The sequence below is a fragment of the Shimazuella kribbensis DSM 45090 genome (genome assembly GCF_000428065.1).
Classification (GTDB): Bacteria; Bacillota; Bacilli; order Thermoactinomycetales; family Thermoactinomycetaceae; genus Shimazuella; species Shimazuella kribbensis.
This window is the reverse complement of the sequence record NZ_ATZF01000004.1, coordinates 173015-230685: the sequence shown is the minus strand read 5'-3', so window position 1 is coordinate 230685 and position 57671 is coordinate 173015. Positions and strand designations below refer to the sequence as shown.

Annotated in this window: 54 protein-coding genes, 1 pseudogene and 1 other annotated feature (2 of these 56 running past the window's edge); of the genes and pseudogenes, 22 read left to right on the top strand and 33 right to left on the bottom strand. The window is 38.8% G+C overall.

Features of this window, described 5'->3' with window-relative positions:
• The 3 genes from A3GQ_RS0108620 to A3GQ_RS0108605 all read right to left on the bottom strand — a co-directional run.
• On the bottom strand, nt 1-168 hold the 5' portion of the coding sequence (locus A3GQ_RS0108620) for an antibiotic biosynthesis monooxygenase family protein (protein WP_028776709.1). It extends 150 nt beyond the left edge of the window; the window shows 168 of its 318 coding nt (coding positions 1-168); its start codon is at nt 166-168; its stop codon lies off the left edge, out of view.
• Nucleotides 169-716: 548 nt separating this feature from the next.
• Nucleotides 717-1229 carry a S1 domain-containing protein gene (locus tag A3GQ_RS23860; RefSeq protein ID WP_051271431.1) on the bottom strand — a complete coding sequence of 171 codons (513 nt, stop codon included), beginning with the start codon at nt 1227-1229 and terminating at the stop codon, nt 717-719.
• 646 nt (nt 1230-1875) lie between these two features.
• On the bottom strand, nt 1876-2385 hold the full coding sequence (locus tag A3GQ_RS0108605) for a hypothetical protein (protein ID WP_028776708.1): 510 nt from the start codon (nt 2383-2385) through the stop codon (nt 1876-1878).
• A 316-nt stretch (nt 2386-2701) separates the two neighbouring features.
• Between A3GQ_RS0108605 and A3GQ_RS0108600 the strand changes: the two genes are divergently transcribed.
• Nucleotides 2702-2968 carry a hypothetical protein gene (locus tag A3GQ_RS0108600; protein ID WP_028776707.1) on the top strand — a complete coding sequence of 89 codons (267 nt, stop codon included), beginning with the start codon at nt 2702-2704 and terminating at the stop codon, nt 2966-2968.
• Nucleotides 2969-3208: 240 nt separating this feature from the next.
• Here A3GQ_RS0108600 and A3GQ_RS0108595 read toward each other — a convergent pair whose 3' ends face one another.
• Nucleotides 3209-4534, bottom strand: a complete 1326-nt coding sequence (locus A3GQ_RS0108595) for a helix-turn-helix transcriptional regulator (RefSeq protein WP_028776706.1) — start codon at nt 4532-4534, stop codon at nt 3209-3211.
• Nucleotides 4535-4723: 189 nt separating this feature from the next.
• Here A3GQ_RS0108595 and A3GQ_RS0108590 point away from each other — a divergent pair, with 189 nt between their 5' ends.
• From A3GQ_RS0108590 to A3GQ_RS26845, 3 genes are read left to right on the top strand one after another with little or no spacing between them, the layout of a single operon-like run.
• The gene (locus A3GQ_RS0108590; protein ID WP_028776705.1) at nt 4724-4927 is read left to right on the top strand and encodes a hypothetical protein; all 204 of its coding nucleotides are present in this window, start codon (nt 4724-4726) and stop codon (nt 4925-4927) included.
• Nucleotides 4881-5258, top strand: coding sequence for a hypothetical protein (locus A3GQ_RS0108585; RefSeq protein WP_169818267.1), 378 nt, complete (start codon nt 4881-4883; stop codon nt 5256-5258). Before A3GQ_RS0108590 ends, A3GQ_RS0108585 begins: the two co-directional genes overlap by 47 nt.
• 4 nt (nt 5259-5262) lie before the next feature.
• On the top strand, nt 5263-5427 hold the full coding sequence (locus A3GQ_RS26845) for a hypothetical protein (RefSeq protein ID WP_156877621.1): 165 nt from the start codon (nt 5263-5265) through the stop codon (nt 5425-5427).
• 120 nt (nt 5428-5547) lie between these two features.
• On the opposite strand, the gene A3GQ_RS25640 is transcribed toward A3GQ_RS26845, so the two are convergent.
• Entirely contained in the window at nt 5548-6069 is a 522-nt protein-coding gene (locus tag A3GQ_RS25640) for a DUF2690 domain-containing protein (protein ID WP_169818266.1), read from the bottom strand.
• 315 nt (nt 6070-6384) lie between these two features.
• Between A3GQ_RS25640 and A3GQ_RS26840 the strand changes: the two genes are divergently transcribed.
• The 6 genes from A3GQ_RS26840 to A3GQ_RS0108540 all read left to right on the top strand — a co-directional run bounded on the left by A3GQ_RS26840 (nt 6385) and on the right by A3GQ_RS0108540 (nt 13029).
• Nucleotides 6385-6909 (top strand): hypothetical protein, encoded by a 525-nt coding sequence (locus A3GQ_RS26840; protein WP_156877620.1) that lies wholly within the window; start codon nt 6385-6387, stop codon nt 6907-6909.
• Between the two features lie 735 nt (nt 6910-7644).
• On the top strand, nt 7645-8133 hold the full coding sequence (locus A3GQ_RS0108565) for a DUF2975 domain-containing protein (protein WP_028776702.1): 489 nt from the start codon (nt 7645-7647) through the stop codon (nt 8131-8133).
• A gap of 9 nt (nt 8134-8142) precedes the next feature.
• Nucleotides 8143-8361: a helix-turn-helix domain-containing protein gene (locus A3GQ_RS0108560; RefSeq protein WP_028776701.1), complete on the top strand. Its 219-nt coding sequence runs from the start codon at nt 8143-8145 to the stop codon at nt 8359-8361.
• A gap of 922 nt (nt 8362-9283) precedes the next feature.
• Complete coding sequence (locus A3GQ_RS0108550) at nt 9284-10375, top strand: quinone-dependent dihydroorotate dehydrogenase (RefSeq protein ID WP_037464351.1); 1092 nt, start codon at nt 9284-9286, stop codon at nt 10373-10375.
• Nucleotides 10376-10419: 44 nt separating this feature from the next.
• Nucleotides 10420-10634, top strand: a binding site (T-box leader).
• 8 nt (nt 10635-10642) lie between these two features.
• Nucleotides 10643-11797, top strand: a complete 1155-nt coding sequence (proB, locus tag A3GQ_RS0108545; RefSeq protein WP_037464348.1) for a glutamate 5-kinase — start codon at nt 10643-10645, stop codon at nt 11795-11797.
• The gene (locus tag A3GQ_RS0108540; RefSeq protein WP_028776698.1) at nt 11782-13029 is read left to right on the top strand and encodes a glutamate-5-semialdehyde dehydrogenase; all 1248 of its coding nucleotides are present in this window, start codon (nt 11782-11784) and stop codon (nt 13027-13029) included. Before proB ends, A3GQ_RS0108540 begins: the two co-directional genes overlap by 16 nt.
• 295 nt (nt 13030-13324) lie before the next feature.
• On the opposite strand, the gene A3GQ_RS0108535 is transcribed toward A3GQ_RS0108540, so the two are convergent.
• The 4 genes from A3GQ_RS0108535 to lgt all read right to left on the bottom strand — a co-directional run bounded on the left by A3GQ_RS0108535 (nt 13325) and on the right by lgt (nt 18684).
• Nucleotides 13325-13582, bottom strand: a complete 258-nt coding sequence (locus tag A3GQ_RS0108535) for a hypothetical protein (protein ID WP_028776697.1) — start codon at nt 13580-13582, stop codon at nt 13325-13327.
• Between the two features lie 83 nt (nt 13583-13665).
• Nucleotides 13666-17166, bottom strand: a complete 3501-nt coding sequence (locus A3GQ_RS23850) for an efflux RND transporter permease subunit (protein WP_051271427.1) — start codon at nt 17164-17166, stop codon at nt 13666-13668.
• Between the two features lie 122 nt (nt 17167-17288).
• A complete protein-coding gene (locus tag A3GQ_RS0108525) occupies nt 17289-17714 on the bottom strand; it encodes an acyltransferase (protein ID WP_051271470.1) in 426 nt (141 codons plus the stop codon).
• Between the two features lie 46 nt (nt 17715-17760).
• A complete protein-coding gene (lgt, locus tag A3GQ_RS23845; protein ID WP_156877619.1) occupies nt 17761-18684 on the bottom strand; it encodes a prolipoprotein diacylglyceryl transferase in 924 nt (307 codons plus the stop codon).
• Between the two features lie 182 nt (nt 18685-18866).
• Here lgt and A3GQ_RS0108515 point away from each other — a divergent pair, with 182 nt between their 5' ends.
• A complete protein-coding gene (locus A3GQ_RS0108515; protein WP_028776695.1) occupies nt 18867-19085 on the top strand; it encodes a hypothetical protein in 219 nt (72 codons plus the stop codon).
• A 12-nt stretch (nt 19086-19097) separates the two neighbouring features.
• On the opposite strand, the gene hprK is transcribed toward A3GQ_RS0108515, so the two are convergent.
• Complete coding sequence (hprK, locus tag A3GQ_RS0108510; protein ID WP_028776694.1) at nt 19098-20024, bottom strand: HPr(Ser) kinase/phosphatase; 927 nt, start codon at nt 20022-20024, stop codon at nt 19098-19100.
• A gap of 476 nt (nt 20025-20500) precedes the next feature.
• Nucleotides 20501-20848: a winged helix-turn-helix transcriptional regulator gene (locus A3GQ_RS0108505; RefSeq protein WP_028776693.1), complete on the bottom strand. Its 348-nt coding sequence runs from the start codon at nt 20846-20848 to the stop codon at nt 20501-20503.
• Nucleotides 20849-20993: 145 nt separating this feature from the next.
• On the opposite strand from A3GQ_RS0108505, the gene A3GQ_RS0108500 reads away from it, so the two are divergent.
• From A3GQ_RS0108500 to A3GQ_RS0108485, 4 genes are all read left to right on the top strand, one after another.
• On the top strand, nt 20994-22001 hold the full coding sequence (locus A3GQ_RS0108500) for an LLM class flavin-dependent oxidoreductase (protein ID WP_028776692.1): 1008 nt from the start codon (nt 20994-20996) through the stop codon (nt 21999-22001).
• A 28-nt stretch (nt 22002-22029) separates the two neighbouring features.
• Entirely contained in the window at nt 22030-23430 is a 1401-nt protein-coding gene (locus A3GQ_RS0108495; protein ID WP_028776691.1) for an MDR family MFS transporter, read from the top strand.
• Between the two features lie 194 nt (nt 23431-23624).
• A complete protein-coding gene (locus A3GQ_RS0108490; RefSeq protein WP_028776690.1) occupies nt 23625-24344 on the top strand; it encodes a VOC family protein in 720 nt (239 codons plus the stop codon).
• A 63-nt stretch (nt 24345-24407) separates the two neighbouring features.
• Nucleotides 24408-24857 (top strand): hypothetical protein, encoded by a 450-nt coding sequence (locus A3GQ_RS0108485; protein WP_028776689.1) that lies wholly within the window; start codon nt 24408-24410, stop codon nt 24855-24857.
• Nucleotides 24858-25041: 184 nt separating this feature from the next.
• On the opposite strand, the gene A3GQ_RS0108480 is transcribed toward A3GQ_RS0108485, so the two are convergent.
• A complete protein-coding gene (locus tag A3GQ_RS0108480; RefSeq protein WP_028776688.1) occupies nt 25042-25359 on the bottom strand; it encodes a hypothetical protein in 318 nt (105 codons plus the stop codon).
• Between the two features lie 333 nt (nt 25360-25692).
• Here A3GQ_RS0108480 and A3GQ_RS28000 point away from each other — a divergent pair, with 333 nt between their 5' ends.
• Nucleotides 25693-26313, top strand: a complete 621-nt coding sequence (locus A3GQ_RS28000; RefSeq protein ID WP_037464345.1) for a class D sortase — start codon at nt 25693-25695, stop codon at nt 26311-26313.
• A gap of 70 nt (nt 26314-26383) precedes the next feature.
• On the opposite strand, the gene A3GQ_RS0108470 is transcribed toward A3GQ_RS28000, so the two are convergent.
• The 3 genes from A3GQ_RS0108470 to A3GQ_RS26830 form a co-directional block, all read right to left on the bottom strand.
• Nucleotides 26384-26902, bottom strand: a complete 519-nt coding sequence (locus A3GQ_RS0108470) for a GrpB family protein (RefSeq protein WP_028776686.1) — start codon at nt 26900-26902, stop codon at nt 26384-26386.
• Between the two features lie 27 nt (nt 26903-26929).
• Complete coding sequence (locus A3GQ_RS0108465) at nt 26930-27799, bottom strand: cation diffusion facilitator family transporter (RefSeq protein WP_028776685.1); 870 nt, start codon at nt 27797-27799, stop codon at nt 26930-26932.
• A 307-nt stretch (nt 27800-28106) separates the two neighbouring features.
• Nucleotides 28107-28940 (bottom strand): hypothetical protein, encoded by an 834-nt coding sequence (locus tag A3GQ_RS26830; RefSeq protein ID WP_156877618.1) that lies wholly within the window; start codon nt 28938-28940, stop codon nt 28107-28109.
• Between the two features lie 180 nt (nt 28941-29120).
• Here A3GQ_RS26830 and A3GQ_RS0108455 point away from each other — a divergent pair, with 180 nt between their 5' ends.
• From A3GQ_RS0108455 to A3GQ_RS0108445, 3 genes are all read left to right on the top strand, one after another.
• A complete protein-coding gene (locus A3GQ_RS0108455; protein WP_028776683.1) occupies nt 29121-29942 on the top strand; it encodes a MerR family transcriptional regulator in 822 nt (273 codons plus the stop codon).
• A gap of 99 nt (nt 29943-30041) precedes the next feature.
• The gene (locus A3GQ_RS0108450; RefSeq protein WP_028776682.1) at nt 30042-30806 is read left to right on the top strand and encodes an SDR family oxidoreductase; all 765 of its coding nucleotides are present in this window, start codon (nt 30042-30044) and stop codon (nt 30804-30806) included.
• Nucleotides 30807-31141: 335 nt separating this feature from the next.
• A complete protein-coding gene (locus tag A3GQ_RS0108445; RefSeq protein ID WP_028776681.1) occupies nt 31142-32557 on the top strand; it encodes an MATE family efflux transporter in 1416 nt (471 codons plus the stop codon).
• A gap of 232 nt (nt 32558-32789) precedes the next feature.
• Here A3GQ_RS0108445 and A3GQ_RS23840 read toward each other — a convergent pair whose 3' ends face one another.
• The 10 genes from A3GQ_RS23840 to A3GQ_RS0108390 all read right to left on the bottom strand — a co-directional run bounded on the left by A3GQ_RS23840 (nt 32790) and on the right by A3GQ_RS0108390 (nt 43072).
• Nucleotides 32790-34247 carry a serine hydrolase domain-containing protein gene (locus tag A3GQ_RS23840; RefSeq protein ID WP_169818265.1) on the bottom strand — a complete coding sequence of 486 codons (1458 nt, stop codon included), beginning with the start codon at nt 34245-34247 and terminating at the stop codon, nt 32790-32792.
• Nucleotides 34248-34262: 15 nt separating this feature from the next.
• Nucleotides 34263-34973: an ABC transporter permease gene (locus A3GQ_RS0108435; protein WP_083964161.1), complete on the bottom strand. Its 711-nt coding sequence runs from the start codon at nt 34971-34973 to the stop codon at nt 34263-34265.
• Nucleotides 34915-35862, bottom strand: a complete 948-nt coding sequence (locus A3GQ_RS0108430; RefSeq protein ID WP_028776679.1) for an ABC transporter ATP-binding protein — start codon at nt 35860-35862, stop codon at nt 34915-34917. The genes A3GQ_RS0108435 and A3GQ_RS0108430 overlap by 59 nt, the downstream gene beginning before the upstream one ends.
• 116 nt (nt 35863-35978) lie before the next feature.
• The gene (locus tag A3GQ_RS0108425) at nt 35979-36920 is read right to left on the bottom strand and encodes a sensor histidine kinase (protein ID WP_028776678.1); all 942 of its coding nucleotides are present in this window, start codon (nt 36918-36920) and stop codon (nt 35979-35981) included.
• Nucleotides 36917-37621, bottom strand: coding sequence for a response regulator transcription factor (locus tag A3GQ_RS0108420; protein WP_028776677.1), 705 nt, complete (start codon nt 37619-37621; stop codon nt 36917-36919). The genes A3GQ_RS0108425 and A3GQ_RS0108420 overlap by 4 nt, the downstream gene beginning before the upstream one ends.
• 114 nt (nt 37622-37735) lie before the next feature.
• A complete protein-coding gene (locus A3GQ_RS0108415; RefSeq protein WP_342664990.1) occupies nt 37736-38299 on the bottom strand; it encodes a hypothetical protein in 564 nt (187 codons plus the stop codon).
• A gap of 321 nt (nt 38300-38620) precedes the next feature.
• Nucleotides 38621-39619: a sensor histidine kinase gene (locus tag A3GQ_RS23835; protein ID WP_169818264.1), complete on the bottom strand. Its 999-nt coding sequence runs from the start codon at nt 39617-39619 to the stop codon at nt 38621-38623.
• A gap of 154 nt (nt 39620-39773) precedes the next feature.
• On the bottom strand, nt 39774-40463 hold the full coding sequence (locus A3GQ_RS0108405; RefSeq protein ID WP_028776675.1) for a response regulator transcription factor: 690 nt from the start codon (nt 40461-40463) through the stop codon (nt 39774-39776).
• A 730-nt stretch (nt 40464-41193) separates the two neighbouring features.
• Nucleotides 41194-41763, bottom strand: a complete 570-nt coding sequence (locus tag A3GQ_RS0108400) for a DUF4309 domain-containing protein (RefSeq protein ID WP_028776674.1) — start codon at nt 41761-41763, stop codon at nt 41194-41196.
• A gap of 262 nt (nt 41764-42025) precedes the next feature.
• Nucleotides 42026-43072 carry a YeiH family protein gene (locus A3GQ_RS0108390; RefSeq protein WP_028776673.1) on the bottom strand — a complete coding sequence of 349 codons (1047 nt, stop codon included), beginning with the start codon at nt 43070-43072 and terminating at the stop codon, nt 42026-42028.
• A gap of 130 nt (nt 43073-43202) precedes the next feature.
• Here A3GQ_RS0108390 and A3GQ_RS23830 point away from each other — a divergent pair, with 130 nt between their 5' ends.
• Nucleotides 43203-44123 (top strand): LysR family transcriptional regulator, encoded by a 921-nt coding sequence (locus tag A3GQ_RS23830; RefSeq protein ID WP_051271417.1) that lies wholly within the window; start codon nt 43203-43205, stop codon nt 44121-44123.
• Nucleotides 44124-44344: 221 nt separating this feature from the next.
• On the opposite strand, the gene A3GQ_RS0108380 is transcribed toward A3GQ_RS23830, so the two are convergent.
• From A3GQ_RS0108380 to A3GQ_RS23825, 4 genes are all read right to left on the bottom strand, one after another.
• Nucleotides 44345-44668 (bottom strand): phage holin family protein, encoded by a 324-nt coding sequence (locus A3GQ_RS0108380; protein ID WP_028776672.1) that lies wholly within the window; start codon nt 44666-44668, stop codon nt 44345-44347.
• A gap of 102 nt (nt 44669-44770) precedes the next feature.
• Nucleotides 44771-47632 carry an excinuclease ABC subunit UvrA gene (gene uvrA / locus A3GQ_RS0108375; protein WP_028776671.1) on the bottom strand — a complete coding sequence of 954 codons (2862 nt, stop codon included), beginning with the start codon at nt 47630-47632 and terminating at the stop codon, nt 44771-44773.
• A 3-nt stretch (nt 47633-47635) separates the two neighbouring features.
• Nucleotides 47636-49618: an excinuclease ABC subunit UvrB gene (uvrB, locus tag A3GQ_RS0108370; protein ID WP_028776670.1), complete on the bottom strand. Its 1983-nt coding sequence runs from the start codon at nt 49616-49618 to the stop codon at nt 47636-47638.
• 456 nt (nt 49619-50074) lie between these two features.
• A complete protein-coding gene (locus A3GQ_RS23825) occupies nt 50075-51469 on the bottom strand; it encodes an RNA-guided endonuclease InsQ/TnpB family protein (RefSeq protein ID WP_245596758.1) in 1395 nt (464 codons plus the stop codon).
• A gap of 294 nt (nt 51470-51763) precedes the next feature.
• Between A3GQ_RS23825 and A3GQ_RS28360 the strand changes: the two are divergent.
• Both A3GQ_RS28360 and A3GQ_RS0108360 read left to right on the top strand, forming a co-directional pair.
• Nucleotides 51764-51979, top strand: a pseudogene (locus tag A3GQ_RS28360) (cyclase); the annotation flags it as partial.
• Nucleotides 51974-52654: a cyclase family protein gene (locus tag A3GQ_RS0108360; protein WP_342664992.1), complete on the top strand. Its 681-nt coding sequence runs from the start codon at nt 51974-51976 to the stop codon at nt 52652-52654. The pseudogene A3GQ_RS28360 and the gene A3GQ_RS0108360, both read left to right, overlap by 6 nt.
• 355 nt (nt 52655-53009) lie before the next feature.
• Here A3GQ_RS0108360 and A3GQ_RS0108355 read toward each other — a convergent pair whose 3' ends face one another.
• From A3GQ_RS0108355 to A3GQ_RS25635, 4 genes are all read right to left on the bottom strand, one after another.
• Nucleotides 53010-54116, bottom strand: a complete 1107-nt coding sequence (locus A3GQ_RS0108355; RefSeq protein WP_028776668.1) for a PDZ domain-containing protein — start codon at nt 54114-54116, stop codon at nt 53010-53012.
• Between the two features lie 78 nt (nt 54117-54194).
• A complete protein-coding gene (locus A3GQ_RS0108350) occupies nt 54195-55730 on the bottom strand; it encodes a S41 family peptidase (protein ID WP_028776667.1) in 1536 nt (511 codons plus the stop codon).
• A 111-nt stretch (nt 55731-55841) separates the two neighbouring features.
• On the bottom strand, nt 55842-56924 hold the full coding sequence (locus tag A3GQ_RS0108345) for a murein hydrolase activator EnvC family protein (protein WP_028776666.1): 1083 nt from the start codon (nt 56922-56924) through the stop codon (nt 55842-55844).
• Between the two features lie 28 nt (nt 56925-56952).
• Nucleotides 56953-57671 carry the 3' portion of a murein hydrolase activator EnvC family protein gene (locus A3GQ_RS25635; RefSeq protein ID WP_028776665.1) on the bottom strand. 340 nt of this gene lie beyond the right edge of the window, so the window shows 719 of its 1059 coding nt (coding positions 341-1059); its start codon lies off the right edge, out of view — the gene reads right to left on this strand; its stop codon occupies nt 56953-56955.

The window sequence follows — 57671 nt, the reverse complement described above, 5'->3', positions numbered from 1 at the left end:
CCAATGAATGCGAACAATAAAATTTTGTGGTTTGTCTATCCCCTTTATCACTTCAAATCCTAAACAATTTGGAGACTCAGCTAAATATTTTCCTCCTTGCCTGTAGGCTTCCAAAAATGTTTCTTCCTGTTCTTCAGCGATCTGATATCGTATAATCTCAACAATCATGTCTTATCTCCCTTTTATCATTTGTTTTCTAAATATTTCATATTCAACCTATTATAACGCTTTTTCATCAAGAATCTCTAGAAGGTAATTTTCCTGTATCACGATATCATTATGGAAGCCTGTAACTAATTTTGGATGCAAATATACCGACTACCTGTTCGTTAAAAAGGAGTCGGTATATTTGACTTTATGCTTAACTCGTCCAATTTGATGGTGCTTAACTTTGTACGATTCTCTTAACACGATGGATTCAAACCTTGTAAAAAGCCTTGCGCTTTGTGTCACGTTTGCTGGTACAACTGGAGCTCTGGTAAACTTTAAATGCTGCAAAGTAAATCGATTGTATGGTCCATCATTCTCCGAATCGTTCACATACCCAAAAAAGGATGGCGTTTTTCTGTGAAAGAAACCACCAAAGAAAGAGTCACCATGCATTGCAAACAGCTAGAATGAAGAAATATTTTTGATCAACCATTGTGAGATTATTTTTTCGAATTGTTGATAAGTTTAAAACTACTTCTATTTGCTTCGTGAAAAGCAATAGTGTCTTAGGAAGATTGGTAGTATGAAACAGGATTATTTAGCATAAGCCACAAATTTATCTCATCATAACCTATTACTTCTGCTTTTATTTTGTGATTTGGATAGAGCTTTTCTGATTTTATATTATGTTTACATTCCTCATAATCAGCTAACCCTACCACGCTACCTGAAATTTGAATAATGACACCCTGAGGATAGAAAACTTGAATATAACCCTCTACTACCTGTCCGATAGGGAAGGTATCTTTTGTTTTCTGCCAATCTTGGAGGAGTTCTGCTCTATAAGCATCCCATACCCCTTCAAATTGGGATTTGTCTATTTTATCAACACCAAAATCAGCTGCTTCTTTCCCGTCTATAAGCCCTTCAGCTAACCAATATCCATATTCTTTATTTCTTCTATTAGAGGCAATATACTTGTTGTTCGTAACGGTAATTTGCCTAACAGCATAACCATCCTCTGATTCGATATACGTAATCCCATTGGGGTCATCATCTTCAAATCTGAAATATTCCACCTAACCATCCTCCTGTCGAAAGTAACCGAATTTATTATACGATTATCCAAATTATTAAATTTTGCACTTGAAATCTACAAAAACCTTGCTCTCTAGGAGAGCAAGGTTTGTATATTGTGAAGTTTTGGATACAAAAACTATATCATTCGTAATCAAGAATCTATAATTGCGATATCACGCATACTAAGCGACTTAAAACAAATGAAGTGGTGCTCAACTGGAGTTATCATATATTACTTTATAAGAGAGGCTATGCGACAAGAGAACCGTCCCTTTGTCGCACTTCTATGTTCGAGAAGCAAACATACCGTAGAGCGAAGAATCTGTTCAACCAGTTTCGAAAAGGTAATACTTGGTGAGAATATTTACTTTGAAGAGAAAGAAAAACCATCAATCTATTTATGGTAAATTCAAAGCTTTTCTACATTTATATGGAATTATATTGTATACACGCCCGGGCAGTTGCGGAGTCTCATCACTGGAAGTGAGAGTTACAACAAACTGCCCGGTTGTACCCGTTCATCGAAGATAACGAAGAACGTGATGATCATTACAGACACGAATCCGCAGAGCCAACGATTTAAACGCGGGTATGGTCGGCGTTGAACGCCTCCCTATCGCCCCATGATCTGGCTATTTAGTACTGTTAAACGTAACTGGCATAGCCAGCACGATTTAGCACCACAGAAACGAACCCACGAGCTGCCTCCATATTTGGTTTTACTGGGTCAAAGAACATTTCATCCATGGTGCGATAAGGAATTTCAATGAGAGCACAAGGCCCAAAATCGGCGTACATTTCCTTCCATCGCGTTGAATGAGCAACTTCTCCGATGTCGAGAAACTTGCCGTCTGGTGTCTTGACGAGTCCGTGAAGAAATCCTTCTTCTGAGAAATATTGAGTCATCTCTGTGATGGATCGTCCATCCCATCGTTTTGTCCACCTCTTTACCCGCCATTTTGTCCAAGGAGTTGAATTTCCTTTTCCTTCAACGCGTGACAGGGCATAGATCCACACCATGGGCCATCCGGTATGTTCCGAGATCGCCCGGGACAATGCCCAACACTGTCCATGACGGTAGGCGTCAATTGTCTCAGGAGTGATTACCCCAAGAGGGATAGTAACTTCTCCATCCATCGTGTCGACCGTAATCATGGATTGACTCCCGTAATTCATGGAGGCCCTTCGTTTAATCGGAGATCAGTGCCCAGTCTACTGAGCTCTATCCTTATAAAATATCATAATTTTTAAGTTCAATCATCTGGAAATACACATATATCGGAACAGCTTGATCATGTTGATTTTGCTGAGAATATACCATTCCTCAGAGACTAATAAGGATTTTGTTGTTTTAAAAGTTGGATGATAGAGTGACTTAACATGAAATCAATTACACTGCCTTGACATACTGATAATATCTGAAAAAAATGATAAAATTTATTTAATCTGTTCACTTACTCAAGGAGAGAGAATGAGTTGGCTTCAGCGGTTCCGTCAATCCTATAAAGACAACAAACGATTGACGGCACTGCGTGCTGAAATGAGCAAAAACAACACCACTCTCAATTGCTTCCATGAATTGGTGATTGATCACTATAAGGGAGAATTTGGTTTGGCTGGATTGAAGAGAGCCTTTTCCCTTATGAGTGAAGCTGATCAGAGGCGTTATGCTTCTGATCCCACTGTACCAGAAGAGGAGAGCAAACATTATCATGCAAAACTGTCGCACCAACGCTGACCATCCATCCAGTTCGTTTAGGAGCCGGTCGGCCGCGTTTATCCGTGCTTTTGGTGAAAGATTGTTTAAATAAAAAAAATATTTCAATCATTCATACGTTACACGATAAAAAACCTGCTCTCAAAAGGAGAAGAACAGGGTTATCCATTGTAAAAGTTTTTTGGTTACCACCAACGATATTCCAACCTTATTTTCTAATATTGGAACAGATAATCGTCTCCTTCAGGATCAGTATCCACATTAATTTCCTCCTCTCTCTAAACGGTATAACTTTTTGGCATATTCTAAGAAATTAGCGTTGTCTTGTAAAGCATCATAACAAGTACATAAGCTTGACAAGCTCTTGCTACTTAACTCCTCAAACTTATATTCTCTCGCTATTTTCTCTGCTTCAAGGCAAAGGAGAACAGCTTGATCATGTTGATTTTGCAGGATATACCACTCTCCTAAAACTAACAAAAATTGTGTAAGAAGAAAGTGAAAATTATTTTTCCGACAAATCTGGATAGAACGTTCGATCATTTGTTTCGATTTATGCCATTCTTGTTTTCTTATCAATAGTTTTGCAAAGTGAACAAACGAATAAGGAAAAACTTGTTCCTCATCTTTTAGGATGGGCTCTAAGTCCATTGCTTTTAAAAAATATCTCTCAGAACTCATAAAATCCCCTAAACTTTCATAAATAACACTCGTTTGTCCCCAAATTCTAAACAAGTAATAGTAGTTACGATTAACTTTAGCTAACTTTATACCTTTTTTAGCATATTCGAGTGCCCGTTCATTCATATGTAGCCTGTTTAAGATCGTTGCATACAACATATACATTTGAATAATGACTGTGATGCGTGATTCTTCTTCAAGACAAAGGTTAAATTTAATATGTTGTTCCAACTTTTCTATACTTAGTAATGCTTTTTCTAATAAGTTAAGCCGTTCTAAATATGTGCTTTTGTTGAATAATAGTAACCCATAGTAATATGGGTTCATCTCATTATAATTGTAGTAATCTAAACCTTGGTCGGTCGAAAGTAAGGCTTGATGAAATTGATCTTGATAAAAATAAACAATTCCCAAATCGAGATAACACCTAGGTATTATGTCATTCACTGCTAACTCTGGTTGCGTTTTAGCCATATCAATAGCTTGTAAAAAACAATCCTTTGCCAATCCCCATTCCTTTTTTCGAAGGTAATACTTCGCCTTAATATGATAAAAAAATGGCTGTAAAATCGGGATACTCTCGATTTGTTCCAATTCATTTAACTTCTTTAGATCCTCAAAGGCTTTCTTAGGATTAGCATGCAAAATATCCTCTATATCTTGTAACTGTTCCTTGAGTGCAATTATTTTTTTATCAGCCTCATTTGCCATACCAAATAAAATACCTTTACCTAACTTCTCCGCATAGTATTGATACTTCTCAAGGCTAACCGTTGGCATTCCTCGCTCAATCAAGCTAATGGTTGTGCCTCCTAAAGCAATTTCTTCTGCCAACCGCTCGATACTCTTTCCTGATTTTTTCCGTTCTGCACGTAATACCCCACCAATCCGAACCAGATCTACCAACCCTCATTCCTCCTACGGTAGAAATACCATCATCCACTGTTTATTTTCCTAAATATAGGTATAACATTCTGAAAAATAGGAAGTCAACCGTATATTGTTCTGATATTTCGGATTAGTAAAAATATGATACACCTATTAAAATAGAGCCATGAAACAAGGGGATTCATTCAATAGAAAGGGGAAATAGACATGGATCTAACGTTAAAAATCGAAGGAGGCAGCAAAGCCGTTCGTGATTTTATCCATTATATCCGTATGGACAAACGATACACTTTTTATTCTCATGCTAAATATTTATTTTCTCCTATGAGGGATCAGGTCGAATTAGTATTTACAGGGGGGGATGATGGTGGAGCTGGCACAGATGAAGCAGATTGGGGAAAAATTAGCTAGGTATCTAGTTTATTGCTGTGAACAGGATGATTATGTCCAGCGGATGGATCATTTTCGCTCTGCAACTTCCCGCCTTTCACTCATTGAAGTGATCTACTCGCTCTATCATACTGGAGAGACAATTGCTACACAAAGCACAGTGCCCATACAGCTTGATCCCCAGCAAATAGAGGAGTTATGTGTGTTTATCCGTTCAGGGGACATCCTAGATATCCGACAGCTTCATACCTCCATGATCAGAAACATCGCTACTTTTGATCTGGAGAAAATCCATCAAATCGAACAACATATCGGACTATTACTAGCTGATTTAAAGGAAGGGGAGATATAAACCGTTGATCGAGACAAAGAAAGTAACCTATGTAACTTTAGAGACGGATAATGGTCTCATTACGATTGAACTTTTGCATGCCATTAAAACACAGTTTGATGAGAATACTATACAGGTGACAGGCACTAGTTACGATATATTTGCAATCCCAGATCATATAAATAGGTAATAAAAATAATGATTTTTTCGTTTGGTATATTGCTGCACTCATCGGTATTGCAATTCATTGTTTGCTAACGAATCAAAAAACACCCCTAGTCTCATCCAGAGAATAAGGGTGTTTGTATATTTAATATGATTTTGTTTCTCCAGTTATATACGCACTCCCACCTGAACCCAACCATACATCATCATGTTCGTATATTTCAACAGAACCTTTCCGAGAACTTTTATGATCGACCTGAGGGGTGTAGCAAGAGGTTTGTCCTTTCATAATAATGCCATTACCACCTGGACTACCACAGTAACGACCACTCGAACCATCCTTAAAAGTACCTTTAGTAGGACTTATCATCGCTTGTGCATACTTGTTAAATGGTGCTGGTTTGCTGAGCACCACTTTAGACCACATTGTTTTACAACTACTGCTGTAGTATAAAAAGTTTGTTCCAATTCTCTTTCCTTTTTTGTTCTTCTTAAAGTCGTAAGAATAAACGGTAGCTTGATGCACTACCTTACTATGTTTGGAACAGCCTGATTTGTAAGGATTGGTAAAGTTATAATCTTTTGCGAAGGATTCCGAAATAGAAAAACTAAAAACAAACACAAGTGCTAAAACCATAATAGATATAATATTCAGTGATTTATTCATGTACATGGTACACTCCCCTGTTGATATGGGAAAATCATAACATAGAAAAATGGTAGGTTGATAGAAAATTGGAAAATGACATATCTTATACCTTAATTCTCCTTTAAATTGTAAAAACCAACATTTTACCCCCTACCATTTGGAGGCTGATCTGAATAAGAACAGTCTTTTTTTATTCCCCCTAGCTTCTTACTACTCATTCCCGTTGAATCATCCTATCCATTTTGCAAGATTTATAAATAAATCTGATATAATATAGCTAAATTGAAGCATTCGTGCTTCACCACAACAGTGCACACAGGAAGGCACAACCACATGAAGGTAACCAAGGGCCCGAACAACAGGAACCGGCGCTGCTGGAGGTTCTTCCTCGTCGGCGACAATCACGCCAACGTCACTTCGTATGCCGGAGCCAAGATCCTCGGTAGGAACTACAGCATCATCACCTCGTTTGTCGAAGTCATGTTCACCGGCACGAACTACGGCACCATCAGGTCCCCGAAGATCACTGTCTTCGAGACGGAGCTCACCGCCGAGTGGCTCACCACCATGAGCGACGAAACCTTCGCCGATGGCACCCTCGAGCTGACCCGCAAGGGAAAGAACGAGTGGCACATGGTGCGGCGTTTCGAGAAGGGACAAGGCGAGAGAATGCTTTCCCGCGAGTTTACGATCGTCACCAACAAGGTGACGATCCTCAAGGGAGGAAAACTCGAGATGAAGTACCTCTCCAGTGAGGATACTGTGAAACACTACGGATACACTGGCGTTGCCGTTTGTGCAGTCGGTTTGGCGACAGGTTATTCCATGCGGCGGCCGAATTCCCGTCCTTCTGCCTAGCCGATGGGCACTGTTGGGGGGGCTCTCTCGCAAACCAGCGAGAAGAGTCCCACACCTTATTTTATTTCTGAATATTAAATATATTTTAAGACGAACTCTCGCACTTTTTCCTTTTTCATTTAAAGATTGCACGGATTAAATTCCACTTCTTCCTCTGCTTTTCCTCCCTCCTCAGTGCGGCATGGGGGACGGTTCTCTTGTCGCACTCTCAAAAAATAACATTCTATCTACTCCCCCCATTTTCATGTCATATAACCTTTCTCACTCTCTTCTCTCCGATATCTAGGCATTTCCACCACCTTTGGAAACTATCTTATTACTCTACTTGAGAAAAACAGATACAAATAATCCCGTCAGGGGATATGCACCTTGAACGACAAAAGCCTCCCAACATCGCTGTGTTTCTAATCTCGCTATACTTGACTGTAGCTTCCCATTTGTTCAGATGGGTAGTCAAGGAAAACACACATATCGAGCAGATTTTGCTCAACTAGAGTTATCCGTATTACTTTTCATAAGAGGGAAGATGCGACAAGAGAACCGTCCCCTCGTCGCACTACAGGTTCTAAAGAGTGAGCGGCGCAGCTGTTTTTATTTGAGATGGCTCCAAAATAGGCCTTCGCTTCCTCTATCCTAATAACAATAATAATATAATTAAAAACGATATGAGTTTATTGTAAAACAATAAATTATGTGTTAGAGTCATTTTATCATTAAATCAGTGAGGTGCTTTAAATGAATGTTAAGCGAGGCTCAACCACTTTCTTAAAGGTAATTATTTTTCTGGTTGGAATCCCTGTTCTTGCATTGTGCATATTTTTGGTGCCTAAGTTCGGGAATTTTGCTGGAGAATTGTATCCAGATATTGCTTATATGAAATCTCTCGTTTTAATCGATATGTACGCGGCAGCGATACCTTTTTACTTTGCTCTGTATCAAGCTTTTAAACTTTTAAGCTATATTGATAAAAACCAAGCGTTCTCGGAATTATCGGTAAAGGCTTTAAAGAATATAAAATACTGTGCCATTACGATCAGTACCTTGTACCTGCTAGGTATGCCACTCTACTATCTCATGGCTGAAAGAGTTGACCCTCCAAGTATCATACCAATCGGATTGGTCATTATTTTCGCCTCTATGGCGATCGCCGTTTTTGCTGCTGTTCTCCAAAGACTTTTACAAGAAGCTATTAATATAAAATCAGAAAATGATTTAACGATCTGAGGTGATATCATGGCGATTATCATCAATGTTGATGTGATGTTGGCAAAAAGGAAAATGAGTGTAACAGAACTTTCGGAGAGGGTTGGAATTACTATGGCGAATCTTTCCATTCTGAAAAATGGAAAAGCAAAAGCGGTTCGTTTTTCAACATTAGAAGCGATATGTAAGACTTTGGATTGTCAGCCAGGTGATATTTTGGAGTACAAAAGTGACGAAGACACTCAATAAAAACAGATAACAGATTTTTTTAACTACTAACTTATGTCAAGTATTTACTGGGGACGAGAAAACAGCAAACGGCTACTGAAGGGTAATCGAACCATATTATGTCATCTATCTGATGGCACAAAAAAAGAGGGGTTATCCCTCTTTTCGATTATCTAAGTTTGCAACTCCGTTATTATAAAGGTCAAATTTTCTTCCGTAGTGTTCCATTCGCTTGGAATCAGGATAATTTTTTCGATGGGAAACCCTCCTAATTTGTGAGTTTATCAACATATCTATAATATCATTTATTCGGAATATTCCATTGAGATTTTCAACCGATAGGTAAAACCGGCATCCGAACGACGAACCGTAATTTGGCTAATAAATGGATAATAGACCAATATCCATTTCAAATCGGTCTATTTTTACACAGGCACAGTGACAGCGTTGTTGCTAGTCCTTCAGATTGTTTAAGGAATAGATCCCCAGTTTATTGAACGGAGGATCTATTCCTTAAATGCCTTCATCCACAAAGGGTAAAAAAGAAAGGACTAACTTTTTCATTAGTCTTCATAATTGTCCATGCCTCTTGATTACTTGGATATACAACTGTTTGTTGCATTGCTTTTTTCTTTTCTAATGCACATGCTATAAACCAGAGTGCTGCCCCCAATACTAGACCTGTTGCTAATGTGATCAGTGTCCCACACCTTATCTCATTTCCTAATATTCTTTATATTTTAAATCAAATTCTCGCAATTTTTCCTTTTTAATCTTTAGATTACACGAATCTATAATTTCTACATATAGCCCCAGAAATAGGAACCTTCCGAATCATATTGCCGCCATTCCTTCAACTCTTTCCATCATAAAGTAGTTTTTCGTCAAGATGAATTCTATGGTATGCTACTTTAGATATGTTGCAAAGAAAGGACGCTTTCCTATGGTATATAAATCGATCCGCAAATTGCTTTTTCGGATGAATGCGGAACAAGCTCATACGATGACGATTCGTGGCTTGCAGATCTTGCAGAGTACACCGAGTGCTCGCAATCTCATTCAAAAGAGATTTACTGTAATAGATGAACGTTTACAAAGTACCGTCTGCGGCCTTCACTTTCCTAATCCTGTTGGTTTAGCGGCAGGTTTTGATAAACATGCCAATGTTTACAATGGTATCGCTGCTTTTGGATTTGGGTTTGTAGAAGTAGGAACGTTAACTCCTCGCCCTCAAACCGGCAATCCAAAACCAAGACTTTTTCGACTAGTAAAAGATGAAGCGATCATCAACCGAATGGGATTTAACAATCATGGTCTAGAAGATGCAAAGCATTCTTTCCAAACGCTAGCCAAACCGAATATCCCTATCGGGATCAATTTAGGGAAAAACAAAGACACCCCCAACGAACAAGCTAGTAGTGATTATCGGCACGGATTGATGACACTTTACGATTATGCAGATTACTTTGTACTCAATGTAAGCTCTCCCAATACGGAAGGACTTCGAGATTTACAGCATGTCGATGCACTTCAAAAATTGCTAACCTCTGTTTTATCAACACGTGATGAACTATTAAAAGAAACATCCTCCTACCGACCTGTATTCTTAAAAATTGCACCCGATCTTACATGGGAACAAATGACGGATATTATTAAAACTGCAATCGGGGCAAGTATTGACGGCATCATTGCTACAAATACAACTATTTCCCGGGAAAACTTACACTCGTCTCCATACGTGAATGAATCAGGAGGTTTGAGCGGAAAGCCTCTTACCCAAAAATCAACCGAATTTATCCGTCAAATCTATCCTTTAACAGCAGGAAAAATACCGATTATTGGGGTAGGTGGTATATTCAACGGAATGGATGCATATGAAAAAATATGTGCAGGTGCAAGTTTAATCCAAGTGTATACCAGTATGATCTACGAAGGACCTTCCATCGCTCGAAAGATAAATACTGAATTATTGTCTATCTTAGAAGAAAAAGGGGTTCATTCTTTAAATGATTTGGTTGGTTCAAAAACCAGTTGACAATCAGGTTGTACTTTCGGTATCGTATGGAACATAGCTATATGTCGGAAGCATTGATGGAGTGATATATGTTTGACAGGAGTGTTTAGAGAGTAGGATTCTTGGCTGTAAAATCCTATCACTCCCCTAACAGAGCCCGCCTCCAGAGCTACTCGTGAAAAGCGAGTCGGTGAGAACCGATACCATCTACTAGAGTGGATTTTATATGCATTTTTATAAAATCAATGAAGGTGGTACCACGAAGCCATTCGTCCTTCTTAAGGATGAGTGGCTTTTTATTTTTATAAAAGGGAGGGATCCCAACTGAAACGAGTCGTTGTAAAAATAGGATCCAGCAGCCTCGTAGATGAAACAGGTACCCTGAGTTCATCTAAGGTAGATCGACTAGTCACACAGCTCACTGCCCTGCATCAGTCCCATATTCAAGTCATCCTTGTAACATCTGGTGCTGTTGCTGCTGGAGTAGGTGCTCTGGGTTGGAATCGATCAACTCTGACTATGCCTGAAAAACAGGCAGCCGCAGCAGTGGGACAATCGGTGTTAATTCAACATTATCAGGATAGCTTTGCAAAACAAAACATACCAGTCGCACAATTGCTACTCACTCGATCGGATATCGAAGATCGTAAACGTTTTATTCATATTCGTAATACGATGGAACCTCTTTTGCATCATGGAATTATCCCTATTATTAATGAGAATGACACAGTAGCTGTAGAAGAAATTCGTTTTGGAGACAATGATACACTAGGTGCACTGGTTTCTCTTGTAGCATCAGCAGATCTCTATGTGATGTTATCTGACATCGATGGGTTATACACCGCAAACCCACGAATAGACAGAAATGCCAAACTACTCAGAAGAATCCGTTCCATTACACCTGAATTGTGGGAGATAGCTGGGGATAATGGCAGTAAAGTCGGTACGGGCGGGATGAAAACAAAGTTACAAGCAGCCCAAATCGCAACACAATCAGGTATAGATGTAAGAATCGCAAACAGTAGTCACCCCCATGTTTTACAACAAATCATCACTGGTAATTCAATCGGAACTCACTTCACTGCTGATACTCCATTGAGAAAGAAAAAACCGTGGATAGCCTATGGAACAAGGGCGGAAGGAAGTGTAATGGTGGATACTGGTGCATATACAGCATTAACGAAAGGAAATTCAAGTTTATTGTTGGCAGGTATCTTATCAACAAAAGGAAACTTTTTAGAAGGTTCTGTCGTGACAATCCAGCACAACAAACGCATTATTGGCAAAGGAATTGTTCATTTATCCAAACGAGATATTGATCAATTACTCAAAAAAAGACAAGAAGGAGAACCTTTACCACTTCTTCCCGAAGTGATACATCGTGATCAACTTGTCTTACTAACCACTCACAAAGGAAGTGTGTCCTCTTGCTCGACCAACTAACCTCACAAGCAAAAAAAGCTTCCCAACAACTCATCACACTATCAAGTGGTGAAAAAAACAAGGCACTTCGACAAATTGGTAAAGAATTATGGGAACAAAGAGATAAAATTCTCCTTGCAAATGAACAAGATTTAGAAGCCAGCATACAAAAAGGGCTACCAGAATCCAAACTCGATCGATTGCGTTTAGATGAGTCACGTATTCGAGACATGATAACCGGTTTAGAACAAATCATTGAATTAGAAGACCCTGTAGGACAAATCATACAAACCATCCAGCGTCCTAATGGGCTGACAGTGGAACAAATCCGTGTTCCCTTTGGTGTGATCGGGATCATTTACGAATCCCGTCCAAATGTAACCGTAGATGCGGCTGGTTTAACACTAAAAACGGGGAATGCAGTTATCTTGCGAGGCGGGAAAGAAGCGATCCATACCAATATTGCTTTGGTTCATGCACTTCGAGATGGTTTGCATCACACAAATGTACCTGTAGATGCTGTCCAAATTATCCAACAAACTGAAAGACATACGATTGAACAATTAATTCGTAGCAAGGGGAAAGTAGACTTGATCATCCCTCGTGGTGGAGCTGGACTTATTCAATATGTATTAGAACATTCCCTTGTTCCTGTGATTGAAACAGGTGTGGGTAATTGTCATATATATGTTGACAAAAATGCAAATCCCAAAATGGCCCTAGATATTGCAATAAACGCGAAAGTCCAACGTCCCTCTGTATGTAATGCGATCGAATCATTATTGGTACATGAACAAATCGCATCATCGTTTCTTCCGATTTTAGTCCCATTATTACAAGAAAACGGTGTTACGATTCGCGGTTGTGAACAAACCGTTTCGCTATTACCAAATTTTACGATCGAAACCGCTACAGATGAGGATTATGACACCGAATTCCTTGATCTGATCTTAGCAATCAAGATTGTAAAAGATACAGAAGAAGCCATCTCCCATATCGATCGCTTTGGAACCAAGCACTCTGAGGCGATAATCACCGATAACCAAGCAACTGCTAGTCAATTTTTAAGTCGGGTAGATGCTGCCGCAGTCTATCATAATGCTTCTACTCGCTTTACAGATGGCTTTGAATTTGGCTTTGGGGCAGAGATCGGTATATCCACCCAAAAACTACATGCACGTGGGCCAATGGGATTAAAGGAATTGACTAGTTATAAATATTTGATTCGTGGTGAGGGGCAGATAAGGGAATAAGATATGTTTCTTCGTGTTATATTTCGATTCCTATTAAATATGGATAAACAGGAATACAAGGGTAGAAGAGAAAATTTAATCTCTTTCTGCCCTTTTGATCTATTCACTTTTAGATGAATAATAGATTAATTTTCAAGTCGTGTTTTCATCCATTATTTATAAAAAGCAGAGAAGCTAACATAAATAGGAAAATCGATAAAAGAAAAAGGCGTATTTGAAAAAATACGCCTTTTTTATATACATAAAATTATATGCTGCGGCGCCACTAGAATTAGTGGCACCTGTGCGCTCATGGTCAGTCCTTGGCCAGCTTCTCGAAAAGCGTCCTCATCGCCTCGAGAACACCGATCGGAAACTTCTTCAGCGTCTTCGGGACTTCCGGACCCTTGTTCGGATCTTCGAACTTGTCCAGAAGCTCCTTGGTTACTTCGAGTTTCTTACGACCGGCTTTGCAAAGTGCCTCTATGACGCTCTCGACGAGCGCTTCCTTTGCTCTTTCCTGCTCTTCCGCCGTCAGCTCCGTCTCACCGGATTCTGCCACACGCTGTTCCATAAGTGCCTCCATTAGTTGGAAAGTGGCGATTACCACTGACATTATCGTACCATAATAACTCAATCCATCCTACTGGTTCCGTTCTATTCATCCTCTTTGGATAAGGAAACATGTCGTTGAAATCTGCTAAACGATGAATAAATGATCGGAACAATAAACAATGTGAGCAGCGTAGAAGAGGTTAGTCCTCCGATAACTACTACGGCCAGCCCCTGCGAAATCAATGTACCTTGACCAAATCCTAATCCGAGCGGCAGCAGGGCACAAATGGTTGCAAGTGCCGTCATCAAAATAGGACGCAGTCGTGTCCCACCTGCTTCAATCAGCGCTTCTTTGACATCTAGACCTCTTCTTCGCTGTTGCTGTACGCGGTCAATCAAGACAATAGCATTGGTAACGACAATCCCAATGAGCATCAATGCCCCAATCATCGAAGATACACTGATTGGTTGCTTGGAGAGATAGAGACCAACAAGACCACCAATCACAGCAAATGGCAAGGAGAACAGAATAGTAAATGGTGCTGTAGCTTGACCAAATGTAATGATCATGACGATATATACAGCAGCAATTGCAATGAGCATTGCTATACCTAACTGCGAAAAGCTTTTCGTCATTTCATCTGCTGCTCCACCGATACTCGCTGTAACACCAGATGGCAAGGCTATTTTATTTACTTGTATTTGCAATGTTTTCGATAATGCACCTGTATCTTTGACAACACTGTCACCCGTAATAGTGGCATATTCTTCAAGATCTTCTTTTTGGATAGTAACAGGTGTTTTTTCTTGTTTGATGGCAGCAATGGTACCTAATTTTATCGTTTTGCCTAAAGAATTGATGAACTCTATTTTTTGTAACTCTTGAATGGATTTCGCATTGGTTTGAACCAACCCGAGTTTTACCTCTTGCGTCTGATCTCCTTGATCAAATGTCATGATATTGTCTGCCGTAAGCAAACCACGAACCGTAGAAGCTACCTGATTTACTTGCAATCCATTTGCGGCAGCTTTCTGCGGATCGACATGAACCGTAATCACATCTTTTTGATCCGACAAGTTATTCGTTACATTCGTTAGACCTTTCATCTTCTTCATTTCCGCTGTAATTTTCTCAGCAGCAACTCGAATATCTTCCAGCTTATCGCCTTTTACCGTCACTTGTAGCTGACTGCTGGAAGGAGGTCCTGTGCTGGAAACTTGTTCAACCTTGATCTCTCCATCCTTTTGCAGCGGTTCAAGCTGGGCACGAACGTGAGACAGCACTTTGTCTACATCTGCTGTTGATTGGAGACTGATAAAGAAGGAAGCTTGGTTACTGCTACCAACACTGCCACTAGCAGATAATTGGCCTTTTAAGTTCCCAACCGAAGTAGAAATTACTTCTACTTCTTTATTGGATTTGATTTTTGCTTCCATCTGGTCGGCTACTTGATTGGTTTTTTCTAATGTAGTGCCAGACGGCATTTTTAGACTGACAGACATTACTTTATCTTTGTCTGCTGGTAAGAAGCTCGTACCTATTAGCGGTACTAAAAACAAACTAGCAACAAGTAAAGCCAAAGATACAGACCATACAACCCATTTATGATCCAATGACCAACGCAGAGCCCGTTTGTATGCTTCTGCAATTTTACTTGGTTTCTCTTCTGTTTTGATCCTTTTCCCACGCAGCAAGAAAAGTTTAGCCAAAACAGGAACAACTGTTACTGCTACAAGTAGAGAACTGAGTAATGCCACTGACACTGTTATCGCAAATGGCATAAAAATTTCGCCTACTACGCCACTTACCAAACCCAGTGGTAAAAATACTGCTACGGTTGTCAAAGTGGATGAGGTGATGGCTGATGCTACTTCTCCTGTGGCAGTACGAATCAATTTCGTATTTCGTTCCGGATATTTCTTTAAGTGACGATAAATGTTTTCGATAACTACGATACTGTCATCTACTACACGACCAATGGCTACAGCAAGCCCACCAAGCGTCATAATGTTAAGCGTAATATTTGCTTGCTGAAGTACGATCAATGTGATAAATACCGAGATGGGAATCGAAACAATCGATATGAGTGTCATTCGGAAATTTCGCAGGAATATCAAAATAATAAACGCTGCAAACAAGGCTCCAAGTGTACCTTCTCGAATCATGGAATAAACGGATTCTTTCACTTGAATGGATTGATCATATAGCGTTTGCACACGAATATCTTTATTTTCTTTTTGTATTTCTACTAATTTTGCATTGATATCATCAGCTAACTCTACTACATTCGCGTCTGGATCTTTGACAATCTCTAGGTTAACAGATGGTTTTCCGTTCGTACGGGTGATCATTTCATTATCTTCACCCGACTCTGTAATGGTGGCAATATCCGATAATCTTACCGTTTCGATTTTTTGTTCTTCTACTTTTGGTTTACTTACCCCGCTGCTTTTTGGGAGTTTTACCTTACTAGAGGGACTACCAGCTTTTTGCTTTGGGAGTTTTGCTTGTAATGATTTTAATTGCCCATTAAGCTGTCGAAGAACACCTTGTTCTGCTTTGATCTTTTGTTGCAAACCTTGTACTTGACCTTTGTACTCTGGTTTATCTGGATTTTGCTGCATTTTTGCCATTACTTGATTCAAGGAAAGTTGATCACCAATAATCTGTGCTTGAATTTGTTGAGCAGCTTGTAAAATTTGAACTTGAGCTTGAAGCAGACCTACTCCTTGCCCTACTTGACCCAAACCTTGACCCAATCCACCAACAGCTTGCCCTAAACCTCCCACAGCTTGGCCAAGACCTTGAAAACCTTCTCCAATCTGATTAAAAGCATCTTCCAATCCAGCAGATGGATTACTTGGTACTGTTAATTTATAGTTTTTGAGGTCTTCAATCGTTTGGATGTTTTGCTCTACACGAACTGGTTTATCGATTTGATCTTGTGTAAAGTCTCCCACTGGTAAAGATAGATTTGCACCCTGTAAAGTTTGCTGAACTTGTTGCAGGGATAGATTATATTTCTTTAATTTCTCTGGTTTGAGTTTTATATAAACCGCTTTTGGACCTTGTCCTTTTACAGTGATCTCTCCAACGCCATTAATGGAAGTCAAGGTACTTTTCAAATCGTTGTTTACCCAGCGCTCTAAATCAGCAGAATTTTTGGTATCACTCGTGATTGCTAGATTCAAAAACGATATGGTATTAAAACCAAAACGATTAAAGGTAGTTTCCATTGCTTGTTCAGGTAAGGAAACTTTGCTTACTGCATCTTTGATTTCTTGTTGAGCCTTATCTAAATCTGTATCAAAATCATACTGAATGACCACCACAGATGTACTATCTGCGGTAACAGAAGAAATTTTATCAATTCCTTTTAATCCTCTTACTGATTTTTCGATTGGCTGTGTTACTTTTTTATCTATATCCTCTGGTGAAGCCCCAGGATATGGTGTTAGTGCAACGACAACCGGAAAACTAATATCTGGCATTGCCTCCATTTTCAACTGATAAGCTGTATAAATGCCTCCACCAGCTACAAGAAAAACCAATATGAGGACTGCTGCTACGTTCTTTAGTGAGAATCGGGTTAACCAGGTCAAAAGAAGACCTCCTCCACATGCTGCTAATTTTACATAAATTATACCGATCGGTATAATTAGGTGTCAATTTCTATTTCGTGAAGCTTTTATAGCAATTATAAAAAAATAGTGAAGGAATTAACTTACTTAACCACCCTCATAGGATTTCCTGCTACAAAAGTATGAGGTTCTATATTTTTGGAAACGACTGTACCAGCCCCAACTACAGCTCCATCTCCAATGACTACTCCAGGGAGAATTGTCGTATTTGCTCCAATCATCACATTATCTCCAATTTGCACTTCGCCAATACGATACTCGTTTATTAAATATTCATGCGTTAAGATTGTCGTATTATACCCGATAATCGTGTTATTCCCGATCCGGATTTTCTCAGGATATAACAAATCCATCATTACAAAAAACGCAATTGCTGTTTTGGAACCAATTTTCATTCCCAAACATCTACGATAAACACTATTTTTCAACCGAAAAAAGGGAAGATAACGGACTCCCCAACAGATAAGGGTGTTCCATAATACCTTCCAAAAAGAAATAGTATGGTACATCTGCCACAAAGAATTACTTCCTGTAACAGAAATGCGTTCTGTCTTTCTAGTTATTGGTCTTCACCTCTGTAGAAACCGTCTGCGTTTTTGCTTGTTTCGATGTATTTACTTCTGATTTTTTTACTCTCCGCCAAATGACAATACCAATAGCGATAACGACAGACAACATACTAATTAATTGAGCAATTCGTATGTTCCCACCAGTCAATTCCCCTGCTTGAAAAACCACTCCCATCGGAGCCCATAGGAATTGAAGAAGGGATGCCAACCAATCCGGACCATTAAAAGCTAGACTATCCGTTCTCAACCCTTCGATAAAGAATCGACCTAATGAATACCAAATCATGTATCCAAATAAGATTTCCCCACGTTTGGGAACAACGACATAGCGAAGGAATAATAGCACACCAAAACCAACCAAATTCCAAAGCGATTCATAGAGAAAAGTGGGATGGTACGTAACGCCGCCAATTGTCATTTGCTCTATTATCCAATTGGGTAGTTGGAGAGATTGTAAGAAGGTAACACTAACTGGACCACCATGGGCTTCTTGATTGATAAAATTACCCCAACGTCCAATTGCTTGTGCCAATAAAATACTTGGAGCAACAATATCTGCTAATTGTAAAAAAGACAGTTTGTGTTTACGTATAAACAAATAACCTACCAAAAAGGCAGCGATGAGTCCTCCATGGATAGCTAAGCCACCCTTCCAGACAGCAATAATTTCTTCTGGATGCGTTGCATAGTATTCCCATTCAAATAAGACATAGTACAATCTGGCACCAATTATGGCTGAGGGTAGTACCCAGATCATCATATCTAAAAGCTTGTCTGTATCTATACCCTGCCTTTTTCCTTCACGAACAGCAAGATATAGTCCAAGCATAGCTGCAGTTCCCATAATAATGCCATACCAGTGGATCTGAAATGGCCCTAGTGCAAACGCAACAGGATCAATTACAAGCATACATTCCATCCTCTCAATCAATGTACTCATTAGAGTACATTGTACAGGAAACAAATGATAAAAGAAAATGAGCTCCTTAAAAACCAAGTATTCCGATCTTAATAAAAAAAGATATTATTTATCATTATAGACAAATTTTATTTTCTATCTATAGGGTAGAATGTAGATGGAGGGTGATTATCGTGCTAAATATAGAAAGTTCTACAGAAACAAATGGAATCGAATCAAAAGGATACGATTGTTTAGAATGTGGGAAAAAAATGTGTGTTTCGGAATTAAACGGCATAGGAACATGCCAAACACCAGGTTGCCTCTACCACAATCCTATCCAATTTGTATACTATCCAAATTGGCAAGAGCCAAAAGTTAGTCGCGCAGGTCGCATTATCTTATTTCTGTAGTGCACATATAGGTTATTCATTCTCTCCAAGTGAATTTTCTAAACGAGTGACAAATTGTTCTGCTGCATGGTAACCCAATATTTTAGAACGATAATTCATTGCAGCTACTTCTATCAATACCGCCACGTTACGTCCTGGTCGAACAGGGATCGTCAATTTCGGAAGCTCTGAATCCATGATGCGAATAGTCTCTTCGGTTAAACCCAATCGATCATATGGATAATTTTCACGCCATGTTTCGAGACGCACTACCAGAGATATATGCTTCATATCCCTTACTGCTCCTGCCCCAAATAGTATCATCACATCCATAATTCCTAAACCACGAATCTCCAATAGATGTTTGATAATTTTAGGTGCTGTTCCATATAACTCTCCCTCTGTTACTTGCGTAATCTGTACCGCATCATCTGCAACCAACATGTGTCCACGTTTGATCAATTCTAATGCCGCTTCGCTCTTTCCTATACCACTTTCACCAGTGATGAGAACCCCAATTCCGTATACATCAACTAATACACCATGTAAAGTAGATACAGGTGCAAGTCGATTCTCTAAATAATCGGTTACTTTTCCTGCAAATTTTGTTGTAGGTGTGGGAGTTCGTAAGACAGGTACCCCTACCAAATTTGCAGCTTGTAATAAATCAGCGGGAGCATGAAGATCCCTTGTAATACAAATAGCAGGTACTTCAGGATGGCAAATCTTTCTCATTCGCTCTTCTCGCACATCAGCTGACAAACTTTCCACGAAAGATAGTTCCGTTCTCCCCAGTAATTGTAGTCTATCTACTGGATAGTAAGTAAAAAAACCAGCTAATTCCAAGCCTGGACGGTATAAATCACTAGTTTGAATCATTCGATCTAAAGATTCGTCATCACCGATTAATTCTAAATCAAATTCTGCTTGCAATTCATTGATTTTTACGCCTATACTCATCCAAATCTCGCTCCATTCAGCCACATCGTCAATTATTTCGTTCATCATGTGAATTGTGTAATATGTGTTGACAAGCTAGAGTTAAGATGTATCTTATCACATTTCTGACATATATATCGAATTCCGAGCAAAACAATCTTATTAACTAGGTTTTGTGTTGGGTTAAAAAACGATACAAAGATATCGTTTATATAAAGTCTTTTTTCTATTTTTGGGGTAGAACAACAACCGAACGACGAACCGATATTTGCCCAACTCTTGATCATCTTCGCCTTTTGAGAGAAAAAAGATTTCCAATAAAAGGCAAGTAGTATAAAAAACCGACTATTTACCTTAACGTGTAGGTAGTCGGTCTAATTGTGAAAGCAATCCTGTGACTCGGCATATTTGATAGATATGGAATTTTGATCCAACCACAATACAAGAGAACCGAAAAGTTCAATCTCAATCTTCGTTGGAAGTTAGATTCGATTTTTTCATAAAAGCCTTCGCTGTTTCCAAGTTTGCCCCCACTTGTACATTTCATCAAGGACTTGATTAAACTGCTTACCCTGTTCGGTTAACGAATATTCCACTGTAACTGGAGATGTTGGTAAGACTTCTCGATTTATAATTCCGTTACTTTCTAAGTGGCGTAAGACGACTGTTAAAGATTGAGTGCTGATCTCCCCTAAGCCTCGACGTAATTGATTAAAGCGTTTAGGGCCATCGTGTAATTTTCCAATGACTAAAAAAGTTCTTTTGACTCCAAGAATTCCTAATACTTCCCCAATAAGAGAAGTACATTCTTCATATTTTTCATCATTCTGAGAAGTGTCATCCATTTTTTACACCCCTAACGAATAGTAAGTATGTCAGTTACATGGAATTATATCAAAAAAAATTGCCTTCTTTTGTAAAAGAATGAAAGTCATTATAATTTAGTCGTAACAAAGCGATCATGTAAGCAATAGGAAGAGAGGGGTCCACTTGGTTCATTTAAGTATATTAGATCAATCTCCTGTAGTAGAAGGGAAAACAGAAGCCGAAGCATTGATGGAGACCTCACAACTCGCTCAAGAAGCCGATAAACTTGGATATACTCGTTTTTGGGTGTCTGAACACCATGCCATGAAAGCAATGGCTGGTTCAAGCCCTGAAGTGCTTGTTTCCCATCTAGCATCTGTTACTTCCCGTATTCGAGTGGGATCTGGCGGGATCATGATTCCACATTATAGTTCGTTTAAAGTAGCAGAAAATTTTCAAGTGCTGGAGGCACTTTATCCAGATCGAATTGATCTTGGCATAGGTCGAGCATCTGGTGGATTATCCCTTGCTTCAAAAGCTTTACAAGAGGGGAAAACAGAGATAATACCATATCATCAGCAAATAATAGATTTGATGCATTATTTGTATGGCTCATTTTCTAAGAATCATCGTTTCAGCAGGCTTCAAGTTACGCCTAGTGTTTTATCAGCTCCACCTATCTGGTTGCTTGGTTCGAGTATGGAAAGTGCACATCTTGCTGCTAGATTAGGAATCCCATATGCTTATGCTCATTTTTTATCATATCATGCTGATCCAACTATCATGAAGAGATATACTCAGCTGTATCAAACATCTGTTATTTGTGATCAGCCAAAAACGTTAATAGCGTTGTTTGTAATATGTGGAGAAACGGAAAAAGAAGCTGAAGAGATGACATCCACATTAGATTTGACTTTTCTTCTTTCTGAACAAAATCCTTATATTTCTAGAGTACCTTCAAAGAAGACTGTCAAATCGTATCCATACTCTGATCAAGATTTTCTTCGTATGAAGAATAATCGTAGTCGAATCATTGTTGGAAATCCGAAAAGTGTACGAGATCAAATACTTGAAATAGGAGAGACATTTGGCACAGACGAGTTCATGATTTTAACAATTACACATGATTTCAAGTCGAAATTAAAATCGTACCAACTACTGTCAGAGGCTTTCCATCTGGTTTCAAATTAAAATTCGTAAAATAGAGGAGTTTGTTTATATGTCAAATGAAATTACTAAAATCAGAAAACCGTTAATTGCGATAATAGTCGGAATGTTCATGATTTTATTAAATATGACTGCTTTAAATGTTGCAATTCCTGACTTAGTAGAAACGTTTCATAGTTCACTTTCCGTTATTCAATGGGCAACTACAGGTTATATTCTTGCAGAAGCTGTAATTATACCATTATCAGGTTGGTTTTCTGATAGGTTCGGAGCAAAACGTGTGTTTATTATATCTATTTTGCTATTCACGATTAGTTCGATTCTTTGTGTTCTTGCATCGAGCGCAGAGCAGTTCATTTTGTTTCGTGTACTACAAGGATTAGGTGGCGGAATGGTTATGCCAATTGGTATGGCTATTGTCTTTCGGATAAGCCCTCCTGATAAAGTTGGTACGGTAATGGGGATGTTGGGTGTGCCGATCTTGGTAGCACCTGTTATCGGTCCTGTGTTGGCCGGTTGGTTGGTAGAGTTTAGTAGCTGGCACTATATTTTTTGGATAAATATACCAATTGGAATCATAGGTATTTGGATGGGGATTCGATATATACCAAAATTAGAGAAACAAATCGCGGCTAAACTCGATATTCTAGGAATGATTTTCGGACCTCTTGCCTTTGCTGCCTTAGTCTATGGAGTTAGTCAAGCTGGGGAATATGGTTGGGGCTCTAAACACGTGATGATCGGTCTAGGTATAGGAATAATCTCTTTATTGATTTTCATCGTAGTTGAACTTCGCAAAAAGGACCCGCTATTGGAACTACGAGTCTTTCGTTCACATCCTTTTACGATTGCAGTTATCCTCTTATGGATCACAGCAATCGCTTTCTACGGAATTCTGTTTTTAAACCCTTTGTTTTTGCAAAAGGTTCAAGGATACAATGCTTTTGAAACAGGACTGCTTCTGCTTCCACAAGCAATCGCTTGTATCATTTTCGTACAACTAGGTGGACGGCTGTTCGATCGATTTGGAGTAAAACCATTGGTTATTGCTGGGGCGGCAATTATTGCTCTGGGAGCCTATCTACTTTCCAATCTTTCATCAAATAGCAGTCTGGGAGAGTTAGTTCTACCTTTACTACTAGCAGGTTCCGGACAAGCATTATTTGGCATGTCACTAAATGCATATATTATGAAATCTGCACCTCCGAAGCTAGTAAATCGTGTTACTTCACTTACGAATGCTACACAGCAAGTAATGGGTTCTTTTGCAGTAGCAGGGTTCTCAACTCTATTAACAAGCCGAATGCCGGAGAAATCAAGTGGAATAGCTTTAACCTCAGTTGATGCTTGGTCAAATGCTTTTAGCCTAACGTTTCTTGTAGTGATGGTAATAGCTGTTATAGGAATCATTATGGGATTGATACTTCGCAAACCAATAGATGAACCCAATTGATACTAATACGTATCTTGTGAAGTAAGGAAATCGATAGAAAAAGTTAAATATGCACTAGTATAGAGAAGGATAGTCTCAGTCTTTTCTGTAAAATAATAGCCATGCACTTTTCCTATTTTGACAGTACCATCAAAATATAATACATTATCATTATTATTAAATAATACTAATTATAAAATAAGGATGGATACCACATGAAAATTCTCTCGGTCGAACTCGCAATAACATGCCTTTCAAAAGTAAAACAATTTTACATAGATAATCTTGGTTTTTCTCTGCGATCCCAATCCACGGATACCTTTACCATGCTTGCAGGCTCTACCGACATCACTTTTATCTCAGCAAATACAGAACAAGATCCCTATTATCATATTGCGATGAATATTCCAAAAAACAAATTACCAGAAGCAAAAAAATGGTTGCTAGAAAAGGGTTGTCAACTACTGCCAACTACTACAATTGAAAATGCAGGCATTCATGCTGACGGGGACACTGTTTTCTTTGATGCAGTAAATGCCGAGTCCATCTACTTCTATGATCCCGCTGGTAATTTGGTAGAATTGATTGCACGTCAAAACTTGGAGAATGCCTCCACTAATCCATTTACAATTAATAGCATCCTCAATATCAGCGAGGTAGCGTTTGCATTCGATCAAAATCTACCCGATGCTATGCAAACTATATGCTCGCATTTTGATGTATCTCCATATACAGGTGACGAGAAAACATTTCAAATATTAGGTGATGATCAAGGAATGTTTATTCTTGGAGACACATCACGTGCATGGTATCCCACTCAACGCTTACCTGAAGTTCATCCCATTCGGATGACGATTTTGGGCAAACAACAGGTCGATTTACAACTCAAGCCATATCCCTATTTTATCGAGTCCATTCCTAATACTAAGTATTGAACCATTATATTTCCATAGCTAAAGTAAAGGGCTTTACATAGCAACCGATAAAAATAAACAGAGATGGATAACATATCTCTGTTTATTTTGTTTATTTATCTCAAGTCTTCTTATTTGCTACGGGTGCAACAGGGACTCCATGCTGACCTCGGCACGACGGCAGTTGGCCTCGGTGATGATCTGTTCGGCAGAAGCGATCTGTCGGGGGCCTCCGCTCGTACACCACCGTCTGTTTATAAGCGATCCAGTTCAGATCACGGTAAGGAATTCATCATAGATCTTGAATGCCCCATTGTCGAGCGCAGGCTTCACTTTGTTGGAGAAGTAATCCCAACACTCATCGGAGGAATAGATCCTTTCGTACAGACGCTCCTTCGCGGAGGCTTCCGTCTTCGTCGCCGTCAGGTCGCTCATGGCTTCCTCGATTTTATTCCGAAGTGGCTTGATTTATTTGAATTATTTCATATTTCCAAAGCTATTTCAATAAGATCTGGTGGAGGATCCTTGCCATAACTCAAGTTCAGACTTCAAGAAGAATGGTTAAAATTTACTCCCTTTTATTATATGAATGTTCAGAAAAAATAACACGGTGCTTATTTCACTCTAATTTAAGCATTTTCACCTCTATCTGAATCTAAACTCCCATATTTCAGAAATGGAGTATTTACTTGGTTCACATCTCCTATATGTATTCCATTCAAAAATCCTCATTTTCGGCATCTCCTAATTGTAGAGCTTTCTCCATATCGACAATATTATCAAATGCATTTAGAAGTCCTGTCCGATAGTTGTCTTCCTGCTGCCTTATAATCTTCGTTGCCTCTGATCGTGGCATTGGTCCAATTAATTGAGGAGGTACTTTGATTGGTGCAGGTCTTTCATCGTATATCACAAGGTAGACATGGCCAAATGGAGTGTGATTGATCTCTGATTGAAGGTCGGGAAACTCATCGCGCGCTTCCTCTTTCGTAAAGATTCTGTATGTTTTTTTGGTAAGTGAAGTGTATTTTCCCATATGTTAGCTCTCTCCTTTGTATCAAAAACTGATATACACAATTTCTACAATGATAGTTTGATTTCCTACTCTAAACATGGGTTAAGAAAATAAGCTTGCTTGCGTGAATCTGTATATCATTTAACAAATAGTAATTGTAGTAGATTCTTTCATTAAAATAATAAGAAATGACGAATAACAATGGAAGTATACCAAATTTAATAGAAATAAGTTGTGCGAGAATAATGACTCTTTTGTTCAGTGAGTACACACCATGCTTCTCTTATCTACAGACAAATTTATGTATATGAGATATAATATTTGTGTTTTTCAACATCTAAAGGAGTGTTTCCCTTGATTCGGAAGCTAGCATGGGTAATCATTATCATTGGTTTGTTTTTAGTCGTCTTTAATGGTTTCCAATGGTGGGATCAATTACGAAGAGCGGTTTATGATCCTATCGCTTCTAAAAAAGTCGCACAAGATTGGGACGATCTTCAAGCCAAAGATGCTTTAACTCAAGGTGTATCTACCAAAAATATAAAGCTAAAAGTCAGTAACCAAATTGGTGAATTAATTATTCCGAGAATGGGAGCTATTCTTCCTGTCGTCCATGGAACCGATGATGAATCACTCAAAAAAGGAATTGGACACTATATCGGTTATGGTACAGTAAATCCTGGAGAAACCGGTCATGTTGTTTTGTCTGGCCACCGGGATACAGTGTTACGAGGAGCAGGTCAACTTAAAATAGGGGATCGACTTTATGTAAAGTTTCAAGGCAATATCTACACTTATCAAATCCGTAAAACATGGATTACGGATGCAGAAGATCGAACCATCATTGTTCCTATTTCCAAACCAGTTTTGACACTTACTACTTGCTATCCTTTTGATTATATTGGCAGTGCACCAGATCGATACATTATTCGTGCAGAACTCATCGAAGTCAAAAAAGACAAGGAAGCAGTTTAATCGCATATCCACACATATAAAAAGCTAGCTGATTGATTCGACTTTTAGAATATCATTCAGCTAGCTTTTCTTATTTTTGTTGTCTATACCAAGCGATAGCCATCTGTTCGATCTCCATCATAAGAGGCTGCTTTCCTTTGATATAGGATACTTTATCAAAAGGAAATTGCCAAGATAGCTTCTCTTTATAATTTCCATATTTTTCTGCAACATTCAAATGTTCACGCAGATAATCCCGGAAGGCTAGATGACGCTCAATCGCAGGATGACTTACTGGAAAAAAATGAGCATGATGAGTGCGAATATTCCCTCCCTTTTGGAAATACCTGCGACCAATGATCCCATTTTCTCCTTTTGGTACATAACCTATTGCGATCATATCAGGATCAAATCGATCAATATGTACCATATCTTTTACAACAATGAGCATATCAATAATTGGTTTTGCTTGTAATCCTCTTATTGCTGTACTACCAATGTGATGAATGGCTGTCGATTCCGAATCAAAGATAGACTTCAATCTTTCTTTTTCCTCTTCAAACATTATTTTCCATTCACTAGTGTAAGGAAGCACTTCTATTTTTCTCACACCAACATCTCCCAATTATGATGAAGCCTAACTAGGTTCTACATGAATATGAACATCATAAATATCATAGGTTTGAATCAATTCATTTTCCACTTTCGTTGAGATATCATGAGCATCTTTAATCGCTAAATTTGCACATACGCAAAGAACCACATCTACGACAGCATGGTTTCCGTAGTTTCTCGCTTTTATATTTTTAACATCTTTCACACCATGAACATTTAAAATTGTTTCTTTGTATTCCTGGATTAAATTTTCATCATATCCATCCATCAAATAATGAGTGGCCTCTCGAAAGATATCCCAAGCTGTTTTACAAATAATAATGCCAACAATAATAGCAGTAATGATGTCCAACCAAGGCAAACGAAATTGAGAACCGATAATCCCAACCACTGCCCCAATGCTGACATATGCATCGGAGAGATTGTCTTTTGCTGCTGCCATGACTGCTTGACTTTTTGTCTGATTAGCGAGTTTTTTATTGTATTGGTAAACAAAAAACATCACAACCGCACAAAAGATACCCACCCAAACAGCAAGTAAATCGGGAACAGCTTTTTTTCCGCTCGCTATAGTAGTGAAACCTGTATATAAGACTTGTAATCCTACAGAAAACATAATAAATGAAGCGAGGAGAGAAGATACTGTTTCTGCTTTCCAGTGTCCATAAGGATGATCCTCGTCTGGCGGTTTTTGAGATAGGCGCAGTCCGATGAACACTGCAATCGAAGCAACAATATCTGTAGCGTTGTTTAATCCATCCGCAAACATAGCTTCAGATTTCGCCACATATCCAATACTTAATTTAAGAGCAGATAAAAAGAGATAAGCAACGATACTGATGATCGCGCCTCTTTCGCTCTTTTTTAGATTCTCATATCGCTCTTGGTCCAAATCAACCTCTCCCTTCCAACACAAATGCTATCCCATTCTAACAGTCTGCACTCGTGTGGGTCTAGAGAAACGTTTTTTTATGGATCATAAAAAATAACCAAGAGCAAAAAAAGTTGGGCATGCACAAGAATACACAAATGATTCTTTCTATTTTATGATTAGCCGCATATATTTTGCATGTTATTTCAAAAATGAGGTATATAACGTGATAAAGGAATCATGCGAAGTAAATATATCCGAAAAAAACAGCCCCCTCTCTCCCAGACGAATCGGAAGAGAGGGGTACTGCACTACTAGAGGAAGAGCGTTACCACCCCAGATGCACGGAGTGCTTCAGATCCTCCATCAGGAGCGGGACGAGGTTGGGCCAGGTGTTCAGGACAGCCATGCACAGCTTCCTGACACCGTGCCTCGACTGTTCGACGAAGACCAGCGACTCCGTGTGCGGGTCCGCACCGAACCCAGCGATGACCTCCGGAACGGTGAGCGAACACTCACCCGAGCTGACGAAGTTCACGTCACCGAGGTGAACGAGACGTCCACCCGGACGGTGGTAGCGCTCGAACGACACGTAGACCGCGGACTCTGTCACCATCGACGGGTTGATCCCCGTCTCGCTGAGACTGGCGATTCGGTTGGCCGCGAGCGGGTCGCTCGAAGCTGCGTGATCGCCGTTGAGCAGCTTGCCGGGGACGGTGACGAGACGATCCTTGCTGCGCTCGACCAGCCCCCAGTAGCGGGTGTCCGGGTCGATCTTGCCGATGACCCGGTGACCAGCGAACGTGTGCTCACTGATGTCACCACCCCTCACACTGATCAGCACAGGCTGGTTGGTGAAGGGGAGACCAAGCCCCAGCTCCTCGCGGCCCCACTTGAACTGGAATTCCGTCCGATCGAGACGTCCCGTGATCTGACCGTTCACGATCACGATCATCTCCTGGTCGAGACGGTTGTCGAAGGTTGCAGGCGTGACGATGCCACGCGTCCCTGTGAAGCCCTTCATCAGGGTACGGTGGCGCCACTTCTGGTCCTTCGTCATCTCCCTGTAGGGATAGACCTTCACTCCCTGTCGAAAGTTGACCGCAGTCCCCTCCGGCAGACGAACGACGAACTTCCCCTCCGGTCGGATGATCTGTTCCATGCTCACTCCTTAGTCGTGCAGTCCAACATCCTTGTGGATGGTTCCTTTTATTTTATCAAATAAAATAAAAGTAAACAAAGGATTCTCATTATTATTAACCATCCACCTTGTTTCTATCTATATAACTCCTGACATCCTCTATATAGTATGATGAAAGTATTCAAATAAGAGGAGAATCTCATGTTTAAAATCGGTACTTTCTCCAAGTTATCCGACGTTTCCATTAAAACATTACGCTATTATGATCAAAGAGATATATTAAAACCTAGCATGATCGATGAAACTTCAAGTTATCGGTTTTATGCTTCTTCCCAATTGCTGACGATTCGTAGAATCCAAGCTTGGAAAGATCAAGGATTTACATTGGAACAAATCAAAACCTTATTACAAGAAGACATACTCCCAGAAAAGGTTGTAAAATCACTCAAAGAAAAACAAGAGGAGCTACAACTTGCTATAGATGAAATGCATCTTCAATTAAACGAAATAAGCAAAAGAATCGATCATGTGGAACATCATGAGATGGAAAAAGTAAACCCTACTCCTGTTTTTAAAAAAAGAAACTCAATTTTAGTCGCATCCATTCGCGAAGTAATACCACAAAGCAGTTTTTGCTTACTGCTCGATGAAGTAAAAAAATATGTAAAATCGCACGGAGAAGACGAAAATAACTCTCTTATTGTTCAATGGTACAACAGCTCCTCGCGCAAAGAAGAAGAGAAACTAGATTTGGAGGTAGCAATCCCAATTACTAACCGTATTTCCGATTCGAAAAGAATAAAAGTCTACCACCTCCCAAAAGAAGAAAAAGTGGTCTCCCTAACGCATGAATGCAATCCATATCACATTGCTTGCGATGCTCAAAATCATTTACTTACCTATATCCAATCAAACAAGCTCAAAGTCAATCCAGATCATCCTATTCGTGAACACTATCTTTTTGGAGACAAAGAAGTGTATGGCTCCACAAGAAAAGCCGAATTATCTATCCCTATTCTGTAATACTTTCTTTTATCAAAAGAAAATTTGTATTTTTGCTTGACCCTCCCCTTAGGAGGAGATTGTAGAGTAAATCTATCAACGAAATGAGGAGTGTTCGAGATGGAACGTTTAGAAGGAAAAGTGGCATTGGTGACAGGAGCAGGAAGAGGGATAGGCAGAGGAATCGCATTGCGGTTAGGTCAGGATGGAGCTTTGGTTGCAGTCCATTATGGAAACAATAAAACCACAGCGGACGAAGTTGTCGAGCAGATCAAAGCAAATGGAGGACAAGCTTTTGCAGTACAAGCAGATTTGAGAAATATTGCTGGTGTTCATCAGTTAGTCGAAACATTTACAGCAAAATTAGAGAGTCAAACAGGCAGTTCCCACTTTGATATATTGGTGAACAATGCTGGCATTGGAACAGCCCAAAAACTAGAAGAAACAACAGAACAAGAATTTGATCAATTATTTGCAGTAAATGTAAAAGCACCATTTTTCTTGGTTCAACAACTGTTATCCAATCTGCGCGATGGCGGACGAATTGTGAATGTCTCATCTGGTGTCACTCGAATTGCCATGCCAGATATTATTTCTTATAACATGACCAAAGGTGCACTCAATATTTTCAACTTAAATCTAGCCCAATTACTAGGACCTCGAAATATTACGGTCAATGCTGTGCTTCCGGGTATTATTGATACAGATGTCAATGCAGCTTGGTTACATACACCAGAAGGTCAAGCGATGGCAAAAAATATGTCCACGTTAGGAAGAGTAGGAGAAACTGCTGATGTAGCAGATATCGTATCTTTCCTCGCTTCTGATGATGCGCGGTGGATCACAGGGGATACGATCGATGCTACAGGTGGTTCTCATCTCTAATCATATCCCTAAATCATACTTTACCTTATCGTATAGCAGTAAATAGGAATGCTTAACGAGCCTCTATCTTTCCTTTTCAGGAGATAGGGGTTTTGTTCTTTTAAGCAGAGTCAAATGTACTCGAATAAAACCCTCCATTATCACACCCAATAGATTGATATCTCCATCGATTTAAAACCTTCTAGTATCAGTAAATAAAATCAGTACAAGTAAAAGCTGATTACGTTCGATATTTTCCACACTTCTGATCTCAATATAAAAATTTAAATATTAATTACATTCAAAATAAAATATAATGATAACAACTGTTCCCTCTCACATTTGGACAAATAATTATGCGTTTCAAACATCTACGTGAACTTAGCAAGTTGGGGTGGTATGGCATTTTCACAAGCCTCTCCCAGCTAAGTCTCAACCTAGTTGATGCCTGGTTTGTTTCTAGGATCAGCTTGGTGGCAGTGACAGCAGTAGGGATTGCGAGTAGCATCCTGATGCTGGTACAGCAACAGGTAATCCACGCAGTGGCAGTTTCAACGTCTGGCCTTATCTCTAATAGTCGAGGAGGCGAGAATCTGTTGGATGAAAAGGACTCAAAGCCACTGTCTGATTCATCCAAACTCAAGCAGATTCGGGCAATTGCAGCACAAGGAATCCTCCTCTCGATCAAGGTCGGAGTTGGATGCGGGTTGCTGTTCATCTGTCTTGCTCCCGTACTGGTTCAGATCCTATTTGGAGCGGACTCCCAAACCACATCAGAAACCGCAGCCTATCTGCGAATTTTGGGTGGTTGTGCGATCTTCCCTTGCATGATGGGAATGATGAACCAAATCCTCCTTGGAAACAAAGACAGCAAGACGGTCTTCGTCGTTGGAGTAACGATGAATGTGATCCACTTGCCACTGGATTATCTATTCATCTTTACCTTTGACCTTGGAGTACAGGGAGCGGCAATCGCAACCGTTCTCGCTAACTTCTTTGGGCTGGTATTCGTGTGGTGTTCGGTCAAGAAAAAGATCTTTGGGCTGAACTGCAAATGGTGGAAAGTACAGAAAAAAAATTTTGCTGACAGCGATTTGTGGCGTCGCAACACGATGCTTCAGAAAAAGCTGATCAAGCAATCCCTTCCCACCTTCGGTTCTGGGATCACCAATGCGTTGTCCTTGATGTATGTCAACCGGACCATGCTCCAATATGGAACGGAAGTCTATGCAGCTGGTCTAATCGCGAGACAAATCAAACAGGTACTGAGTACCGCGTGGGTCCAAGGTTTTGCCAGTGCAGTGATCCCTACTGTCGGAAAGTGCTTCGGAGCAAAAAAATATAACGAAGCCCTCCGATACTGCAATTGGGCAGTCGCAGTAGTATCAATAGGCTCGGCTGTGATGTGGGGAGTTCAATTCCTCACAGGCGAATGGATCATTGGTCAGTTTACAAATGATCCCCATGTCATCATGATGAGCCACTGGATGCTTTCCATGCTTGTGATCATGGATGCCATTTGGGCTGTCCATCTCTGCGTTTTCCGTTCCCTTAATGGAGTCAGGTACAAAAAAGGACAAGTCTCATCGGTTTTCGCTGCGTCTCTGCTCCTTTGCTGCGGAGTCGGCTATGCAACTCACAATGGATGGGATTACAAAACCATCTATTATCTGCAATTGGGCTACTGGGTACTGACTTGTCTTTTTACAGTATCGCGATTCTATTCGCGCAAGTGGATTCCTGCGCAAACCCCAAAAAAGACCCAGAAATAGGCATGGACGGGTTATTCATGGACACCTGCTTGGGTTCCGATGTGGTTTCCGACTTGGATTCCAGAGTGGAGCCGAGAAGTAAGGGACAAAGGTTCCCAATAGGCTAAAAAGCACACTCCTTCTTGCAGGGAGTGTGCAGCACTTTCAAACCTCTTACATCCAATCAAACCTAATATGATCCTCGTTTAACATCAGATGGCATCGTCTTGATTCATCACACCAATAGGATATTCTATTTATTATAAAGATAAAACAAACGCTGAATAAAAATAATAAGTTGAATCAAAGCTAGTGTGACCAACAAAATGATGATACTAGGCATCGTATAATAAATACCCTGCCAAGTTAAAACACGCCCACCACCTATGAATGAAAGCAACGGAGAAAAACTTATCAGAAGTACGAGCGGGATGAATCGTAAACTTAAATAAAACCAGTTTTTCCATTGTGCACGATACTTTCTATTTTCGTTCCAATGTTTTGTGCGCATAAGCGTTCTAATCCCTAGTAGTATCGTCACAAGAATAGCGATCCCCATCCCAATTTCATACCATTGATTGCTTATTGGTTTGGAGAAAGATTGATTCATCAATAGAGCTGCTATTCCTCTTGTGAAACTCGTATAATCCACAAAGGAGTTTAGACCACTGTTAAAAAGGACAACTACTCCAATACCATCATCAGGTAACATTTCTGCTTCTGCTTTATAGGTCCAAAATATCCCCCCATGAGAGATTTGCTGCTTTCCATCTTTGGTTTTTCCTATGTTCCATCCCAACCCATAGTTTACTTTAGGATCAATCGAGGAATGGGTTTGTTTTAACCCATTTGCACTTAAGATTTGCTTTGTTTGTTCGTTCCCATTATTCAACTGAAAAGCTAACCATTTCGCCATATCATTTGCTGTAGATACCATACCAGCAGGCCCTGCCACAAACCAATCGGGTTCATTCGTTTTCAGCGGTTGGCCAAATAAATAATGATGTCCTTCCGAGAAATTTGGCAGCTTTTTTAACTGACTTGTAGAAGAAACATGAGTTGTATTTTTCATTTCAAGCGGTTGAAAGATATGCCTTTTCAAATAAGCACCAAAATCTTCTTTACTTATTACTTCTACTAAACGCGCCAATATTTGATAGTTTGGATTATGATAATGATACTCCTGACCTGGCTCACTAGCTAAAGATACGTCTTGTAAATGGCTTATTACTTCACTTAACGTTTTTGGCTGTTCGCCTCTCGTCATATCTGGGTTTACCCCGTCTGTAAGGCCACTTGTATGCTGAAGCAAATGTCGAACCGTAATTTTGTCTCCGCGTGGATCAGCTAGTTTAAAGTAGGGAAGGTAAGTTATAACTGGACGATCTAACTCCAGCTTTCCAGCTTCTGCTAACTGTATCACCGCCAATGCTGTAAATGCTTTACTTAACGATGCAATCGCAAATGGAGTATCTGCTGTAACTTTTTGATGATCACTTGTCTGTCCGTATCCTTTCGTAAAAACAACTTTACCTTGATACGTTATTGCTACAGATAGGCCAGGTATTTTATAATTTTTCATATTATTCTGAATAAATTTGTCGATTTTATTTATCTGCATATTCCCCTGTGCTCCAGCCTTACCCCACGGTAAGACTGTTAACAAACAAATCGCGAGTATCACCATAAGTATTCTGTTTTTATTTTTCACTTTTTCATCTCCCATTTATTGTACATCTGCTTTTTCTATGTTTTTCAGACTAATCGAAGCTAATATCAAACCCACTAATACCCATCCGATACTGATAAGAATGACGCTCCACAATGATCCGTTATAGTAAAATCCACTTCCTATTAAATTAATGATAAAAGGGGTGAGGATGGTGGCTGGAACCGATTTTTGCAACATTCCAATATAATAAGAGACTAAGCTAATTCCTACTGTAGCTGTAGCAAATAGGAGCATACGAAGTACTTCTTCTAAAAGCATGGAACTTGTCCATTCCTCTGGAATTGCATGGATGTAATCATTTTGAATGACCAACGCACTTCCAATCCCTACACTTGCAATCACTGTTGTAACAAAAGCAAACATACTGATAAAAATAAGCTTCGCTAACAAAATTCTTCTCCTCGGATGAGGGTAGGCGAATAAAATGCTAATCGTTTTATTTCGATATTCTTCTAGTACTACTTTCGTAATGAGAATCGCAGTAATAATGGAAAAGGTAGCACTCACATAGAAATGTATCTCCGCAAATGCATCCCGATAATTCAAATACCCAACCGGATTTCCACTTTTGTTAATCACACACCAGAAAATGAGGATCAGTATAGCTAACATAGAGGAAAAAACAAGCGTTTTGAGTTGCGCTCTTTTATATTCCAATTGGATGAGATGTAACAGAGGGAACACCTCCTTTGTGGATTGTTTCAAGAAAGAATTCCTCTAAAGATAGTTCCTTCTTTATTATAGATGCTAGGCCAATTCCATTGTCTATGAGCTCTTTGGATAGATCAATAGGGGAAACACCAGACTGATATATCCGAATCGTACTGCCATCCATTACTTTGAAATTTGTAATCTTCATCTTAGTTTCTAAAATAAACGAAGCTTTCTTGCTATCGGTGACGACCACTTCTATATAATCACGTACTTGCGAGCGAACTTGCGACATGGAAACTTCTTTTATCATTTTGCCATTTTGTATCACGCCAATCGTATCTGCAAGATGATCGATTTCCTGTAATAGGTGGCTCGAAATAAAAAGCGTAATACCAAACTCTCTATTTAACTTCTGGCAAAAATCGCGTAATTCTTGTATTCCAACAGGGTCCAAACCATTTGTTGGCTCATCCAGAATTAATAGTTCAGGTTTCGTGCTAATTGCTCTTGCAATACCTAAACGTTGTTTCATCCCTAGAGAAAAATATTTTACAAGTTTTCCTTTTGTGTCCGCCAATCCTGTCCATTCTAAAGCCTCTTGAATTGCTTTTGTGTCGTAAAATCCCATGTATTCACAATGCATGATTACATTCTCATATGCGGTTAAGTTCTCATAGAAGATTGGATACTCCATGACACTACCCATTCGCTTTAAACTTTCGTAAGAGGTTGGAGTTAAGAGTTGCCCAAATAGTTCAATCGTACCGCTAGTTGGTTGGATCAAATTTGTGATCATTCTCATCGTTGTCGTTTTTCCTGCACCATTTGGGCCAAGGAAACCGTATATTTCCCCTTGTTTTACATGCATATCGAGATTCGAAATTATTTCTTTTCCATTTGAAATCTTATTCACTTTGGTCATCTGTATAATGTTGCTCATCGACTATGTCCTTTCTTGATCTTTACAGGTAAGTGATTTGATAATTGAAATATAACAAGAACTAATTTCGTATTTCCTTCAAAAACCTTAAGAAAGTCTTTCAATCAAAAAATAGATTACGAGACGGTAGGAATTCGATCAAATTGGATCGTAAAGATGGTCTTCTCAAAAGGTTTACTAGAAACGGAGATTTGAGCCTTTATATTTTCTGCCAATCGCTTTGTAATAGTAAGACCTAACCCACTGCCTTGATACAATTGATTTCGCGAGTCTTCTAGTGTGTACAACCGTTCAAAAATGAGCTTTTGTGCTCTTTCCTTGATGCCTTTGCCTTGATCCCATACATCGATCCAAGCATGATGATCATCATATCGAAGATTCACTCCAATCACTTGTCCATCAGCTCCATATCGGATCGCATTGGATATCAAATTATGCAAAATTCGATTTAATGCTGTTACATTACTATTTACATAAACTGGAGTATCAGGAATCTCAATCTTCACTTCCAATCCCTTGTCTGTAACTTGTTCATAAAAGAACAGAATATTATTTTTACAAACTTCATTAAGCTGGATTTTGGATAAGGCTAAATCCAAATCGCCAGATTCTAATTTAGCAAGATCAAAAAATTTGTTCATCAAATCAAGGATGTGTTGTGCCTTTTCGTGAATTTTGCCTACTAATCTATTTTGTTCTTCTTCTGATATGTTTGGATTCACTGTTAAGGCTTCAGACAACCCGAGTATCACCGTGAGAGGGGTTTTCAAATCATGGGACATATTCGTATGCATTCTTCGTATAGACTGCTCCAATTGTGTATAAGTCAAAGTCGTTTTGTTTTTTTGTGCCAATAAACGATTTAAAACGATCAGGAGTTTTTGTGTCTCCCAATCGTTTGTAAATACTTGAATGTTTTCTGTTGTTTCTCCTTGTAAGATGGCAGTTAATTTTTCACGAATGTAGACAAGATCCTGACTCTGTTTTCGCTTCGAAAAAAGGAAATATATATTACTACAAACCAAAAATAAGATAAGAGCTATATATACGAAAATCATGAAAAATCCCCCAACCGATATCCGATTCCCCATACGGTTTTGATGTACTGTGGAGAGGATGGATCGTCCTCTATCTTTTCTCTTAGTCTACTTATATGTACTTGAATGGCATTCTCATCTGCGAAAAAATCTTCTTTCCATACCATTCGATAGATATGCTCTTTGGAAAATGCTCGCTTAGGTTCCGACATAAATAACTTTAGTATTTGTAGTTCCTTCGCAGTCAGTTTGATTTCTTTCCCCTTTTTATATAATCTCAGCGTTTTCATATCTAGAACAAGATCATGGAACGTTATATGTGATTTCGCTTCAGATTTATCACTTTTCATCGTATACTGTGTCACACGACGAAGCATTGCTTTTATTCGTGCAGATAATTCTAACAGTGAAAAAGGTTTTGCTATATAATCATCCGCACCAAATCCAAGTCCAAGAGCCTTATCTAGCTCTGAATCTTTAGCTGATAGTATTAATACAGGCACAAAACTATCCGTTCGTATTTGTTTTAATAATTCTATTCCATCCATACCAGGCAACATCAAATCGAGCAGAATAAGTTCAAATGCTTCTTTACGCAGACAATTACTTGCCGTTAATCCATCTGCCACATGAGAGACATCCATCCCTTCCTTTGTTAGGTAGTTCACGACCATCTCTGCGATCTCTTGATCATCTTCAATCAGAAGTATTTTTTCATTCATCTATTTGTCTCCTTCTCTTGAACTAGCACAACATAAGGAGTCCTTTGTTCATAACAATAGAAGGTTGGTCGAGTGTAGGGGGAGTTGCTCTCGATCAATACGTTCTACTTCAATCTATGTGATGTTTGATTTTGTTCGATATTGATAAGAGAGAGTTGCTAAGAAGATACAAACTCCCCAAATAAATAATCCTCCATAAGTAATTCCATATACCCAATACGCAAGCCCTTCTGGACTTCCTTTGGGTAAAATTCCAAGAAACTGAAGTACAGTCGAAATGGACATCAAAACCGTTATACAACCGACAATCCATCCAGGAATAAGTAAGATCCATCTTGGAACAACTCTATGTTTAAAAAATGGTACCCACTTAGGAAAAGTTTGACCCCAAGGTCGTACGAAGGCCAACGCAAAGATAGAAGCAATAATCGCCAGTATGGTCGTAAAATCTAATCCCAATTTATAAAGTCCATATACCAAGGGGGATTGCCCCTTAATGTTATCCCCAAAGTTTGACATGGTACGGATCGCTGCATCATTTGTTAGTCCTAACGTCATTCCCCAAGCCCAAAGAGTCTTAAGTAAAGCATAAGGGAGTAATACAATAGCAGCAATGTAACCCCATCTTTTGGAATAAAGTAGAGATCGTGGTTTATTTGTGATGTTATTATCAGGCATTCTCATTCTCCTTGATTTATCTTTTTAAATGAAATGGGGTTGCTTTCGATACTCCTGACTGATAATTTTTTTAACACCATGCAAAAACGAAGTAAATACTTTGGAAGAAATGCGAAAAATCTCTTAACATCAGTATAATTGATAGAGTTTATTTAAAGTTAAAATACAAAAAAAGAAAATCCTAACTTAAATAAATCAAGCCATATTTCAAGCTTTGAAATAATGATAGCAGTAATGTAATGATTCAAGTATACAAATCAAAAAAGAGCCACCTCTTAAGACAACTCTCCTCTACACCATGTAATATCAGTTGGTAGGAATCTATACTATTGAAGAGCCTCTCTTCCTGTTGTTTCTGCTCGAAGATTTCATTGGTAAATGGACCGAAAATGCAGTTTGATACTCATCACTATGAACAGAGATATTGCCATGATGTAGTTCAACGATATTTTTGGCAATCGCTAATCCTAAACCAGCACCACCGGTTTCTTTCGATCGTGATTTCTCGATACGATAGAATCGATCAAATACATAAGAAATGTCTTGTTCGGAAATAGATTCACCATAGTTAATGACCTCCATCACAGCAGTTGCTTCTGTCTTTTGTAAAGTGAAATCAATACCTTTTCCTTTCTCTCCATATTGAATGGCATTGGAAAGAATGTTTTCGAATACACGCGAAAGTTGAAAGCCATCAGCTTCTATATAGACCGGTTCATCTGGTAGTGAAAATCTTAATTCTAAGTCTTTTTGAGTAGATTGAATCCGAAATTGAGAATGAATCTGTCTTAATAATTCATTCATGTTCAATGTATGGATATTCAAATGCATTTTTGGATTTTTGGTTCGTACATACTCAAATAGGGAATTTACCAAGTTATTCAGATGCTCTGTTTTTTTCAATGCAACATTTGTATAATATCTTAGCTCTACTTCATCCTTATATTGATCTCTTTCGATTAGGTTTAAATAACCCAATATAGATGTCAAAGGAGTTCTTAAATCGTGAGATACATTTGTAATTAGTTCATTCTTTGATTCTTCTGCCACTTGTTGTTCTTCTATTGCTTCTCTAGAACGTGTAATAATTTGATTCATGTAAATTGCAAGATCATTTAATTCATTCCTATGCATAATAGGGATATTTGCTTGTACATTGTTCTGTGCGATTTCGATAACAGAACGATAAATCTTAACAAAATGAGAAATGTAACGGTTACAGAGTAAGATAAACACAATGCTATAAAGAAAAGCAAACCATATAGGGAACTTCATCCATTCAGGTCTTACTAAAAAGCTCTTCAAAAAAATGTTATACATTGGTTGGTACACTCTATATTCTTCAGGGAAATACCAGAGGAAAAAGCGGAAAAATGCATTATGAATATTATTCACAAACAGCCCAATTAATAAGGAAATGAACCCACTAGTTACCATCAATAGAATGATTTTGAACATAATTTTAAAATAGAGTTTATCCTTCAATTTTATACCCCACTCCCCAAACGGTATGAATGCATTTGTAACCCATTGTTTTTTCTAGTTTTTCTCGTAAATTGCTTATGTGAACCATTACGGTATTATTGGTTTCGTAATATTTTTCTTTCCAAATCATTTGAAAGATATCTTCTGAGCTAAATATTTGTCCTTTATGAGATGCTAATAAAAATAAAATCTCAAACTCTTTGGAGGTTAACTTCATTTTTACATTGTTAAAACTAGCAATATACTTTGATTTATTAATCTCAAGAGAACCCAGACGGATGATCTCTTTTTTTTCATATACCTGTTGATTTAGATAATACGTTCTTCGAATTAAAGCCTTCACCCTCACAATCAATTCCAAAGCGTTAAATGGTTTTGTCATATAATCATCAGCACCAGTCATCAAACCAGTAATTTTATCCCAATCCTCGACTTTGGCACTTAACATTAAAATGGGAATAGATGATTCTAGCCTTACTTTTTGGCAAAATTCCAATCCATCCATTTCAGGCATCATAATATCCAAAATAATCAAATGGATAGTGTAAGAATTCATAAGCTGTAAAGCTTCTTTTCCATTTGAAGCAAGATAAGTAGTGAAGCCTTCGTTTTTAACGGAGATATCAATTAGATTTACAATTTCCTTATCATCATCCACAATCAATATATTTTTAGACATGGTTTTATATCCTCGTTTCTTCTGGGTGATATTTCTTTTACATCTTTTGTAAGGTTTCGATTGACTCGTTTCGATAACAGAGATAACAAATGGAGATTCGGTATAAGCTTTTCTGAAATCACTTGGTTTGGCTAGCGACTTGGTACTATCATATCGTAGTGCTTCTCTTTATTTAGCTGTAATTTTTTTATTGACCACCACATTATTTAGAACTAATTTCATTCGTTTCTTTCTCGTTCTATTATTTTTTGTATTTTAAGATCAAAGGAAAAGGGATTTAAAGAACATCAAAAAATGGATGATTTTGCTGAAACATAGGAAAACATAACAAAATCAAATATACTCAAAAATGATAAAAATATTAAAATAACAACTATTATATTTTTCATTACTAGATCTCCTCTTTCGATAAGTGCTATATATAAATAACATTGCTTTTCAGGTCAAAACTAACGAAATAAAAAACTAACAACTATCCCTCCTTTAAAAAGTCATTCATTTCGTGTGAATTTTGTTGCATTTCTGATATTAATCATAAAAGCTAAACTTAAACTGCTTCATAAGAAAAGTTAAAGAATCATAAAGTCCATCTGATTTAAATGAAACTAAACAACAAAATGTCAAACCATTCCGAACAATAAACAACTGACTCCCTAAAACACGTTAAGGAGTCAGTTGTTTATTTACCCTTATATTTATTCTATCTATCGTGCCGCTTATCTAAAATGGATTAAAATGGACCATTTACTTCTACATATTTCAAATTGCTAATTTTACCTTTTTTATCAACGGAGAAGATGAATCTAAGATCATTTTCACCAACCGCATAGATTATATAGGCTGTATTTCTATCTTTGTATTCTCCCCCTTTACCGAGTGCTTTTGATCTTTTCACCTCATCGTAAGTTACAGAAGCATAGCTTTTATCTGTTGTTTCTAACAGATAAACAGATTTCTTATAGTTATTCGAATCACCAATATAAAATTGAGTAGCATGTTTACTATACTTTAAAATTCCATTTTTACTATCTTTATCAGGTTCTCCCCACTTGGCTATGATAGATTTTTTTGAAGAATAACGTCCAAATTCCTCACTGGTTATGACTTTGCCTTCTTTTGCAAGATCCAGTGTTTGTTTTAACAGTTGTTCGTGATTTTCATGGTTTTGTTTCACAGGAACTTGAATTGTGGGAGTATCGCTTGCAGAGCTGAAGTTTTTTGAAATAAGAAGTCCTCCAAGTACTGTACCAACTGCTAATGTGCCTATCATTAAACCTTTTACTGTTTTCTTCATTTTCATTTGTTCACTACTTTCCACTATAAAATTTACTTTATGATATTAATCATAAAAGCTAAAATTAAACTATTTTATAAGAAAAGTTAAAGAATCATAAAGTTTGTCCAAAATAGATAAGAATTCCTTTAACCAAAAAGCACTCCCTCGGGAGAGGAAGTGCTTGCAACATTTACAAATATACATTACTTCGTGAAACCTCTTGCAATCGAAGAACCCACAGTTAAAATCAAACCACCAAGAACAGCATGGTACAGAGTCATCTATATTAAGCAATAAAAAACGTCATAACAGAAAGAATCACAGATGTAATACACATTGCAATAAAGGGTCGCAATGCTTTCGTTCGTATAGCATAGAAACTAACATTTAACCCTAGACCAACCATTGCAGATGTCAAGATAAATGATGTGAATGTGGAAATACTATTTAATATACTAGGTGAAATAGGAATAGATTTCCCAAGAACATAGCTACCAAACAAACTCATAAAAATAAAACCAATTAAAAACCAAGGGAATTCTAATTTTGTTTGGTCAGGATTTCTAGCTTTCTTCCTATTCCTTTCATACATGAGGAAGAAACATAATGGTACAAGTAAAAGAACACGCCCTAATTTTGCTAACAATGCCATAGCTAAAGCATTTGGGCCTGCCGGAGCTCCTGCTAATGCTACATGGGCTATTTCATGGAGACTGATTCCGCTCCATATTCCATAATGAAGGGCAGTTATAGGAAGATAAGGCAGCAAAATGGTATATGTTATTGAAAAAATAGTTCCAACCAGGGCGATAATTCCTGCACTGACGGCAGTGTCTTCCTCTTTTGCTTGAATAATAGGTGATATAGCTGCTATTGCGGCTGCTCCGCATATTCCTGTGCCAACTCCCAGAAGTAATGATATGGCTGGATCAGCTTTTAATCTTTTTCCTAACCATACCGTCACAAGGACAGCGAAAATAATTACACCAGCATCTCGCACTAGAAGACCCAGTCCTTGATCCAAAATGATAGCTATATTTAATTTCAAACCAAATAACACAATAGCAATCCGTAAAAAAAATTTGGCTGAAAACTGGATACCACTTCGAATGGTTTCTGGATAACCAAAAAGTTGACGATATATAACTGCAATGATGATGGCACAAGCTAAAGAACCTAATCGATCTAATCCTGGAATCCTAGATAGTGCAAAACCTATTGCAGCAATTACCCATGTAAAGGCAATACCGCATAACCATAAGCCTACAGTAGATTTAGGAAAATGTTTTTTCTTTGATGAGATAATCTCTGTAGATGCACGTTGATTTCCCATGTGATTTCCTCTATTCTTTTTTTACAATAATGTTATTCTTATTTCATGCATAAGGAAAATAATAAATAATAATGATGATGATAAGTAAATTCGAATACATATATGAAATAAACAGTAGGGAAGGTTTCAGATGGATTACCATTTACAAGTTTTTGTTATGGTTGTTAAACATAAAAGTTTTTCAAGAGCCGCTGAAGAACTGAATTTGACACAACCTGCAGTAAGTCAATATATTCGTTCATTAGAAAATTCAATAGGAACGAAATTACTAGATCGAACAAATAAATATGTTCGATTAAATAAGGCAGGTGAAATTGTATTTCATTATGCTAAAGAAATATTAGGTCTTTACACACAAATGCAATGTCTCGTTGACGATCAAACAAATAAGGCAAGCGGTCCTATTTCGATTGGTGCTAGCTATACTTTTGGGGAGTATATTTTGCCACATATTATTGCGAGATTGCAGAAGATTTATCCAGCCATAAATCCATCTATCACCATTAATAATTCGAAAGAAATCATGGACCTTGTCACAAATCATCAATTGGATATCGGAATTATCGAGGGGCCTTTTAAAGGAAGTAGATTAGCTACTGAAACCATAGCAGAAGATAGTATGTTTATTGTAGCTTCTCCTGATCATCACCTTATCAAAAAGAAAAGCGAAATAACTATTTCTGAACTAGAAGAAGAAACATGGATCGTAAGAGAAAAAGGATCTGGTACAAGAGATGCTATAGATAATTTTTTTCACATAACCCAAATGAGACCCGAAAAATGGATGGAGTTTGGCAGTACCCAACTCATAAAAGAATCTGTCCAAGCTGGACTCGGTATTTCTCTTCTATCCCACTGGGCAATTGAAAAAGAATTATGCCATCATTATTTGAAGTTAGTAAAAGTAAAAGGATTACCTTTTAAACGTTATTTTTCAATCATCACCAATAATACATATAAGACGATGGCGTTAAAAACATTTATCAAAACACTTCATCAATATTTATCTAATAAGGACAAAACCAGCAACTGCACGACGAACGACTTGTAGAGATGATTATCATGATGCGGTTTGATTACAAAGAAAAAGCCGTCAACTGATGGCAACTAAAGATATTCTCTTAAATGAAGCAAAATAAAAGCGACCTCCAGCCTTTCGGCCATCAAAGGTCGCTTTGTTAGTATAGAAAGCGGATCTTGCAGACAAAGAGGGAGGATTCCCTTTATCTCAAAAAAACACACTCCCTTTATCATTAGGAAGTGTGTTGTACATCATTTCGTGAAACCTCTTGCAATCGATGAACCCACTGTCAATATTAAACCTCCAAGAACAGCCGGTACAAAGCCATCGATATCAAATCCATCTACAAATAAACTTAGGCCCCAGAATAGAGCTATGTTAATGATCAAACCAAACAGACCGAGGGTAACCAAAGATAAAAGCCATTTGATCGGCCAAATGAGGATATTAATGATCGCTAACAGGATAGCGATCCATAATGCAGTCGTCCAATCATCTACATGCACACCTGGTAAATAGGTAGCAATGAGAAAGACGATAACCGCATTAACGATAATGCCAATAATCCAACGCATATAATTGCCTCCTCTCTATAAAAGTATATCGATGTTTTTCGTATGCCTCAAGCGAGAACAAGAGTAAAAAAAAGAACCATAGCCATCGCCATGGTCCAAAGATCAAGTACTTGCTACCATTATCTCTTGTTTCAATCGTTTTTGATCCCGTTTTAAAATAGGAGCCAAATATTCACCTGTATATGAGCCTTTTTTCTTGGCCACTTCCTCCGGTGTACCAGTCGCTACGATGGTACCTCCGCCTTTCCCACCTTCAGGACCCAAATCTACAATATAATCGGCGGTTTTGATTACATCGAGGTTATGTTCGATGACCAATACGGTTTCACCATTGTCTGCTAGGCGTTGGAGTACCGTTAGCAAACGAGCAATATCGTGAACATGTAATCCTGTTGTTGGTTCATCTAATACATAGCAAGTACGACCTGTACTTCGTTTGTGTAACTCCGATGCAAGCTTTACTCTTTGGGCTTCTCCACCAGATAAGGTCGTTGCCGGCTGTCCTAACTGTACATAGCCTAATCCAACATCCAAGAGGGTTTGCAGTTTCCTTTTGATCTTAGGGATATTGGCAAAAAATTCGACCGCATCCTCAACGGTCATATTTAGCACATCGGAAACGTTCTTTCCTTTGTATTTTATCTCCAGTGTGTCACGATTGTACCGCTTCCCTTTACATTCTTCACATGGTACATATACATCTGGTAAAAAGTGCATTTCGATTTTAATAATGCCATCCCCACGACACGCTTCACATCGTCCGCCTTTTACATTAAAGCTAAATCTACCCTTGAGATATCCACGTACTTTCGCTTCTGTTGTAGAGGCAAAAACATCTCGAATATCATCAAACACTCCTGTATAAGTAGCAGGATTACTCCGAGGAGTACGGCCAATTGGGGATTGATCGATACTGATTACTTTATCCAAATGCTCGATTCCTTCAATCTTTTTATGAAGACCCGGAACTGCTTTTGCCCGATTCAGTTGCTTGGATAATGATTTCAATAATATTTCGTTAACCAAGGTACTTTTACCCGAACCGGAAACCCCTGTAATGCAGGTGAGCAAACCAATCGGAAATGATGTAGAGACATCACGTAAATTATTTTCAGATGCGCCTACAACTTTGATCCACTTATCGCTCGCTTCTCGTCTTTTCTCCGGCAAAGCAATGTATTGACGTCCACTCAAATAATTCCCGGTCAAGGAACTTTCATTTTCCATGATCTCTTTCGGTGTCCCAGCGGCTATAACCTCTCCACCATGTACACCTGCACCTGGCCCGATGTCCAAAATATAATCGGCAGCCATCATCGTATCTTCATCGTGTTCTACCACGATCAAGGTATTTCCAATGTTTCGCATCTGTTCCAAAGTGGTGATCAACCGACTATTATCGCGTTGATGAAGTCCAATACTCGGTTCATCCAAAATATAGAGAACCCCCATCAAACTCGATCCGATTTGGGTAGCAAGACGAATTCGTTGTGCCTCTCCACCAGATAATGTTCCAGCCGAACGACTCAGTGTTAAATAGTCCAATCCGACATTGGAAAGAAAACCGAGCCTACTCTCGATTTCTTTTAAAACCAATCGAGCAATCTGTCTTTCTTTCTCAGTAAGATCGAGAGATTCAAAAAAAGAAAGTGCTTCTGCGATTGTCAGTCTTGTAACGTAATCAATGTTTTCATTACCTACTTTGACATGAAGCATTTCTTCCTTCACACGTGCACCCTTACAAGCAGGGCAAGATTTGGTACTCATATACCCTTCCAATTGTTCTCGAACCATATCTGACGCGGTTTCTCGATGGCGTCGAGCTAAATTGTTCACTACGCCCTCAAAAGTGGTATGTGTATCACGTGAAAATCCCATATCATTTGTATATTGAAACCGGAATCGCTCTTTAGATCCATACAAAATGAGTTGCTGTTGATCTTCTGGTAATTTTTCAAACGCTTTTGTTTGGCTGATCCCAAAGTGTTTGCAAACAGAATCGAGCAATTGACTATAGTAGTTACTAGTAGAGCTAGCCCAAGGCTCAATAGCCCCTTTGCTGATCGACAATTTCGGATTTGCAATCACCAGATTTGGATCAATTTCCATTCGATTCCCTAGCCCATCACATGTTGGACAAGCACCAAATGGACTATTGAAAGAGAACATACGAGGGGTGAGTTCCGGGATGCTGTATCCACACTCGGCACAAGCGAGATTTTGACTAAACAACATTTCTTCCCCATCAATCACATCAATTAAAACTTCCCCTTCTGACAATCGTAAAGCCATTTCTACAGAATCTGTCAATCGTGAAGTAATCCCATCTTTGATGACCACACGATCGACGATAACTTCAATCGAATGTTTTTTATTCTTTTCTAGCTTTTCTACTTCACTGAGTTCTTGAATCTCACCATCAATACGGACGCGAACAAAACCTTGTTTTTTAATGTCAGCCAAAATCTTTTCATGCTCGCCTTTTTTGCCTTTGATGATAGGTGCAAGAATTTGAATTCTTGTTTTCTCAGGTAATGCGAGAATATGATCCACCATTTGTGGTGTCGTTTGGGAGGTGATCTCTGTTCCATGTCGAGGACAAAACGCATGACCAACGCGAGCAAATAACAACCGGATATAATCATAGATTTCTGTGACAGTCCCAACGGTAGACCGAGGATTACGGCTGGTTGTTTTTTGATCGATAGAAATAGCAGGAGACAAGCCCTCGATACTATCCACATCTGGTTTATCCATCTGTCCCAAAAACTGCCTTGCATAGGCAGAGAGCGATTCTACATATCGCCTCTGCCCTTCCGCATAAATGGTATCAAATGCAAGAGAAGATTTACCGGAACCACTAAGACCAGTGATAACAACCAACTTATCTCGAGGGATCGTCACATCTATATTTTTTAGATTGTGGACACGAGCTCCACGTATCTCAATATTTTCAATCGCCAAGCCTTAGCCCCCACTTTCTGCTTGCAACTCAATGAGTAAATCGCGCAATTCAGCAGCTCGTTCAAATTGCAAATCTTTGGCTGCTTGTTTCATCTCTTTTTCCATTCTCTGCAAGAGAAGTTGTCGTTCTTTTTTCGTCATTTTCTTACCTGTTGTACCATATGTCGCTTTTTCTTCTGCTACTTTCGTAGTAGCTTCTATTACTTGACGAATTTTCTTTTGAATCGTCATCGGAGTGATGCCATGTTTTTCATTATGGGCAATTTGAATCGATCTACGACGTTCGGTCTCTTCTATTGCTCTTTGCATGGAATTCGTGATTTTATCCGCATACATGATAACTTCCCCATTGGAATTACGGGCTGCTCGTCCAATCGTCTGAATTAAAGAACGCTCGGCTCGCAAGAAACCTTCTTTATCTGCATCGAGAATAGCAACAAGGGATACTTCTGGAAGATCCAGTCCTTCCCTTAATAAATTGATGCCCACCAGCACATCAAATTCACCCAGACGAAGATCTCGTAAGATTTCCATCCGTTCGATCGTTTTAATATCTGCATGTAAATAACGTACTCGTATACCGATTTCTTTGAAGTAATCCGTCAAGTCTTCCGACATTTTCTTGGTCAATGTTGTAACCAATACACGCTCGTCACGTTCTACTCGCTTATGGATCTCTCCAATAAGATGATCGATTTGGCCTTTGATCGGTTGAATATGAATCACTGGATCAAGTAATCCAGTTGGCCTAATGATCTGTTCTACCATCTCTGGTGTTATCTCCAATTCATAAGGTCCTGGAGTAGCAGAAACAAACACAATTTGATTGATCTTTCCCTCAAACTCGTCGAATTTCAATGGTCGATTATCTCGAGCAGAAGGCAAACGAAATCCATGCTCTACCAACATGTTTTTCCGAGCTTGGTCCCCATTAAACATGGCGCCAATTTGCGGGATAGACACATGTGACTCATCGACTACCATTAAGAAATCGTCAGGGAAGTAATCAATCAGTGTATAAGGAGGCTGTCCTGCCTCCATGCCAATTAAATGTCGAGAATAGTTTTCGATTCCGGAACAAAATCCTATCTCGCGCATCATCTCCATGTCATACTGTGTACGTTGTTCCAATCGCTGTGCCTCTAAAAGTTTTCCTTCACTTTTAAAGAAAGCTAACTGCTCTTGCAATTCGGCTTCGATATCTTTCAACGCTCTCTCCATAACCGTGCCACGAGTAACATAGTGAGAGGCCGGAAAAATAGCGACATGTTCTCGTTCTCCAATAATCTCTCCTGTCAATACATCAATCTCGCGAATTCGCTCGATCTCATCACCAAAGAACTCCACCCGTACAGCTTGTTCACTCCTTGAAATAGGGAAAATCTCGATGACATCGCCTCGAACTCGGAAAGTACCACGAGTAAAATTCATATCGTTCCGGTTATATTGGATATCCACCAATTTACGCAGTACTTCATTGCGTTCTTTTTCCATTCCTACACGAAGAGACAATACCAAATCCCGATATTCAATCGGAGAACCCAAGCCATAAATACAAGAGACACTCGCGACGATGATGACATCTTTCCGTTCAATCAAAGCACTAGTCGCTGAGTGTCGCAATTTATCAATCTCATCATTAATAGAGGAGTCCTTTTCAATAAAGGTATCAGACTGAGGAATATAAGCCTCAGGTTGGTAGTAATCATAGTAACTCACAAAATACTCCACCGCATTATTAGGAAAAAACTCTTTTAGTTCCCCACACAACTGAGCTGCCAATGTCTTATTATGGGCAATTACGAGTGTTGGTTTATTTACTTTTGCTATTGTGGAAGCAATGGTAAACGTTTTACCAGTACCTGTTGCTCCTAGCAATGTTTGATGTTTCTTTCCTGTTTGAATACCATTTGTTAATGCTTCAATTGCCTTTGGCTGATCACCATTTGGCTCAAACTCAGATACCATCTGAAAAAGTTGTTCCATTCTTCTCACCATCCAATCTGTTTCCAATTTTATCTATATCAATATTTGTTTTCTCATCACGCAACATCCATCATTATAACATATTTTTGCTGTCAACTGAAAACATTCGTTCCTCTAAAAGAATGAGGAAATGGAATAGTTATTAACATCTATCAAAGGTATAAATCCGCTATTCTCCTGCTCATCTACTATTTCGAAACTTACCATACAAAAGCAATGGTTCAATTTCCTTTGTTTATCAAGTGTACACGCTTTTCTCCAACATAAATGTAAACACTAAGAACCATGAATACTCCCTCCACTTTACACTCTCATGAGTGTTAGAAGCGGGGGTTTCTAACGTACCAAACCAAAAATCGGATCGTTTCACGTTAGTGGGGTTGACACATTGGCGGCCTACACACGCCCAACCCCTCTATACCGTCTGTCATGAAATTCATGCATTCAGTACTTCTTTTACACCACTTTTGATTGTGGATTCCAAACATTTACTGTTTGGATATCAAATCGCCCATCTTCGTTTTGATGCAAGTATGCTTTCTTCAAGATGTTTGCAGCACCATTTACGTCCGCATTTAACCACTTTCCTTGTTTTGTTTGGTAGAGTCCTCTTTTGATTCGTTTCCCAGAAAATAGCTGTTTACTATCGTTTTCGCCATAGGTAGGAATCGGATCATGGTCTACGAAACTAGCTTTGGAGGTATACGATTCTTCCATCGTCACCACGTCTATTCCTTTTTCCATCGCTTTGTATTCGATCATCCGAATCAACCGATGGTGTGGAACATGGACAAAGGATTGATTGTTTCGTTTTCCTAGTCGGGATGCTTGTTTCCAATCCTTGTTCCTCCCAATGATGATGGTATCCACTTTTTCCGATATTGCTAGATTCACGATATGAAAACTTGCTTTGTGAAAGATATCTTTGAGTTTCTGCTGTCTTTTTTGATGGATTCGTTCCAGTCTTTTGGAGATAAAGGAACCTTCGCTTGGATGCTTTCCTTGTCGGAGTCTGCTTACATAATATGCTTTTCTTTTGTTGTAGTATTGATTGATGGATTTGACATGCTTGCCCTTGACTAATAGGGGTGCGGAGCCCGTATTGGTCACCATGGTTGCAAGGTTTTCTATCCCCAAATCAATCGCCATCAGGTGGTTTGTTTCGGTTCTTTTTGGTAGTTCCAACGAAACTTCTACTACGATTTCCAATATGAATTGCCCATATTTTGGAATGATACGAACTTGTTTGAGCTTTCCTTTTGTTACACCAAGTTTTCCAATATTTAACCGTTTCTTTGTTTTCGGGAATTTTAAAAATTTGTTCTCTTTCACTACACAATCTTGATTGGTAAACAACACTTCTTTTTGAGGAGAATCACTATATTTCGGGATTTTTGGTCTCCCTCGGAACACAGATGGGTCTTGTTTGTAGGTTTGTAAACTACCAAAATAAGATTTCCAGTTCTGAAAGACGGTTTTTATCACCCATTGACTCGTTTGCGTCGGAAGAGAACGGTAGTCGTTTTGCGCCATTGCTTTAAACAAACTATCTAAAAAGGGGTAATCCATATACGGATTATCTTTCGAAGGGAGCTGAAATAGGTTGCATGTTCCTTCTTTTCGTTGTTCGACTGGCTTTGTTTTTTCTCTGTCCATTCTTTTTTGGTAAGCAGCTAGTCGAACCTCATTCATTTGATCTAGTTTGTGTTTTATGGTTTCCAGCACTTCTCTTTGTAAAGGTTGGAGCTTTTTCTCTTGCGTATGTGCAGTGTATACTTGCCGGATGTAAAAATTAGTCGTGTTATACATCTTTTTCGCGTTCTGACCCATTTCTTGAAAGTACGCATACATTCTGTGTCCTTTTTTTATCCAAATTTGATACGTTTTGTAGTGTGCTTCCAACGTGTTTCACCTCCCTCTTTCGTTCTATTTCAACACGAATTTACATTCCCCTTTTTTTCTTATCAGACACCAGCATTACCTTTCAGCTTACGCTGAACTGAAATTCACCTCCCACTTAGCTATACTTGATGTGGGAGGTGAATTTCAGAAAACTGATAGAAACTGATAAAAATATAGATTACAATCCAGCAATAGAAAACTATTTTTTAAAAAAACTGACATTGCCTAATAAGGAGGAAAAATATGGATTACCGTGTGCAATTCGATTTTTCAGTAGAGTTTACCAATGGCGGTGGGATTCAAGGCCAAGATTTTCGACTAGATATTGCTGAAGACGATATTGCGGACGAAGTATTGGTAGAATATATTGTCCAAGATATGCGGCTATTGATGGTCGGTAAGGTTAGAATTTTAAATAAAACCATCATACAAGAGAAACACAAACGCAAACCCATTGACAGCGATCTCCTCTCCCAGCGAAAATACATCGATCTTAGTCATACCATACACGATGGATTGATCACCCACAAAGGATTGCCTGCACCATTAATATGTGACTATTTGAGCAGAGAAAAATCAAAGAAATATTATGCAGAGGGAACTAATTTTCAGATTGGTAAAATCGAAATGATCACCAATACGGGTACATACCTCGATTGTCCATTTCATCGGTATGAAGATGGAAAAGACTTATCTCAAATTCAGTTACAACAACTAGTAGACTTGGATGGAATCGTTGTTTCTGTGGACTATAAAGTTACCAAGGAAATCCACGCTGACTACTTCCGAAATTTAGAATTACGAGGACGTGCCGTGCTTGTACACACCGGTTGGGACACCTTTTGGAATAAAGAAAACTACCTAGTAGATCATCCCTATTTAACCGAAGATGCGGCACAATATTTAGCAGATTGTGGAGTGAAATTAGTAGGAATCGATTCGATGAACATTGATGATACAAGAGGAAATACAAGACCTGTACACTCCGCCCTACTTGGTCAAGAAATACTCATTGTGGAACATCTCTGCAATCTAGGAAAACTTCCAAAAGAAGGATTCACCTTCACGGCTGTTCCTCCCAAATGGCTAGGAGTTGGCACTTTTCCGGTTAGAGCATTTGCTAAGTTAGATTAACCTTTTCAAATATAAAATAGCTATTTCTGTCCATTAGAAGCCCGCGACAGAGGGACGGTTCTTTTGTCGCAAATGAGTACCCAAAAGGACAATCTCACAAATAGTAGATTCAGACTGGTTACATCCCTTTAACATGTAAATCAAAATGGAATGGGCGTTATACTTTAACACTCAAAGTTTTGAGATTTTTGTTAGTGAGTTATTATAGTTTCAAATAATAGAATATAACTTCTTCCTCTTCTTCATTTCAACATGCGACAAGAGAACCGTCCCCTTGTCGCGCATTTGTGCATATAAAAAACGGCTTTTCCTTGGTATTCAATCAAGGAAAAGCCGTATAATGATAACCTTTTTGTTATTGTCTGTATATTGGATCTGCCCCAACAATCCCCAAATGTTTGGGGTCTTTCTCATAGATGGCTCGTTGGAGAAAATGACTGTCGTGCTGTTCATCCAATACTTCTAACTTACAGAAAGAAGACAGGGAAACAGCTTGCTCCAAATCCGCTGCGGTCTGAATCCGAACACCATTGAGTCGATGGATAATGTCTCCTGTCTTAATCCCTAAAATAGCAGCAGGGGTCTGCGGGAGTACAGCGAGTACCTTTAAACCTTTTTCATCGGAGACGAAAAGAGGTACCTTTCGTCGTTCCATGAATCTACTCCATAAGTACATCATCTCATGACCAAACAGAGCAAAGATCGCTGCTACCCAAATCCACGCACTTTGCATCGTCGCAATCCATAACAAGACAGATAAAACAGCTGCATAGATGAGTGTAAGCGTAGAAATCATACGCTTTTTCTGTTTGAGTGGTTTGGAACACGTTTTACTGGCAAACCCAATCATGATGGGCAATGGTAGCCATCCGGCCGGAGTGAGAGCAACAAAAGAAATGGGCCATGCTTTTGCTAATAAATAAGCCGGGACTGTCTTTCCAGATATATGATCAAGTCGGACTGGTGTACTAGAGATTGATCCTTCCGCCCGAATTAGTATCCATTCCAAGAAGTGTGTAAAACCTACAATATAGAGCCAGTTTAATACCGAAAATCGTTCTATAACGTAATACCACTTCACTAATCCTACCGGGAGAACGGTAATGTGTAGATAAGGTAACAGCAAATGAAGCAAAGATATAAATCCTACGGAATAAGCAATACAGGCAAAACGTCGCCGAAATACAGCAAAACAGATGGTAATAATCCAAACCAAAAGAAGTTCTTCTTTTGAAAGGATGAACAAAAAGGAGGATAAAGCAAAAGACAGGATAAAACCCATCAAAACACCATAAAAACAGGTTCGTAGTATCGTTGGCAATGGCGCCTCTACTATTTGTCCAAAATGTTTCCGCTCTAAGAGGTTGGTATAAATGGTGAAAAAAATAGGAAGTAATAAGGCGATCAACCAAAGTGGCTCTGTCCATAGATATATCCAAGTTTTTACAAACTCCAGATGCAATGAAAAACCCCCTCTAGGTAGCAACATCATCTAGAGGGGTTTCGACATAAGTACCAATTATTCCTTTTTGTTCATTGTTTATTCACTACTATGTTCCAAAAATTGGATAGCAGTCTGCAATTGTTTATCGTTTTTTGGATCTCGCAAGAGGCTGGTATAAGCAATACCTAGATATTTCACTGTTTGAGCATCCAATAGCCCATTATCTGGGATATCATGGCTCTTTTGGAAATTTTTTAAAGCTGTCTCTGTTTGAGTATCGAAATATCCATCCATTCTTCCAGGTTTAAAGCCTAATGCGTCCAATATCAATTGCATGTTTTTTACATCTGTCCCATTACTGTCTTTTTTCCAAACTTGCTTACCTTCTGGCAAGTGTGCTTGTGCAAAGGAAAATGGAGCTATATCAATATTAGGGGACAATCCTTTCGTACCACCGTGTTGATCGATCCAAATCCCTTTTGGAGTCAACCATTTGGCTATTGTCAGTTTGAGATTACTACCATCTGTAAACTCAATACTGGATTGCACACTACCTTTTCCATATGTTTTTTGACCAATTACGCTGTACCCACCTGATTGTTGAAAAGCTGCTGCCATAATCTCAGCCGCACTAGCACTGCTTCCATCAACCAAAATGGTTATCGGATAAGATTTTAATTCTTTCGCTTTAGCGCGATATACCTCTTTATTTCCTGCTTTATCTTGTGTACTTACGATAATTTTTCCTTCTGGTAAAAGCTGTTCACACATTTTTACCACCACAGATAATAAACCACCAGGATTGCCACGAAGGTCGATAATAAGCCCCTTCATCTTTTGTTTTTCTAACTGTGCAAGAGAGGTGAAAAATTCTTTGTCTGTCGTCTGAGAAAACTGTGTTATACCCACATACCCAATCCGATTATCTAGCATTTTATTGCTAACGGTTTTTTGTGGAATATCTTTTCTCACTGCTGTAATACTAAAGGGGGCACTTCCGCCTCGAACAACTTCTAATGTTACTTTTGTTCCTTTTGGTCCTCTAATTTTGGATACAGCCTCATTTAATGTCAAGCCAACGATGCTTTGTCCGTTCACTTTACGAATTTGATCATTTACTCTCAGTCCTACATGTTCTGCTGGAGAATCTTTTACAATGGATTCGATCGTTACTTGTCCATCTTTTAAGACAACACCTGCTCCAATCCCTGAGAAAGAAGAGTTCATGATGGAGGATAAAAATTGTTTTGCCTCTTTGGGATTCATATACTCCGAATGTGGATCACCAAGTGCTTGGATCATTCCCCTCAATGCTCCATCCATTAAGGCTTGCTCCGATATCGGTCGAACATAATTTCCTCGAATAGTGTCAAATGTCTTCTTTAATTTTTCTTCATAATTTTTATATGCATCTGATTTACTGGTTACTTGGTTTGGCATAGTGCCTGTCTCTTCATTCATAAAGAACAATGCAGTTAACAAACTACCCAAAGCCATTGCGGCTGCTACCATAAGTGCAACTGTTCTACTACGAAAAGTCATATTTCCAGCCCTTTCTTCCTCAACAACAGTATGGTCCAATGCCTTTTCTATATAAACCTCAAACAGAAACGCACAGGATAACCCGTCCATTTTGGTTCTACTCTAACATATTCCTTTCGTTTGAGAAATAGAAGGAGGACATCTTTAACGCATTAAGGCGTTTGCAGATGTCCTTTTTCCTTTTAGCTTTATCTGATTATATTAGCCTCCAAAAAATTTCATCGGATCTTTGGCATCCGGTTTTGCTCCGTGACCAATTCGTACCTCAAAGTGTAAGTGGGGTCCAGTGGAACGACCATTGTTACCAATTAGAGAAATAATTTCTCCCTTACTTACATCTTGTCCTATTTTTACTTTCACTTGGTTAGGCCAACTATGTGCATATCTTGTATAGAAAGGTAAACCACCATACTCCCCATGATAGATAGTTATTAACCAACCATATCCAGAAGATACCCTGCTTTCTACTACCACTCCATCTGCTGCCGCAGCATAAGGTATGTTAATTTTACCTTGTGTTCCAAAATCAATCCCCTCATGCGGTTTGCCCCATCGGAATTTAAAGCCCGATGTAATCGGATAGCCAAGTGGTTTTTGCAGTGGACCAGTATAAGCAAACTTCAATTTACCACTACTGATCAACTCTTTATTGATCGAGATCAATTCGGTTTCGTTGGCATCCTCCATACCTTGGAGTTCTTTTAACTTCGATTTATCTTTTTTTACGATTTCCATTATTTTATCAAAAGCAGCTTTTGACTTTTCTACTTCTTTTTGCTGCTTTGCAACCAGCACATTTAACTCGTCTATCTTTTTCTGCACTTCAGCAGTAGCTTTTTTCTTTTCTTCTAATAGCGCGTAATCTCGCTGAGCAACAAGGCGAACCATTTCAAATCTAATTAGGAATTCATTAAAGTTATCCGCTTGGAGTAGGAGTGACATATGTCCTGTCTCGCCATTTTCATAAAACTCACGGAGTCGCTGATTGAATTTCTTTTGATATAATACTTCCTTTTCTTCTGCATCTTTCTTTTGAACTTCTACTTCATCTACTTTTAACTGAAATTTATCGATTTCCTTTTGGCTCAGTTCCATTTGATCACTGTATTTTTCCAGTGTCTTATTGCCTTTGGTAATGGATTCCATTACTTTCGACTTCTGTTGCCGAATCTCCAATAACTCTTCTCTTGTTGTTTTCGCATGTCCCTCATTGCTACCTACAATCGTACTTGCACAAACCAAGATAGCCATCGTAGCTGTGAGTATTCGCTTTGTATTTTGCAACTAAACGTCCTCCCAAAAGTGTAGCTAACTAAGATATGTATGGCATTGGATCAACAGCTTTTTCGTTAAGATGGACTTCAAAATGAAGGTGTGATCCAGTAGAACGTCCGTTGTTTCCAATATCAGCAATCCATTGGCCTTTTCTTACATGATCCCCAACAGATACTTTCACTGTGCTACGATACATATGCCCGTATAAAGTAGACAATCCATTGGAGTGTTTGATGACAATATAATGTCCATATCCATCTGGATCTGACTTTGATAGAATGACTACTCCTGAATCCGCAGCATAAATTTGTTTTCCTGCATTGTCATCCATATCAATTCCTTTGTGTTGGCGGCCCCAACGATAACCAAATTTAGAAGTAATCGTTCCTTTTGCTGGTTTCATCAATCTTCCTGTACCATAATTACCGTTATATTGTTGGGATGCGATTTTTTCCAATCTTTCTTGCTCTTTGATTGCTGCCTCTGTTACTTCTTCATCGTGCTGGATATTCTTTAGTTCTTTACTCAGGTTTTTTGTTTTGCTATCCATTTCATCTAACTTTTTCTTTTCTTGAGCGAGTAATGGCTGAATTTTTGTACGTAAAACTTCAATTGATTTCTTTTTATCAGTAATGGTTTTAGAGGTGTTTTTGTATTCTTGTAACAAATTACTATCTTTCATCACAATTAGGCGAATACCTTCCACCCGAGTAAAAAATTCAGAAAAAGTTTTTGCCGATAATAACTGAGCCATGT

Coding starts and splice junctions, on each gene's coding strand:
- A3GQ_RS0108605 (WP_028776708.1), bottom strand. CDS start 2,385: ATGATTACGGTCGACACGATGGATGGAGAAGTTACTATCCCTCTTGGG.
- A3GQ_RS0108600 (WP_028776707.1), top strand. CDS start 2,702: ATGAGTTGGCTTCAGCGGTTCCGTCAATCCTATAAAGACAACAAACGA.
- A3GQ_RS0108590 (WP_028776705.1), top strand. CDS start 4,724: ATGGATCTAACGTTAAAAATCGAAGGAGGCAGCAAAGCCGTTCGTGAT.
- A3GQ_RS0108585 (WP_169818267.1), top strand. CDS start 4,881: ATGGTGGAGCTGGCACAGATGAAGCAGATTGGGGAAAAATTAGCTAGG.
- A3GQ_RS25640 (WP_169818266.1), bottom strand. CDS start 6,069: ATGAATAAATCACTGAATATTATATCTATTATGGTTTTAGCACTTGTG.
- A3GQ_RS26840 (WP_156877620.1), top strand. CDS start 6,385: ATGAAGGTAACCAAGGGCCCGAACAACAGGAACCGGCGCTGCTGGAGG.
- A3GQ_RS0108565 (WP_028776702.1), top strand. CDS start 7,645: ATGAATGTTAAGCGAGGCTCAACCACTTTCTTAAAGGTAATTATTTTT.
- A3GQ_RS0108560 (WP_028776701.1), top strand. CDS start 8,143: ATGGCGATTATCATCAATGTTGATGTGATGTTGGCAAAAAGGAAAATG.
- A3GQ_RS0108550 (WP_037464351.1), top strand. CDS start 9,284: ATGGTATATAAATCGATCCGCAAATTGCTTTTTCGGATGAATGCGGAA.
- A3GQ_RS0108535 (WP_028776697.1), bottom strand. CDS start 13,582: ATGGAACAGCGTGTGGCAGAATCCGGTGAGACGGAGCTGACGGCGGAA.
- A3GQ_RS0108525 (WP_051271470.1), bottom strand. CDS start 17,714: ATGTACCATACTATTTCTTTTTGGAAGGTATTATGGAACACCCTTATC.
- lgt (WP_156877619.1), bottom strand. CDS start 18,684: ATGCTTGTAATTGATCCTGTTGCGTTTGCACTAGGGCCATTTCAGATC.
- hprK (WP_028776694.1), bottom strand. CDS start 20,024: ATGAGTATAGGCGTAAAAATCAATGAATTGCAAGCAGAATTTGATTTA.
- A3GQ_RS0108505 (WP_028776693.1), bottom strand. CDS start 20,848: ATGGATGACACTTCTCAGAATGATGAAAAATATGAAGAATGTACTTCT.
- A3GQ_RS0108495 (WP_028776691.1), top strand. CDS start 22,030: ATGTCAAATGAAATTACTAAAATCAGAAAACCGTTAATTGCGATAATA.
- A3GQ_RS0108490 (WP_028776690.1), top strand. CDS start 23,625: ATGAAAATTCTCTCGGTCGAACTCGCAATAACATGCCTTTCAAAAGTA.
- A3GQ_RS0108485 (WP_028776689.1), top strand. CDS start 24,408: ATGGATAACATATCTCTGTTTATTTTGTTTATTTATCTCAAGTCTTCT.
- A3GQ_RS0108480 (WP_028776688.1), bottom strand. CDS start 25,359: ATGGGAAAATACACTTCACTTACCAAAAAAACATACAGAATCTTTACG.
- A3GQ_RS26830 (WP_156877618.1), bottom strand. CDS start 28,940: ATGGAACAGATCATCCGACCGGAGGGGAAGTTCGTCGTTCGTCTGCCG.
- A3GQ_RS0108455 (WP_028776683.1), top strand. CDS start 29,121: ATGTTTAAAATCGGTACTTTCTCCAAGTTATCCGACGTTTCCATTAAA.
- A3GQ_RS0108450 (WP_028776682.1), top strand. CDS start 30,042: ATGGAACGTTTAGAAGGAAAAGTGGCATTGGTGACAGGAGCAGGAAGA.
- A3GQ_RS0108445 (WP_028776681.1), top strand. CDS start 31,142: ATGCGTTTCAAACATCTACGTGAACTTAGCAAGTTGGGGTGGTATGGC.
- A3GQ_RS0108430 (WP_028776679.1), bottom strand. CDS start 35,862: ATGAGCAACATTATACAGATGACCAAAGTGAATAAGATTTCAAATGGA.
- A3GQ_RS0108425 (WP_028776678.1), bottom strand. CDS start 36,920: ATGATTTTCGTATATATAGCTCTTATCTTATTTTTGGTTTGTAGTAAT.
- A3GQ_RS0108420 (WP_028776677.1), bottom strand. CDS start 37,621: ATGAATGAAAAAATACTTCTGATTGAAGATGATCAAGAGATCGCAGAG.
- A3GQ_RS0108415 (WP_342664990.1), bottom strand. CDS start 38,299: ATGCCTGATAATAACATCACAAATAAACCACGATCTCTACTTTATTCC.
- A3GQ_RS23835 (WP_169818264.1), bottom strand. CDS start 39,619: ATGTATAACATTTTTTTGAAGAGCTTTTTAGTAAGACCTGAATGGATG.
- A3GQ_RS0108405 (WP_028776675.1), bottom strand. CDS start 40,463: ATGTCTAAAAATATATTGATTGTGGATGATGATAAGGAAATTGTAAAT.
- A3GQ_RS0108400 (WP_028776674.1), bottom strand. CDS start 41,763: ATGAAAATGAAGAAAACAGTAAAAGGTTTAATGATAGGCACATTAGCA.
- A3GQ_RS0108390 (WP_028776673.1), bottom strand. CDS start 43,072: ATGGGAAATCAACGTGCATCTACAGAGATTATCTCATCAAAGAAAAAA.
- A3GQ_RS23830 (WP_051271417.1), top strand. CDS start 43,203: ATGGATTACCATTTACAAGTTTTTGTTATGGTTGTTAAACATAAAAGT.
- A3GQ_RS0108380 (WP_028776672.1), bottom strand. CDS start 44,668: ATGCGTTGGATTATTGGCATTATCGTTAATGCGGTTATCGTCTTTCTC.
- uvrB (WP_028776670.1), bottom strand. CDS start 49,618: ATGGAACAACTTTTTCAGATGGTATCTGAGTTTGAGCCAAATGGTGAT.
- A3GQ_RS23825 (WP_245596758.1), bottom strand. CDS start 51,469: ATGTATGCGTACTTTCAAGAAATGGGTCAGAACGCGAAAAAGATGTAT.
- A3GQ_RS0108350 (WP_028776667.1), bottom strand. CDS start 55,730: ATGGACGGGTTATCCTGTGCGTTTCTGTTTGAGGTTTATATAGAAAAG.